General features: G+C 39.5%; 53 protein-coding genes and 2 pseudogenes (2 of these 55 cut by a window edge). 27 read left to right on the top strand and 28 right to left on the bottom strand.

Annotated features, from left to right (window positions below):
- From ACE1CA_RS08155 to bchD, 4 genes are all read right to left on the bottom strand, one after another.
- Positions 1–388: the 5' portion of a coiled-coil domain-containing protein gene (locus ACE1CA_RS08155; protein WP_413276786.1), read on the bottom strand. It extends 611 nt beyond the left edge of the window; only the first 388 of its 999 coding nucleotides appear in the window; it begins with the start codon at positions 386–388; its stop codon lies off the left edge, out of view.
- A 251-nt stretch (positions 389–639) separates the two neighbouring features.
- A complete protein-coding gene (locus ACE1CA_RS08150; protein ID WP_413276785.1) occupies positions 640–909 on the bottom strand; it encodes a DNA cytosine methyltransferase in 270 nt (89 codons plus the stop codon).
- The gene (locus tag ACE1CA_RS08145) at positions 896–1,375 is read right to left on the bottom strand and encodes a GNAT family N-acetyltransferase (RefSeq protein ID WP_413276784.1); all 480 of its coding nucleotides are present in this window, start codon (positions 1,373–1,375) and stop codon (positions 896–898) included. The genes ACE1CA_RS08150 and ACE1CA_RS08145 overlap by 14 nt, the downstream gene beginning before the upstream one ends.
- A gap of 66 nt (positions 1,376–1,441) precedes the next feature.
- Complete coding sequence (bchD, locus tag ACE1CA_RS08140; RefSeq protein WP_486517716.1) at positions 1,442–3,433, bottom strand: magnesium chelatase ATPase subunit D; 1,992 nt, start codon at positions 3,431–3,433, stop codon at positions 1,442–1,444.
- A gap of 178 nt (positions 3,434–3,611) precedes the next feature.
- Here bchD and ACE1CA_RS08135 point away from each other — a divergent pair, with 178 nt between their 5' ends.
- The 7 genes from ACE1CA_RS08135 to ACE1CA_RS08105 all read left to right on the top strand — a co-directional run bounded on the left by ACE1CA_RS08135 (position 3,612) and on the right by ACE1CA_RS08105 (position 11,671).
- On the top strand, positions 3,612–5,033 hold the full coding sequence (locus tag ACE1CA_RS08135) for a sensor histidine kinase (protein ID WP_413278885.1): 1,422 nt from the start codon (positions 3,612–3,614) through the stop codon (positions 5,031–5,033).
- A gap of 39 nt (positions 5,034–5,072) precedes the next feature.
- Positions 5,073–5,657, top strand: a complete 585-nt coding sequence (locus ACE1CA_RS08130) for a Uma2 family endonuclease (RefSeq protein WP_413278886.1) — start codon at positions 5,073–5,075, stop codon at positions 5,655–5,657.
- A 261-nt stretch (positions 5,658–5,918) separates the two neighbouring features.
- A complete protein-coding gene (locus ACE1CA_RS08125; RefSeq protein ID WP_413278887.1) occupies positions 5,919–6,116 on the top strand; it encodes a hypothetical protein in 198 nt (65 codons plus the stop codon).
- Between the two features lie 167 nt (positions 6,117–6,283).
- Positions 6,284–6,775 carry an NYN domain-containing protein gene (locus ACE1CA_RS08120; RefSeq protein WP_486517715.1) on the top strand — a complete coding sequence of 164 codons (492 nt, stop codon included), beginning with the start codon at positions 6,284–6,286 and terminating at the stop codon, positions 6,773–6,775.
- Positions 6,776–6,917: 142 nt separating this feature from the next.
- The gene (rnc, locus tag ACE1CA_RS08115; RefSeq protein ID WP_459563641.1) at positions 6,918–7,610 is read left to right on the top strand and encodes a ribonuclease III; all 693 of its coding nucleotides are present in this window, start codon (positions 6,918–6,920) and stop codon (positions 7,608–7,610) included.
- A gap of 20 nt (positions 7,611–7,630) precedes the next feature.
- Complete coding sequence (locus ACE1CA_RS08110; RefSeq protein WP_413278890.1) at positions 7,631–8,299, top strand: response regulator transcription factor; 669 nt, start codon at positions 7,631–7,633, stop codon at positions 8,297–8,299.
- A 648-nt stretch (positions 8,300–8,947) separates the two neighbouring features.
- On the top strand, positions 8,948–11,671 hold the full coding sequence (locus tag ACE1CA_RS08105) for an HAD-IC family P-type ATPase (RefSeq protein ID WP_413278891.1): 2,724 nt from the start codon (positions 8,948–8,950) through the stop codon (positions 11,669–11,671).
- A 58-nt stretch (positions 11,672–11,729) separates the two neighbouring features.
- Here ACE1CA_RS08105 and ACE1CA_RS08100 read toward each other — a convergent pair whose 3' ends face one another.
- Complete coding sequence (locus ACE1CA_RS08100) at positions 11,730–12,212, bottom strand: universal stress protein (protein ID WP_413278892.1); 483 nt, start codon at positions 12,210–12,212, stop codon at positions 11,730–11,732.
- Positions 12,213–12,498: 286 nt separating this feature from the next.
- On the opposite strand from ACE1CA_RS08100, the gene hemE reads away from it, so the two are divergent.
- The 3 genes from hemE to ACE1CA_RS08085 all read left to right on the top strand — a co-directional run bounded on the left by hemE (position 12,499) and on the right by ACE1CA_RS08085 (position 17,114).
- Positions 12,499–13,563: a uroporphyrinogen decarboxylase gene (gene hemE / locus ACE1CA_RS08095; RefSeq protein ID WP_413278893.1), complete on the top strand. Its 1,065-nt coding sequence runs from the start codon at positions 12,499–12,501 to the stop codon at positions 13,561–13,563.
- A gap of 57 nt (positions 13,564–13,620) precedes the next feature.
- Entirely contained in the window at positions 13,621–15,372 is a 1,752-nt protein-coding gene (locus tag ACE1CA_RS08090) for an NAD-dependent epimerase/dehydratase family protein (RefSeq protein WP_413278894.1), read from the top strand.
- A gap of 161 nt (positions 15,373–15,533) precedes the next feature.
- The gene (locus ACE1CA_RS08085; RefSeq protein ID WP_413278895.1) at positions 15,534–17,114 is read left to right on the top strand and encodes a B12-binding domain-containing radical SAM protein; all 1,581 of its coding nucleotides are present in this window, start codon (positions 15,534–15,536) and stop codon (positions 17,112–17,114) included.
- Positions 17,115–17,217: 103 nt separating this feature from the next.
- On the opposite strand, the gene petL is transcribed toward ACE1CA_RS08085, so the two are convergent.
- The gene (gene petL / locus ACE1CA_RS08080; RefSeq protein ID WP_413266017.1) at positions 17,218–17,310 is read right to left on the bottom strand and encodes a cytochrome b6-f complex subunit PetL; all 93 of its coding nucleotides are present in this window, start codon (positions 17,308–17,310) and stop codon (positions 17,218–17,220) included.
- A gap of 34 nt (positions 17,311–17,344) precedes the next feature.
- Here petL and aroB point away from each other — a divergent pair, with 34 nt between their 5' ends.
- Positions 17,345–18,454 (top strand): 3-dehydroquinate synthase, encoded by a 1,110-nt coding sequence (gene aroB / locus ACE1CA_RS08075; RefSeq protein WP_413278604.1) that lies wholly within the window; start codon positions 17,345–17,347, stop codon positions 18,452–18,454.
- Positions 18,455–18,704: 250 nt separating this feature from the next.
- Here the strand turns inward: aroB and dcd are convergent, their stop codons facing one another.
- From dcd to ACE1CA_RS08060, 3 genes are all read right to left on the bottom strand, one after another.
- Positions 18,705–19,286 (bottom strand): dCTP deaminase, encoded by a 582-nt coding sequence (gene dcd / locus ACE1CA_RS08070; RefSeq protein WP_413278603.1) that lies wholly within the window; start codon positions 19,284–19,286, stop codon positions 18,705–18,707.
- 35 nt (positions 19,287–19,321) lie between these two features.
- Positions 19,322–19,624 (bottom strand): hypothetical protein, encoded by a 303-nt coding sequence (locus tag ACE1CA_RS08065; protein WP_413278602.1) that lies wholly within the window; start codon positions 19,622–19,624, stop codon positions 19,322–19,324.
- A gap of 170 nt (positions 19,625–19,794) precedes the next feature.
- Positions 19,795–20,355: a P-loop NTPase family protein gene (locus ACE1CA_RS08060; protein WP_413278601.1), complete on the bottom strand. Its 561-nt coding sequence runs from the start codon at positions 20,353–20,355 to the stop codon at positions 19,795–19,797.
- Positions 20,356–20,620: 265 nt separating this feature from the next.
- Here ACE1CA_RS08060 and ACE1CA_RS08055 point away from each other — a divergent pair, with 265 nt between their 5' ends.
- Together ACE1CA_RS08055 and rph are read left to right on the top strand one after the other, a co-directional pair.
- Positions 20,621–21,184, top strand: a complete 564-nt coding sequence (locus ACE1CA_RS08055) for an adenylate kinase family protein (protein WP_413278600.1) — start codon at positions 20,621–20,623, stop codon at positions 21,182–21,184.
- A 22-nt stretch (positions 21,185–21,206) separates the two neighbouring features.
- Positions 21,207–21,935: a ribonuclease PH gene (gene rph / locus ACE1CA_RS08050; RefSeq protein ID WP_413278599.1), complete on the top strand. Its 729-nt coding sequence runs from the start codon at positions 21,207–21,209 to the stop codon at positions 21,933–21,935.
- A gap of 156 nt (positions 21,936–22,091) precedes the next feature.
- Here the strand turns inward: rph and ACE1CA_RS08045 are convergent, their stop codons facing one another.
- The 3 genes from ACE1CA_RS08045 to ACE1CA_RS08035 form a co-directional block, all read right to left on the bottom strand.
- On the bottom strand, positions 22,092–22,538 hold the full coding sequence (locus ACE1CA_RS08045) for a DUF29 domain-containing protein (protein WP_413278598.1): 447 nt from the start codon (positions 22,536–22,538) through the stop codon (positions 22,092–22,094).
- 63 nt (positions 22,539–22,601) lie between these two features.
- Positions 22,602–23,267: a metallophosphoesterase family protein gene (locus ACE1CA_RS08040; RefSeq protein ID WP_413278597.1), complete on the bottom strand. Its 666-nt coding sequence runs from the start codon at positions 23,265–23,267 to the stop codon at positions 22,602–22,604.
- 226 nt (positions 23,268–23,493) lie between these two features.
- Entirely contained in the window at positions 23,494–23,985 is a 492-nt protein-coding gene (locus tag ACE1CA_RS08035) for a hypothetical protein (protein WP_413278596.1), read from the bottom strand.
- A gap of 346 nt (positions 23,986–24,331) precedes the next feature.
- On the opposite strand from ACE1CA_RS08035, the gene bchB reads away from it, so the two are divergent.
- The 3 genes from bchB to ACE1CA_RS08020 all read left to right on the top strand — a co-directional run bounded on the left by bchB (position 24,332) and on the right by ACE1CA_RS08020 (position 26,789).
- Entirely contained in the window at positions 24,332–25,858 is a 1,527-nt protein-coding gene (gene bchB / locus ACE1CA_RS08030) for a ferredoxin:protochlorophyllide reductase (ATP-dependent) subunit B (protein ID WP_413278595.1), read from the top strand.
- 88 nt (positions 25,859–25,946) lie between these two features.
- Positions 25,947–26,213: a hypothetical protein gene (locus tag ACE1CA_RS08025; RefSeq protein WP_413278594.1), complete on the top strand. Its 267-nt coding sequence runs from the start codon at positions 25,947–25,949 to the stop codon at positions 26,211–26,213.
- A gap of 81 nt (positions 26,214–26,294) precedes the next feature.
- The gene (locus ACE1CA_RS08020; protein WP_413278593.1) at positions 26,295–26,789 is read left to right on the top strand and encodes a DUF29 domain-containing protein; all 495 of its coding nucleotides are present in this window, start codon (positions 26,295–26,297) and stop codon (positions 26,787–26,789) included.
- 87 nt (positions 26,790–26,876) lie between these two features.
- On the opposite strand, the gene ACE1CA_RS08015 is transcribed toward ACE1CA_RS08020, so the two are convergent.
- A complete protein-coding gene (locus ACE1CA_RS08015) occupies positions 26,877–28,835 on the bottom strand; it encodes a protein kinase domain-containing protein (RefSeq protein ID WP_413278592.1) in 1,959 nt (652 codons plus the stop codon).
- 216 nt (positions 28,836–29,051) lie between these two features.
- On the opposite strand from ACE1CA_RS08015, the gene ACE1CA_RS08010 reads away from it, so the two are divergent.
- The gene (locus ACE1CA_RS08010) at positions 29,052–29,282 is read left to right on the top strand and encodes a DUF4926 domain-containing protein (protein WP_413278591.1); all 231 of its coding nucleotides are present in this window, start codon (positions 29,052–29,054) and stop codon (positions 29,280–29,282) included.
- Positions 29,251–29,406: a type II toxin-antitoxin system TacA family antitoxin gene (locus tag ACE1CA_RS08005; protein ID WP_413278606.1), complete on the top strand. Its 156-nt coding sequence runs from the start codon at positions 29,251–29,253 to the stop codon at positions 29,404–29,406. The genes ACE1CA_RS08010 and ACE1CA_RS08005 overlap by 32 nt, the downstream gene beginning before the upstream one ends.
- Before the next feature lie 310 nt (positions 29,407–29,716).
- Here the strand turns inward: ACE1CA_RS08005 and ACE1CA_RS08000 are convergent, their stop codons facing one another.
- Positions 29,717–30,985 (bottom strand): pre-peptidase C-terminal domain-containing protein, encoded by a 1,269-nt coding sequence (locus ACE1CA_RS08000; RefSeq protein WP_413278590.1) that lies wholly within the window; start codon positions 30,983–30,985, stop codon positions 29,717–29,719.
- Positions 30,986–31,344: 359 nt separating this feature from the next.
- Positions 31,345–32,112: a TIGR00297 family protein gene (locus ACE1CA_RS07995; protein WP_413278589.1), complete on the bottom strand. Its 768-nt coding sequence runs from the start codon at positions 32,110–32,112 to the stop codon at positions 31,345–31,347.
- Positions 32,113–32,143: 31 nt separating this feature from the next.
- Between ACE1CA_RS07995 and ACE1CA_RS07990 the strand changes: the two genes are divergently transcribed.
- A complete protein-coding gene (locus tag ACE1CA_RS07990; RefSeq protein ID WP_413278588.1) occupies positions 32,144–32,575 on the top strand; it encodes a VOC family protein in 432 nt (143 codons plus the stop codon).
- Here ACE1CA_RS07990 and ACE1CA_RS07985 read toward each other — a convergent pair.
- On the bottom strand, positions 32,505–33,170 hold the full coding sequence (locus ACE1CA_RS07985) for an esterase/lipase family protein (protein WP_413278587.1): 666 nt from the start codon (positions 33,168–33,170) through the stop codon (positions 32,505–32,507). The genes ACE1CA_RS07990 and ACE1CA_RS07985 overlap by 71 nt on opposite strands.
- 214 nt (positions 33,171–33,384) lie before the next feature.
- The gene (locus tag ACE1CA_RS07980) at positions 33,385–34,767 is read right to left on the bottom strand and encodes a proton extrusion protein PcxA (RefSeq protein ID WP_413278586.1); all 1,383 of its coding nucleotides are present in this window, start codon (positions 34,765–34,767) and stop codon (positions 33,385–33,387) included.
- A 108-nt stretch (positions 34,768–34,875) separates the two neighbouring features.
- Here ACE1CA_RS07980 and ACE1CA_RS07975 point away from each other — a divergent pair, with 108 nt between their 5' ends.
- On the top strand, positions 34,876–37,074 hold the full coding sequence (locus ACE1CA_RS07975; protein ID WP_413278585.1) for a recombinase family protein: 2,199 nt from the start codon (positions 34,876–34,878) through the stop codon (positions 37,072–37,074).
- Positions 37,075–37,145: 71 nt separating this feature from the next.
- Here ACE1CA_RS07975 and ACE1CA_RS07970 read toward each other — a convergent pair whose 3' ends face one another.
- From ACE1CA_RS07970 to ACE1CA_RS07950, 5 genes and pseudogenes are all read right to left on the bottom strand, one after another.
- A complete protein-coding gene (locus tag ACE1CA_RS07970; RefSeq protein ID WP_413278584.1) occupies positions 37,146–38,288 on the bottom strand; it encodes a peptidoglycan DD-metalloendopeptidase family protein in 1,143 nt (380 codons plus the stop codon).
- Between the two features lie 864 nt (positions 38,289–39,152).
- On the bottom strand, positions 39,153–40,517 hold the full coding sequence (locus ACE1CA_RS07965; RefSeq protein WP_413278583.1) for a serine/threonine protein kinase: 1,365 nt from the start codon (positions 40,515–40,517) through the stop codon (positions 39,153–39,155).
- A 192-nt stretch (positions 40,518–40,709) separates the two neighbouring features.
- Positions 40,710–41,531 (bottom strand): annotated as a pseudogene (locus ACE1CA_RS07960) (serine/threonine protein kinase); the annotation flags it as partial.
- Between the two features lie 15 nt (positions 41,532–41,546).
- The gene (locus ACE1CA_RS07955) at positions 41,547–42,974 is read right to left on the bottom strand and encodes a serine/threonine protein kinase (RefSeq protein ID WP_413278581.1); all 1,428 of its coding nucleotides are present in this window, start codon (positions 42,972–42,974) and stop codon (positions 41,547–41,549) included.
- 158 nt (positions 42,975–43,132) lie between these two features.
- Entirely contained in the window at positions 43,133–45,019 is a 1,887-nt protein-coding gene (locus ACE1CA_RS07950) for a ShlB/FhaC/HecB family hemolysin secretion/activation protein (protein ID WP_486517714.1), read from the bottom strand.
- Between the two features lie 121 nt (positions 45,020–45,140).
- Between ACE1CA_RS07950 and ahcY the strand changes: the two genes are divergently transcribed.
- From ahcY to ACE1CA_RS07925, 5 genes are all read left to right on the top strand, one after another.
- Positions 45,141–46,412 carry an adenosylhomocysteinase gene (gene ahcY / locus ACE1CA_RS07945; RefSeq protein ID WP_413278579.1) on the top strand — a complete coding sequence of 424 codons (1,272 nt, stop codon included), beginning with the start codon at positions 45,141–45,143 and terminating at the stop codon, positions 46,410–46,412.
- Positions 46,413–46,500: 88 nt separating this feature from the next.
- A complete protein-coding gene (locus ACE1CA_RS07940; protein WP_413278578.1) occupies positions 46,501–47,115 on the top strand; it encodes a DedA family protein in 615 nt (204 codons plus the stop codon).
- Positions 47,116–47,139: 24 nt separating this feature from the next.
- A complete protein-coding gene (locus ACE1CA_RS07935; protein WP_413278577.1) occupies positions 47,140–47,760 on the top strand; it encodes an exopolysaccharide biosynthesis protein in 621 nt (206 codons plus the stop codon).
- Positions 47,761–47,895: 135 nt separating this feature from the next.
- Positions 47,896–50,619, top strand: a complete 2,724-nt coding sequence (locus ACE1CA_RS07930; RefSeq protein ID WP_413278576.1) for a pentapeptide repeat-containing protein — start codon at positions 47,896–47,898, stop codon at positions 50,617–50,619.
- A 27-nt stretch (positions 50,620–50,646) separates the two neighbouring features.
- Positions 50,647–51,783 carry a DNA cytosine methyltransferase gene (locus tag ACE1CA_RS07925; RefSeq protein WP_413278575.1) on the top strand — a complete coding sequence of 379 codons (1,137 nt, stop codon included), beginning with the start codon at positions 50,647–50,649 and terminating at the stop codon, positions 51,781–51,783.
- A 70-nt stretch (positions 51,784–51,853) separates the two neighbouring features.
- Here ACE1CA_RS07925 and ACE1CA_RS07920 read toward each other — a convergent pair whose 3' ends face one another.
- Both ACE1CA_RS07920 and ACE1CA_RS07915 read right to left on the bottom strand, forming a co-directional pair.
- Positions 51,854–52,750, bottom strand: a complete 897-nt coding sequence (locus ACE1CA_RS07920) for a Cfr10I/Bse634I family restriction endonuclease (RefSeq protein ID WP_413278574.1) — start codon at positions 52,748–52,750, stop codon at positions 51,854–51,856.
- Positions 52,737–52,973, bottom strand: a complete 237-nt coding sequence (locus ACE1CA_RS07915) for a helix-turn-helix domain-containing protein (protein WP_413278573.1) — start codon at positions 52,971–52,973, stop codon at positions 52,737–52,739. Before ACE1CA_RS07915 ends, ACE1CA_RS07920 begins: the two co-directional genes overlap by 14 nt.
- A 220-nt stretch (positions 52,974–53,193) precedes the next feature.
- Here ACE1CA_RS07915 and ACE1CA_RS07910 point away from each other — a divergent pair, with 220 nt between their 5' ends.
- Positions 53,194–53,532 (top strand): DUF433 domain-containing protein, encoded by a 339-nt coding sequence (locus tag ACE1CA_RS07910; RefSeq protein ID WP_459563631.1) that lies wholly within the window; start codon positions 53,194–53,196, stop codon positions 53,530–53,532.
- A pseudogene (locus ACE1CA_RS07905) lies at positions 53,529–53,893 on the top strand (DUF5615 family PIN-like protein). The gene ACE1CA_RS07910 and the pseudogene ACE1CA_RS07905 overlap by 4 nt, the downstream one beginning before the upstream one ends.
- A 132-nt stretch (positions 53,894–54,025) precedes the next feature.
- Here ACE1CA_RS07905 and ACE1CA_RS07900 read toward each other — a convergent pair.
- From ACE1CA_RS07900 to ACE1CA_RS07885, 4 genes are all read right to left on the bottom strand, one after another.
- A complete protein-coding gene (locus ACE1CA_RS07900) occupies positions 54,026–54,286 on the bottom strand; it encodes a ssr2422 family thylakoid membrane protein (protein ID WP_413278569.1) in 261 nt (86 codons plus the stop codon).
- A 64-nt stretch (positions 54,287–54,350) separates the two neighbouring features.
- Positions 54,351–55,085, bottom strand: coding sequence for a class I SAM-dependent methyltransferase (locus ACE1CA_RS07895; RefSeq protein WP_413278568.1), 735 nt, complete (start codon positions 55,083–55,085; stop codon positions 54,351–54,353).
- Between the two features lie 2 nt (positions 55,086–55,087).
- Positions 55,088–55,879 (bottom strand): exodeoxyribonuclease III, encoded by a 792-nt coding sequence (gene xth, locus ACE1CA_RS07890; protein WP_413278567.1) that lies wholly within the window; start codon positions 55,877–55,879, stop codon positions 55,088–55,090.
- A gap of 345 nt (positions 55,880–56,224) precedes the next feature.
- A protein-coding gene (locus ACE1CA_RS07885; protein WP_413278566.1) for an acetolactate synthase large subunit crosses the window boundary here: on the bottom strand, positions 56,225–57,671 show its 3' portion. The gene runs 191 nt beyond the window's last position; only the last 1,447 of its 1,638 coding nucleotides appear in the window; the start codon falls outside the window, past its right edge; its stop codon occupies positions 56,225–56,227.

The raw sequence follows: 57,671 nt of genomic DNA, 5'->3' as shown, positions 1-57,671 counted from the left end.
CTTCGATCGTTCTCAGTTTTTCTTGATGTTCTTGAGTTAAAATGTGCAGCGCATCAGCTACAACTCGCACTTGCTGAAGTTCTTGTAAATGCTGATTTTCAATTTCAATGGCTTTTTTAAGTTCGTCAAGTTTGGTAGTTTCGGCAGTTAATTTAGTGGAAAGTCCGGTAATAATGCTGCCAAATTCTAATTGTAAATCAGCTAAACCTTTGACAATACTATCAACTGTATAGGTGGAAGCGACTTCGAGAGTTCGTTTATTCTTTTCCTTCTCCGCTTCCTCTTCTTTGGTAGCGACTTTGGACTCAATTTGTTGCTTTTCTGCAAGGAGGCGTTGAAATGCTACTAAAATTTTGGTTTTGCTATCTTTTACGGCAACATTATTCATGCTGGTTGTCCTTTTTTTTAGTTAACAAGCTAAGACTAGGCATTGCTTTCAATCTAGAATGCCCATTTTTTTTTGGTTACGAACACAAATACTGAACAGGAAAAAAGTTATTTTGAGAGGATTTTTTTGCTTGATCGAACTTGACATCTATTATAGTACATTTGTTCTACTTTATCAGCAGTATGTAAACAAAATGTCACATACCGCACAGGTACGTTGTTGCGCTTCAGCGCTAAAGCGCGACAACGTACCTAAAAAATATATTGAGTAGGTTGAGAAATTTCTGGTAATAATTTTGCTGAACAGTGATGACATGGATTTTGTAAATTTAGCTGATAAGTTGCACAAGCATCTTCTATAATTTCGTACCCAACTGTTTGAAAACCTGCCGCTTCAAAACCTAGCGCCATTCCTCCACATCCAGCAAATAAGTCAATGACTAAAGGTTTATTTTGCTGATTTGGAGAAAGTCTAAGTTCTTGTTCAATAAAATCAAGGTAGGGGAGTTTATTTGTTGCCATCTGTCGGAGTTTCAAATCCACGATATTGCATAACTTTTAAAGATATAAGAGGAATTAGTTTCGTAGCAAACTGAGTAAACCGAAATTTCTCTTTCAGCGGTGATGGAACTTCTCGCCAAGAGATAGATACAAAACCAAACTGAGTATAAAATTGTTCTAACCAACTAGCACATTCTAAATATAGAGGTTGATTCGCTTGCTGAATTAAATGTTTTACTAAATAACTTCCTAAACCTTGTTTTCGCCAAGCAGGTAACACTACCAAACTACTTAATTCTTGCGCCCCAGAAAAAGAACGCAATTGCCCACAAGCGACAATTTTCTTATCACATTCAATCACCGAAAATTGTTGCCAGCGTAACTGAGTTGGATCTAACTTAGCACTAAAAACCAACTTCCGAATTTCCCAAATATCGCTATCAGAAGCAGGACGAAGAACGCATTCTGGTGGCAAAACAAAACTCATCTTTCTTCTCTTCCTTCGCGTCCTTTGCGTTCTTTGCGGTTCAAAAAATTACCAGTTTCTCGCAAGCTAACGAGATTTTAGATCTGCGATCGCACTTTTCGCCACCCCAGCAATTGCTTGATCCGTCGCCTTCGGTAAATGATAATACTTTCCACCAGCATTTTTAGCCAACTCCTTAGCAAAACCAGTAGAAATAAACTTATTTTCCGTATCAATTACTAACAGCTGAATTCCCAAACCGCGAATTCTTGCCGCAATTTCCAACAATTCCGCCTTAATATCCGGTTTTTCGCCTTCAGGAATGGGTTCTCCTAAAGAACGTGCCAAAGGGATATTGCCACGTCCGTCAGTTATCGCTACAATAACAACCTGACCAATATCTCCCGACATCTGGGCATTTATTCCCACTCTTACCGCTTGAGTTAAACCATGTGCTAAGGGTGAACCACCGCCACAAGGCAAAAGTTCCAAGCGCCGCTTTGCTAAAGCAATGGAACGAGTTGGCGGTAACAGCACATCGGCGTGTTCTCCTCTAAACGGAATTAACGCCACTTGGTCGCGGTTTTGGTAAGCTTCGGTCAGTAGTGACATTACCGCGCCCTTTGCTGATTGCATTCTATTTAATGCCATTGAACCAGAGGCATCTACTACAAAAACTACCAAAGATCCGGCTTTGCGTACCAAGCGTTTAGAACGGATATCTCCTTGTTCAACAATGACTTTTCTTCCTGGTTCTCTTTCGCGTCTTGCTTTTTGATAGGGTGCAGCTGCGCGTAAGGTGGCATCTACTGCTATGCGGCGCACGCGACCTTTGGGTAACATGGGTTTAACGTAACGACCTCTGTCATCAGAAAATATTTTGCTGCGAGTTCCTGACTTTCCGCGACGTTGCGCCATTTGTGCAAAGTAAAGCACAGAAGGATCGAGTATTGTCCCTTCAGGATCGAAAACGAATTCTTCAGGAACGTTCATTTCCTGTTCTTGAGGTTCTTGGGGTTCTTCTTTTTCCTCTTCGTCTTCTTCTTGTTCCTGTTCAGATTGATCTTCTGGGGGTGGTGGTGGAGGTGGTGGGGGTGGTTGTTGTTCTGGTGGAGTTTGAACGACTGTGGCGCGAGGAACGATAACTAATTCTACGGCGCGGCGTAAGTCTTCCGAGTTGACGGTGTTTCTTCCGTCGAATGCTGCTGCTGCTTTGGCGACTCTGACGGCGAAGAGTTCGGCGCGATGTCCTTGCACTTCGGCGCGAATTGCTTCTTCTACTAAATAGGCGATCTGCTCTTTGGTAATGGTAACTTCTTTAAGCCATTCTCGCGCTAGGATGATTTGGGTTTTTAGGTTGTCGATGTCTTCGGCGTATTGGGAGAGGAATTGTTGGGGGGAACGGGAAAATTGTAATGCTTGTTCGACTGCTTGTACACGATCGTCCAACCCTAAAACACCGTCTGCGGAAAGGGTGATGGCGATGCGATCGAGCAAATGTTCCCGCAATGGCCCTTCTTCTGGATTATAAGTGGCAACAAACAAAGGTTGGCAAGGATGCTCGAAACTAATTCCTTCCCGTTCGATGATGTTGCGTCCTTCCGATAACACTGTTAAAAGTTGATTGGCAATTTGGTCATCAAGGAGATTAATTTCATCGACGTAGAGAACTCCTCGATGTGCGGAAGCGAGTAACCCCGGTTGAAAGACAGTATCTCCCTTTTTTACAGATTGTTCCACATCTACGGAACCGAGCAATCTGTCTTCGGTAGTTCCCAAGGGAATTTGCACGAAAGGCGCAGGAATGATTTGAGTTTCCAGAAACCCGGTTTCTTCAAGAAACCGGGTTTCTGAGGGTGCTTCGTTACAGAAGGAACCTTTGACGACTTCAATTGGTGGTAAAAGTGAGTGCAGCGCACGCGCCATTACTGATTTGGCGGTTCCTCTGCGACCTGCGATCGCTACTCCTCCCAATGTCGGATCGATCGCTGCCAACAGCAATGCTAACTTGATTGCTTCTTGTCCGACAACAGCAGTTAAGGGAAAAGCGGTAGTTTGAGGGAGAATTAACGCAGGCATTTTTTCCGACTTGGCACATCCAGTCTTTTAGCATAACAGGAAATGAGGACTTATTCCCTTGAAATCGGCGGGGTTAGAGAGTTACTTTGGTGGCAACAACTAAATTTCAGTTGTTCGAGTCCTAATAACCAAGTTCCGACTTCAGACCAATCAATTTTAGATCTTGCTCGAAAATCCGATGACTAACACTCAACATTTTGGGGGATGGCGGCGAGTTTTCTACGGACTTCGTACCCGAATTATTATGTGGTACGTACTACTTATGACTTGTTCCACAACACTGACTATTTTTGCTGTGCGTCAAGTACTTTCTGTCAGGTTAGAAGAACGCAGCAAACAAATTTTGGTGCAAGAGATTACGGAGTTCCGGCAATTACTTGAAGGATATCGCGAATTTGGTTGTTGTGAAGTCGAAAGTTTATTTGATGATTTCCTCTCGCGGAATATTCCCGTTAATGGGGAATTTATGCTGAGTTACATTGATGGTAAATTTTACAAAGCTAGTCCCTCAGCTTTACCAGAAGTATTAGTGCGAGATCGGAAATTATTAAACCGCTGGTCGAGAGCGACTAAACTGGAAAAAGGAGAAAAAATTACTCCTGAAGATAATATTAGATATGTGGTTCAACCTGTTAATATTGATGGTCAAAAGCCGGGAGTTTTTGTTGTCATACACTCTACAGAAAGCGAGTTACGAAAGCTGAATGAAGTTACGGTTGTGATGGTATTAGTAACATTAATGGTCTTAATTGTTGCTGCTGTGGTAATTTGGGCGGTAGGGGGAAGGGTGTTAAGACCTTTGCGATTATTAACGGCAACAGCACAGTCAATTAGTGGTTCTAATGTAGGCAAAAGAATCGCGGTGCAAGGTTCAGATGATATTGCTGAATTAACCATTACTTTTAATGCAATGTTGGATAGATTGGAAGCAGCTTTTACTAGTCAACGCAATTTTATTAATGATGCGGGTCACGAATTAAGAACACCTATCACGATTATTCGCGGTCATTTAGAATTGTTAGGAGACGATCCTGAAGAACAAAAGGAAACTTTAGCTATTGTCACCGATGAATTAGATAGAATGAGTCGGTTAGTGAATGATTTGTTGTTATTGGCAAAAGCGGAAAGACCGGATTTTTTAAATTTAGAAATTGTTGATGTTGAGGTGTTTACGGATGAATTGTTAGCGAAGGCGAAGGCTTTAGGCGATCGCCATTGGTACATCGAATCTCACGCTTTTTGTCGCATTATAGCCGATCGCCAAAGATTAACTCAAGCTATGATGAATTTAGCCCAAAATGCAGTGCAACATACTAAGCGAGAAGATGCAATTTTTTTAGGGTCAGCTGCTAAAAATAACCAAGTTTTTTTCTGGGTACGCGATACTGGAGAAGGCATATCACCTAAAGAACAAAAGCGAATTTTTGAAAGGTTCGCACGAGTAACGAATAGTCGCAGACGATCGGAAGGTTACGGCTTAGGTTTAGCAATAGTTAAGGCAATTGTCGAAGCTCATGAAGGAAGAGTAGAATTACAAAGCGAATTAGGTAAAGGCTCAATTTTTGTATTGGTTTTGCCTTTGAAATTGCCAGGAATGTAAAATAAAAACATTAATAATTTCGCTGAAATGGTAACAGTTATGAAGATGACTCAAGCTAAACGTTTCACTTTAGAAGAATACCACAAACTCACAGAAATCGGCTTCTTCCACGAAGACGATCGTATTGAGTTAATCAGAGGAGAAATTATCGAAATGGCAGCAAAAGGTACGGCTCACGAAACTTGTATTTCTAAGTTGCTTCGAGAATTAGTTAGACTGTTAGGAGATGCGGCAACTCTTCGTTGTCAGTCTCCCATCTTATTACTAAACAACAGCGAACCTGAACCAGATTTTGCGATCGTAAAAAACAAGCCTGATGACTATTTATCTGCTCACCCTACACCAAATGATGTGTTATTGGTAATTGAGATTTCCGATTCTACTTTGAATTACGATCGAGAAGTTAAGTTATCTCTCTATGCTGAAGCCGGAATCTCTGACTATTGGATATTTAATTTATCCGATAATCAGTTAGAAGCTCACAGCGAACCTTTTCAAAATAGTCAAGGAAACTTTGGTTATCAGAATAGACGAATTGTTTTACCAAATCAAGCGATCGCGTTACCTTCTTTTCCAGATTTATTTTTGGATTTAAATAGGGTGTTTCCGCCAAAACAGAAGTAGGAAATACTGGAAAGAAATGCGATGTTTTGGAGAAATTAGGTTTCTGGAAGCACAGAGCGAAAAAATAAATTCGATTATACTCTTGACATTCAACATACAGTATGCAATGAATTAGTAAGGCAGCAAAAAGAGCCGTAAACACTATTCAGCTTGGTTGCGGTCTCAGCTGCAAGGGTTGAGGTATCCGATAAAGGATTGGCTTAACCCTCGGCATGAGGATTCATGTTTAGATGGGGAAAATTAATTGGGGAAGCTTGAAGAGTGATGATATTATTTGCGGCTGTATCTTATTATCAAGCATTTAACATGGCGCATAAGTCATTGGTGAAATTACCAGTGCCTTATGCGTTATGTTATTTGCTTGGTAATAGGGATGCGATCGCAGATAATATCATCACTCTCCAGGCTTTCCCAATTAATTTTCCCCATCTAAACATGAATCCTCATGCCGAGGGTTAAGCCAATCCTTTATCGGATACCTCAATCCTTGCATCTGAGACTTTGACCGACCGAAGATGTAGGTTGCCTGTTTTGTCACAGGTAAAAATTCTGTTTTATTTTATTTCCTGTGCAAAGCTTTGTTCTTGATGCTGTCCAAATCACAATTTAAAAATTTGGACAAAAAAATGCAAAAAATCTCTGCTCGCAAAGAGCTAGTTGCTATTTTAGTCGATATTCAGAACGTCCTTTCAATTCCAAAGTACGGTAAAGACTTGGAGAATTTTGCCACATTGGAAGGTCGTCTGAATTGCTTCCAGGCATACTATAATTCCTACCATCAAAACCAAGTTTCTGCCATAAACACCATGCAGAATATTGGGTGTAAAGGGATTGATGTTCTTGACCCTTCCAAGAACAGTGCAGATAAGCAATTGATATGTGATTGTATTCAATTGGTTGCCTCTAGACCGTCTCTTAAAAAAATTATTCTTGTCTTAGGAGACAGAGACTATGCAGGCTTAATTAGCGTTCTCCTCTCTTTGGGTAAAAGAGTGATAATTTTTGCTCAAAGAGGTAGTGCAAGTCCAAAGCTAGCAAAGCTTGTTGGTGATAAGAACTTCCACTTTATAGAGGAACTGCCTAAGTTAGTTGGGGAACAAATTCAACTTGTTCCTTAAGCTTGCTACAGCGATCAGAAACCCGGTTTCTCAGAGAAACCGGGTTTCTCCACGACATTAATTATAGGCTTTTTTCATGACTACCAAATTAACAGAATTCAAATCTAAGGACGATCGAACCCAAAAAAAAGGAGAGAGAGAAATGGAAATAAAAGTGCCAAATTTCAATAATGAAAAACTGCTGCGTCATGCACTGACACACCGTTCTTATGTGAACGATAACCCTGGAGAAGGGGAAGAGAATAACGAACGTTTAGAGTTTCTGGGTGATGCTTTGTTAACTTTTTTGAGTGGGGATTATCTCTATCGTCTTCACCCGGAAATGTCAGAAGATCAAATGACTCGTCGGCGTTCGGCGTTGGTGGATGAAAAGCAACTGGCGCGGTTTGCGATCGAACTAGGTTTAGACTTTAGGATGCGCCTTGGTAAAGGCACAATTAGAGAGGGAGGATTCACTAATCCCAATTTACTCAGTAGCACTTTTGAAGCTTTTATTGCTGCTTACTATCTGGATAATAATTCCAATATTGAGCCAGTTCGTGCCTTTGTGAAAAAACTGTTTGATTCGGTTCCAGAAAATATTGTAGTGTCTCGATCGAATGTAGATGCTAAAAATCAGTTTCAGCAATGGGTAATGGCTAATCTCGGCACAACTTTGCTACCCAAATATGTTACAGTTCAAGCAGGTGGGGAGTCTCATGCTCCAGAATTTCTTGCCAAAGTATATGTAGGTGAGGAAAAGTATGGAGAAGGCAAGGGACGCAGCAAAAAAGATGCCGAAAAGTCTGCTGCTGAAGATGCCTTAGCGAAGCTAAAAAAACGAGGGATGATCTAGAAATTGATTTTCTATTCTAAATGAACAGAATACTCATCGCTGAAGACGAACCGCGAATTGCATCTTTTTTGGAAAAAGGTTTAAAAGCTAATGGCTTTACTACTGTAATAGTAGATGATGGACAAGCCGCAGCTAGGATAGCTGATAGTAAAGATTTTGATTTGTTAATTCTGGACTTGGGTTTACCGGGGAAAGATGGTTTAGAAGTTTTGGAAGAGTTGCGGGGAAGGGGAGAAACGCTTCCGGTAATTATTCTGACGGCGCGTGATGATGTTGCTGATAAGGTAGCGGGGTTAGAAGGTGGTGCGGATGATTATGTGACTAAACCTTTCCGGTTTGAAGAGTTGTTGGCGAGAGTGCGCGTTAGATTGCGCGATCGCACCAGTTTTGCCAAAAAAGATGATTTAATATTACAAGTCGGCAATATTTTACTAGATTTGCGTTCCCGAAAGGTGGCTGTAGGCGATCGGAATGTCGAATTATCCGCCCGTGAATTTATCTTAGCAGAAACTTTTCTGCGCCATCCCGGACAAGTTTTAAGTCGAGAACAACTCTTAAGTAGCGTTTGGGGTTACGATTATGACCCAAATTCTAATATTGTCGATGTTTATGTCGGCTATCTTCGCAAAAAATTAGGCAGCGATAAAATTGAAACCGTTCGGGGAATGGGATATCGCTTCTCTACTTGAATTTTTAGCAGAATTTTCACTAATAGCACAATCTTAAGGTGCGTCAGAGCTATAATCTTTAAATTAAGAGAGATTTTGGCTCTTTTGACCCACTCTACAAAGTTATCTCTAGCAATAGTTTGTTTGGTTGATGATAAATTGTATGAGAACTTTCTCATGTACTTCTCATAAAGGTCTTAAAAACTAATAACACAATTAAAGATGATAGCCGAATCGGAGAGGGCTACTCTGATACGCAAAGCTATCAACTTTAGTAGAATATCAGCATTGCTGATGACGATTAAAGCAAGATCTTGAAGTGTAAAAGAAGACTTCAATTCTGCTTATGGAATATTGAATTTGACCATGAAAAAATGCAAGCGTACATGGACAAATCACTAGTTTAACTAGCACTCCACTAAAAACGTTTTCAGCCGTTGACAGGTAACAGGGTTAGAACCCTGTTTTTTTGTTGTTTATACCAATTCTGTGTAAAATTGCACTTAATGATTGCCCCTCCCTGTGGACGGGGAGGGGTTTGGGGTGAGGTTCCGTACAGCGCATCCTCATAGAGAATTAGTATTAGCATTTAAGAAGTTTCTCATTTCAGTTTCATTTAAGTTTTATTGCCAGATTTGAAGCTATTTATAAAGCTTTGAAGAGGGTAGTATGTTAGCGATCGATCAACAAGAATCACTTCAACAACAGTGGCACAGTTTACCAGAAGATAAAATATCCTATTTATTAAATACAGATTTAGAAAATGGTTTAAGTAACGAAGAAGCAGTTAGACGAAAATCTGAATATGGACTAAACCAGCTTACTGCTAAAAAAGGAAAACCTGCTTGGTTAAAATTTATTTTGCAGTTTAATCAACCCCTGTTAATTATTTTATTAAGTGCCGGGGCAATTAAAGCAATTATTGGTGAATGGCTAAATGCGGGAGTAATTTGGGGTGTTACAACTACTAACGCGATAATTAGCTTTGTGCAAGAGTCTAAAGCTGAGGGTGCGATCGCAGCATTAGCTTCTGCTGTAAAAACTGAAGCTACTGTAATTCGGGATGGGAAAAAACTTCGCATTTCCTCAGAAGAACTAGTTCCTGGCGATCTTGTTTTACTCACTTCTGGTGATAAAGTTCCCGCCGATTTGCGCCTAATTAAAATTAGGGATTTACAAATTGATGAATCAGCTTTAACCGGGGAATCCGTTGCTGTAGAAAAAGAGATTCACGAAATACTTTTACCACCAGAAACCCCTTTAGCCGAACGTGATAACATGGCTTATGCTGGCGGTTTTGTTACCTTTGGACAAGGAACTGGTGTAGTTATCGCTACTGGAAATAACACCGAAACTGGTAAGATTTCTCAATTATTAGATCAACGAGTTCATCTGACTACACCATTAACTCGTAAGTTCAATCAATTTAGCCAAAATTGGTTGTTTTTTGTGCTATTTATGGCAACTTTAACCTTTGCGATCGGGTTAGGGCAAAGAAGTTTTAATGATGCGGTAGAAGCTGCGGTTGCTTTAATTGTTGGCGCAATTCCTGAAGGTTTACCAGCAGTAATTACCGTAACTTTAGCGGTTGGCGTAAACCGAATGGCGAGTCGTAATGCCATTGTGAGAAAAATGCCAGCAGTGGAAACTTTGGGTGGCGCAACTGTAATTTGTTCGGATAAAACGGGAACTTTAACCGAAAATCAAATGACAGTGCAAGGAATTTTAGCTGGAGGTTTACCTTTCACTATTGCTGGCAGAGGTTACAATCCAGACGGGAAAATTATGCTTAATCAACAACCAGTTGATTTAAAGAAAAATCCCACTCTGGAAGAATGTTTGAAAGCTGGTTTGTTGTGTAATGATTCGCATTTAGAACAGAAAAATGGCAGTTGGGTAGTAGTTGGCGATCCAACGGAAGGGGCGTTAATTAGTGCAGCGGCGAAAGCAGGAATGATTCAACAAGCGATCGAAAAATTGTATCCGCGCTTAGATTCTATTCCGTTTGAATCGCAGTTTCAATATATGGCAACGCTGCATAAAAACCGCACCGGAAATGTAGTTTATATTAAAGGTTCAGCAGAGTCAATTTTGCAGCGTTGTACTTCGGCATTAGATGCAGAAGGAACAGAAACCTCTGTAAATCACGAACTTATTGAACAGCGAGTTAATGACTTGGCGAAAAATGGTTTGCGCGTTCTAGCTTTTGCTAAAAAATCCGTGCCAATAACTCAAGAAACGGTGGATCATCCAGATATTGAAACCGGGCTAATTTTTATTGGTTTGCAAGGGATGATCGATCCGCCACGCCCAGAAGCGATCGCAGCTGTTCACGCCTGTCAAGGTGCCGGAATTCAGGTAAAAATGATTACTGGCGATCACATCACTACCGCCCAAGCGATCGCCCGCAGAATGGGATTTCGCAAGAATAAAAAAGTGATTGCTTACACGGGTGTTCAACTTGCAGAAATGAGCAATTCTCAATTAGCAAATGCGGTAGAAGAAGGTAGTGTATTCGCCCGTGTTGCACCCGAACAAAAGCTGCGAATTGTTGAAGCTTTGCAATCAAAAGGTGAGATTGTCGCCATGACAGGAGATGGGGTAAATGATGCCCCCGCTTTGAAGCAAGCAGATATCGGGATTGCGATGGGAAGTGGTACGGAAGTAGCAAAAGAAGCATCAGATATGATATTAACTGATGATAATTTTGCCTCAATTGAATCAGCGGTGGAAGAAGGGCGATCGGTTTATAAAAACCTCCTGAAAGCAATTTGCTTTATTCTGCCTGTGAATGGTGGAGAATCAATGACAATTTTAATTAGTACTTTGTTAGGTAGAGAATTGCCCATTTTATCTCTACAAATTCTCTGGCTAAATATGCTCAACTCTATCACAATGACCGTGCCATTATCCTTTGAACCAAAGTCAGCAGGTGTGATGAAACGCCCACCACGTCCGGTGAATGAGCCTTTCTTGACAGTGAATCGAATTAAGCGAATTCTAGCAATTTCTCTCTACAACTGGACGCTGATTTTCGGAATGTTTGAATGGGTACGCCAAGCACCTTGGGGTAGTATAGAATTAGCCCGGACTATGGCAATTCAATCATTAGTTATGGGCAGAATTTTTTATCTCCTTAGTATCAGTCAATTAGTCCCTTCTTTGGTTGCCAAATTTAATGGCTCGAAGGAAAAGGTTAGTGGTGCGCCTGCTTTAGCTGCTGGAATTGTCGTTGCAGTAATTCTGCAAATTATCTTCGCCAATTCTGAGTTTATCAACAATGTATTTAAGACTGCACCAATGAATTTAGATCAATGGTTGATTTGTTTGGGCGTGAGTTTACCAATGATTGCGATCGCTACCTTTGTCAACCGCTTCGATCCGCCAAACTAAGGGCTATGTAGTTGCGCTTTAGCGTTCTTATTACTAGTAGCATAAGAACGCTAAATGTCTATTTCTCTTGGACAATGAGGACAGAACAGGGAGAATGATGAACTACATAATTGCTGATGCTGCCCATGATAAATTCGCTGAAGCCGGAAAGACCGCGCCGACCCATAATAATTAAATCGGCATCCCAACTTTTCGCAAAGTCGCAAATCGTCCGACCTGGGCCACCATAATTAAGAGTGTATTCGGTAGGAACTCCAGCATCAACAGCTTCTTTAGCCCAAGATTCTAATAAACTTAAGTATTTTTGGCGAAAAAGCTCTTTTTCTTTCAGATAAGCTTCCACTTGCTCTACCATTGCAGCGTGATATTCTAAAGCAGAAATGTGTTGTGTAGCAATTTCTGTCAGACCCATTTCTTCGTCTGTGAGGACGTGCAGCAGCATTAAGGTAGCGTTATTCTGTTTTCCTAAATCTACAGCTGCATCAAATACTTGTTGATTAATTTTTGAACTATCTATTGCTACCAAAATTTTTTTATACATTATAAATCCCCTTATGTTGTTGAAGGTAATTTTTTGATCCAAAACTCGCTGCCTTGATTTGCCAAGATTTAGCGGTTTTTATTTACTGAGATATCAACAGTGAAAAGCTTTCGCTGATTAGCGTCGAATGATTGGGCTGGAATTGGCCTTTACTTCTAATTTTAAAGGATGAGGTGTGGGTCAGGGCTTTGTAAATCTAGAAGAAACAAAAAGAAATGCGAATAAATGTGTTGATGAATGATAAGCTAACGAATGCACTTAAAAAACTAATATAGGACGAGTTTAGATGGCTGGGTCAACCCAGATTCCTTATCTGTTACGGGCGGCGCGTGGCGAAGTGTTGGAACGTCCTCCTGTGTGGATGATGCGACAAGCTGGACGCTATATGAAAGCTTATCGTGATTTACGAGATAAGTATCCCTCGTTTCGCGATCGCTCAGAAAATGTAGATTTAGCAGTGGAAATCTCCCTGCAACCTTTCCGCGCTTTCCAACCCGATGGAGTAATTTTATTTTCGGATATTTTAACTCCCTTGCCCGGAATTGGCATACCTTTCGATATCATAGAAAGCCGAGGGCCAGTAATCGAGCCGCCGATTCGCAGCCTGGAACAGGTGAAAAACCTGAAACCTTTGGAACCGGAAACTTGTTTGCCGTTTGTTAGGGAAACTTTACAAATTTTACGGCAAGAAGTGGGCGATCGGGCGACGGTTTTGGGTTTTGTGGGTGCGCCTTGGACTTTGGCGGCTTATGCTATTGAAGGCAAGTCTTCCAAGGATTACACAATAATCAAGAGTATGGCTTTTACAGAGCCAAGCTTGTTACATGAGTTCTTGGGTAAACTGGCAGATGCGATCGCCATTTATGTAAGATATCAGATTGACAGTGGTGCTCAAGTGGTGCAGATGTTTGATTCTTGGGCTGGGCAATTAAGTCCCCAAGATTATGCGACTTTGGCGCTGCCTTATCAACAGCGAGTGGTGAAACAAGTGAAAGCTACTCACCCAGATACGCCAATGATTCTTTATATTAATGGCAGTGCAGGAATTCTCGATCGCATGAGTGAATCTGGTGTGGATATCGTTAGTGTAGACTGGACGGTAGATATGGCAGAAGCAAGAAAGAGACTCGGTGAAAATATGGGGGTGCAGGGAAATATTGACCCTTGCGTTTTGTATGGTTCTCATGACTTTATCCGCGATCGGATTTTAGATACAATTCGCAAAGCTGGTAAAAAAGGTCATATCCTAAATTTAGGTCATGGCGTTTTACCAACTACTCCAGAGGAAAATGTCGCTTTCTTTTTTGAAACTGCCAAGCAAGCTGATAAATTGCTCACCATTCATGCTTGAAATTCTGCACTAAAATTGGGGCATTGCAATAAGAAGATAGAATTTCAGAGGTGATAGGTGATAGGTGATTCTCTAGCAGGAGAGGCAAATAACCCGGAAAAACAGGAAAGCCTAGAGGTGAATTCTCCTGAAGTTTCTGTATCGGAATCTGATGACTCGAAAGCACCTGAAACCATAACTTCAGAGGCTACTTTAAATAGTTTAGTTTCTGAGGAAATTCAGGATAAGGGAGAGTCAGGTTCTCCCGAAATTCTACTAACTCAGTCGGAGGCGATCGCAATTCAGGACGCACCAGATTTGACAGTGGCTGAGACTTCCGAAACCAGGGAAATTCAAGCAACTGGAGAGTCAAGTTCTCCTGATATTCCGCTGGCACAAACGGAGACGATCGTAATTCAGGACGCACCAGATTTGAGCTATTCCGAAAGTTCAGAAACACAAGAGTCAAGTTCTGCTGAAATTCCTGTGGCGGAAACGGAGGCGATCGTAATTCAGGACGCACCAGATTTGAGCTATTCTGAAAATGCAGAATTATCGGAAATTCAGGAAACCGAAGAATCAAGTTCTGTGGGGGAAGCGGAGGCGGTAGTAATTCAGGAAACCCCAGATTTAAGCGATTCTGAAAGTTCAGAAATACAGGAAATTCAAGAAAAACCGGAATTAAAAGTTTCTCAACCAGCTACGGTTTCTGAACCAATAAAAACTTCTGTTGAATCACCTTTACCTATCGCTTCTGAAACTGCGCTAAATCCAAATAAAGATTGCTTACGCATTTTACTTACTGGTGCTAGTGGCTGCATAGGTCACTATATTGCCGAAACCTTAATTAACGAAACAGAACATGAGTTATTTCTGTTAGTTAGAGACCCCAGAAAGTTAAGAATTGACTGTAATTCGCGTCCAGGAATCAATGTTGTCCAAGGGGATATGAAATATATTTCTCGCTTGGCAAAAATGCTGAAAACAATTGATTGTGCAATTTTAACAGCAGCAGCTTGGGGTGGTCAGCAAGAAGCTTTGGATGTTAATGTTTTTAAAACCATGCAGTTGTTGAATTACCTCGATCCAAAGGTGTGTCAACAGGTAATTTATTTTTCGACTGCAAGCATTTTAGATAGACATAATCATTTACTTAAAGAAGCAAGAGAATTAGGCACTGAATATATCCGTTCTAAATACGAAGGTTTGAGTAGAATATCAAAATTACCAATTGCCGATCGCCTTACTACCCTATTTCCTACCTTGGTGTTAGGAGGAGATGAAAAACATCCTTATTCGCATATTTCCTCTGGTTTACCAGGGTTAAAAAAATGGATTAATTACATCAGATTTTTCAAAACTGAAGGCAGTTTTCACTTCATCCATGCTAAAGATATTGCCCAAGTAGTTTATTACTTACTGAAAAATCCTCCTAGTCGAGACCAAAAAAATTGGTTAGTGTTAGGAAATCAACCGACAACTGTAAATCAAGCAGTAGAAGAAGCTTGTGAATATCTGCAAAAACCGATTATATTTCGGGTGAATTTATCTCCTTGGTTAGCCGATATTTTAATTTGGTTGTTCCGCATTCAAATGGCAGCTTGGGATAGATTTTGTCTGGAATATCGTCACTTTACCTATACAAATCCCATTAATCCAGCTACCTTTGGTTTACCAGTTTATTGTCCCACAATTAAGGATCTACTGAAAACTAGCGGCATTAGCGAACCCCCGCAAATCACACTGAACTCAGCGAATTATAACTCATCCAAAGCTGTTGAAAACAGAATTAAAGATTACAAACAAGCTTTTGACGATCGAGAAAAATGAAGCTATTTTGTAGTAACGATTAGTGCCAATAATCGTTTCTAATACACAAAATCAAATAATAAGCTAAAATCATCTAGAACACAAAGTTATAACACCTTAGATTTATCTCTAAGTTCAATCCAAAATTTAAAATTGAATGACCTGGAGTGAGGATGAGTATTATGAAAGTTCTGTTAGTTTATCCCCAGTTTCCCAAAACATTTTGGTCTTACGAGAAGATTTTAGAATTAGTCGATCGCAAAGTTCTATTACCACCTTTGGGATTAGTAACAGTAGCAGCTATTTTACCGCAAAATTGGGAATTTAAGTTAGTCGATCGGAATATTAGGACTGTCACCGAAGCCGAATGGGAATGGGCAGATTTAGTAATTATATCAGCAATGATCGTCCAAAAAGAAGACTTTATTGCTCAAATTAAAGCCGCAAAAAAACGAGGCAAAAAAGTAGCCGTTGGTGGCCCTTATCCTACAACTTTACCAGAAGAAGCACAAGCAGCAGAGGCCGATTACTTAATTTTAGATGAAGGGGAAATTACCCTACCAATGTTTGTGGAAGCAATTAAAAATGGCGCAGAAACCAGAATATTTCACGCCAATGGCGAAAAACCCGATGTCAGTAATACACCAATTCCCCGCTTTGAATTATTAGAATTTGATGCTTATGATTCCATGTCAATTCAATTCTCACGAGGTTGTCCTTTTCAGTGCGAATTTTGCGACATAATTGTTTTATACGGTCGCAAACCCAGAACCAAAACCCCACAACAACTTTTAGCTGAATTAGATTATCTTTACCAATTAGGTTGGCGTAGAGGAGTGTTTATGGTTGATGATAACTTCATCGGCAATAAACGCAACGTCAAACTGTTACTTAAAGAATTGAAAGTTTGGCAAGCCGAACATGGCTACCCTTTCCGATTTAATACCGAAGCTTCCGTAGATTTGGCGCAAGATCAAGAATTAATGGAATTAATGGTGCAATGTTATTTTGATGCTGTATTTTTGGGAATCGAAACACCAGATGAAGATAGCCTCAGTTTAACTAAAAAATTCCAAAATACGCGCAATTCCTTAATTGAATCAGTCCAAAAAATCATCCAGGCTGGACTGCGCCCGATGGCAGGATTTATTATTGGGTTTGATGGGGAGAAAAATGGAGCAGGTAAGCGAATAGTCCAATTTGCTGAACAAACAGGAATCCCCACAGTAATGTTTGGAATGCTGCAAGCTTTACCGAATACAGCCTTATGGCAAAGATTAGAAAAAGAGGGACGGTTACGCAACCAAAATTGCAATATTAATCAAACAACTTTAATGAATTTTATCCCAACTCGTCCTTTAGAAGACATTGCTAAGGAATATGTAGAAGCATTCTGGGATTTGTACGAAGCAGAACAGTTTTTAGATAGAAATTATCGCTGTTTCTTAATGCTAGGTGCGCCAAAAGTGAAAGCTAAATTTAAAATGCCCAGTTGGATAGATTTACGGGCATTATTAATTGTAGTTTGGCGACAGGGCATCAAACGGAAAACTCGCTGGAAATTCTGGCATCACCTATTTAGTATTATCAAACGTAATCCCGGAGTTTGGGAACATTACTTAACTGTTTGCGCCCACAACGAACACTTTTTAGAATATCGTCAAATTGTGCGTGACGAAATCGAAAGACAGCTAAATGAATTGCTGGCAGAAGAGGCAAAATTATCATCTGCAACCGCCAGAAAAACAGCGTTAGCCAGTTAACCCAAGTTGCTAAATATATTAAAATTAAGTACGTTGTTGCGCTTTAGCGCTCTTAACCGAGTAATAGAGCGCTAAAGCGCAACAACGTACCCATTTCTCAATTTTAGATTAGCTTGGTAGCTCTAAGAGCAAAAAACAAGCCAAGAGCTACTGCGTAAGCGCCAAGCAAAATCACCGCGTAAGATACTACAGCCATTTGTGTTCCTCGTATTTGGGTCAGGATTTAGATAATGCAATCTGTTATTGATGTTAATTTACCGCAGAATCGTTATGAAATAGCGATCGTACCCGGAAGTTTAGACAATTTGGGCACCTGGATGAACGGAAAAGAAAGCAAACCGTTGCATTTGGGCGAAAAAGTATTGTTAGTTTCCAATCCGGCAATTTTTAAACGTTATGGAGAGAGGGCAATTAAATCTCTCACGAATGCTGGATTTGAAGTATTTTCCGTCAACCTGTCTGCTGGCGAACAATACAAAACCCTGAATTCTATTGTCAAAATTTATAATACCGCCTTAGAAAACCGTCTAGAACGTACTTCAACAATTGTAGCTTTGGGCGGAGGCGTAATTGGCGATATGGCAGGCTTCGCAGCTGCTACCTGGCTCAGGGGAATCAACTTTGTCCAAGTGCCCACCAGTTTACTAGCAATGGTAGATGCAGCTATAGGCGGAAAAACCGGAGTAAATCATCCCAAAGGGAAAAACTTAATAGGGGCATTTCACCAACCTAAATTAGTATTAATCGACCCACAAGTTTTGAAAACCCTACCCCCTAGAGAATTTCGGGCTGGCATGGCGGAAGTAATTAAATATGGAGTAATTTGGGATGCCGATTTATTTGCCAAATTAGAAGAATGCGAAAAATTAGACCAACTGCGCTATTTGAGTGAAGAAATGTTGCAAACCATCCTCACCCATTCTTGCCAAGCAAAAGCAATTGTGGTCGGAAAAGATGAAAAAGAATCAGGTTTAAGAGCTTTGCTAAATTACGGTCATACTATTGGTCATGCTGTAGAGAGTTTGACTGGTTATAAAGTAGTAAATCACGGCGAAGCAGTAGCAATTGGTATGGTAGCAGCAGGTCAAATTGCTGTAGATTTGCGGATGTGGAGCAAGGAAGCAACAGAACGGCAAAATGAGTTAATTAAAAAAACTGGTTTACCTAGTAAATTGCCTGAAGGTTTAGATATTGGGGAAATAATTGACTCTTTGCAATCTGATAAAAAGGTGAAATCAGGTAAAGTGCGGTTTGTTTTACCAAGGCGAATAGGTGAAGCAACAGTAACAGACCAAGTTCCCCCAGATGTGCTAAGACAAGTGTTATTGCAAATGCAGTAAAAGCTGGTTAGGCAGAATAGGGCGAAATTTAGTTAAACCTAAATTTTGCCCAAACTAATAATTACAAAGAACTACTTTTGCTTGCAAAATTACACTCTAGCCAAGGTCACAACTTCTGCTTGGTCTTGATATTTACCTAATCAATTACCTTCTTCCTATCATTTTTGAAGTTAATGCAGATATACCAATTGACATACGCCTATTTGGTTTATTGAGTCATAATCTAATAATCAAAATTATGTTCTACAATTCAAATACGGGCAATAGTTACTGTGTCTGGTTGATCTTGATATTTTCCCTGACGATCTTTGTAACTAACAGCGCAGGGTTCGCCTTCTAAAAACATTAACTGTACTATCCCTTCGTTTGCGTAAATACGGCAATCAGCACTGGAAGCATTGGATAACTCAAGAGTCAAATAACCTCGCCAAGCTGCCTCAGCAGGAGTTACATTGGCAATTATACCACAGCGAGCATAAGTACTTTTACCGATGCAGATTACTGTAATATTGTCCGGTATTTCTAGCTTTTCCAAGGAAACTCCAAGGCCGTAGGAATGAGCAGGAAGTATAAAATAAGACCCATTGCCATCTTGGTGGAGTTTGGTCGTTACCAAGTTTTCGGGATTAAAGTTCTTCGGATCAACTACAGTACCAGGAATATGCCTAAAAATGCGGAAATCTGATGGGGACAGCCTAATATCATAACCAAAGCTACTCAAACCAAATGATATAAGAGGTAAGTCCCCAGCACGACGCATTTGCTGAGGCTCGAAGGGTGAGATCATACCCTTTTGTGCCATTTGAGTAATCCAAATATCGTTTTTAATCATAGCTTTACAAGTAATCACGAATCACATCAGAAGTACTAGGATACCGCATTTTCATTAAACGTTGGACGTTGAACAGCAACGAAAAGACTTAGCTGGTTGTGATAAACCTGTAGATTATCAGTAGCACCACACAACCGACAACGCTTATCGCGTTCAATAACTTTACAATCATGTTCTGAATTATAATTACAATAATGTAAAAAAAGTTTTTTAGGGTTTACAATAAAATCTTCAAATTTATCTAATTCAGCCTTATTAAGAGATAGAAAATCTTCAAGAACCTCTTCAGCAATTTCGTCAACTAATTTCCAATCATCAGCTGTTATTTCTTTTGTCATAACTAGCAAAACCAATTACTTTCAGATTTACAAAAAAGTAATATTGTCAGTGTTCGTCATCGTATTTGGATTAACAAACTTGGCGAACACTGAAACATCAAGATATATGCCTTGGCTTTGTGTTTAGTTTCGGTCGGGTACTTAGCAAGTAAAGTCAAGACTGGCTTCAATTAAGGACGATGACTGCGGCGAATTTCGGTAATTTGATCTGCCACATCCAAAATTGCGGCTGGCATTTCTGGCCCAGTCATAATAATATCGACTTGATGGGGTCGTTTAGCAATAAATTCTAATACTTCCTTTTCGGGAATTAAACCAAAATTTACCGCTAAACTTAACTCATCTAGTACTACCAAATCATACTTTCCTTCATCCACGACTTTTTGTGTGTACTTCCACAAATCCCGCAGAGAATTCATCTCTACTTCATCCAATTGTGGCGTATCAATGCAGCGTGGTAAGTCGCAACGCACCCAATCTAAATTTTGTCCTAAACGAACCGGATGTTGATATCCCTGATTAATTCCTCCTTTGAGGAATTGCACTACTAAAACAGGCGTTCCTTGTCCAGCAATTCTTAATGCTTGTGCCATGACACTGGTGAAGAAACTGCGATGGGAAGAGGTGAATACTTGTACCAGTCCTTCAATTTCCGGTAATAGGTCAGGTTGTGTATTGTCGGAACTTTCACGAACAGAATTAACAGTTGGGGTTTCTATCTGGGATACCATAAGTCAACAATTGATGGTTAGGAACCAGCTGACAGCTTTATTTGTTAGCGCTGCCATTTGGCTTATCTTCCAAAATATAGTGTATTTTTTGCTTTGTATCCATAATACAACACTATATATACAATTAAGTCAATACTAAATTGGTCGGGAATTTCTTAATCTTTAGTAATAACTAGGCATCTATCATTAGTAGGAAAATACTAAGGTGAATTAGATGTTAAGCTGATGTCGATTTTTCGTACCAATTTTGGGGAGAAGTTGTGTTGTGAGATTAATAATTTTAGGGGGCGCTGGTGCGGGGAAAAGAACTCAGGCGCAAAGGTTATCTTCTTGTCTGTCTATTCCTTGGATTTCTACTGGGGATATTTTACGGGATGCGATCGCCACTGTAACCCCATTAGGTAAGCAAGCGCAAACGTTTGTGGCAAAGGGCGAACTGGTACCTGATGAGATTATGATTGAGTTTATGCGTCAAAGGTTATTATTACCTGATGTTGCTAATGGATGGATACTTGATGGTTATCCGCGAACGGCTTTTCAAGCTGAAGAGTTAGATTTTTTGTTAGAAGATTTGGGACAACAGCTGAATTGGGCTATTTGGTTAGATGTACCCCAGTCTGTTTTAGAGGTTCGTTGTTTAAAGCGGGGACTGATTGACGATCGACTAGATATTATCCAGCGACGGATTCAATTATTCCAGGAACGAACGCTTCCAATTTTAGATTACTACGGTTATCGTCAAAGGCTTTTATCTATTGATGGCGAACAAACTCCCGATCGAGTGCAGCAAAATATATTAGAAAAAATTAGTCAAACTGCTGTATCCTAGTTTAAATTTCGAGGCAAGTGCGATGTCTTGGCAACGTCCTGATGGTAGAGAACCATATCAATTACGCCCGATTCGGTTTGAGCGCAATTTTACTCGTTTCGCTTCCGGTTCGGTGTTGACTCACTGCGGGGATACGCAAGTTCTTTGTACTGTGAGTTTGCAAGAAGGTGTACCTAAGTTTTTGGAAGGTAAGGGACAGGGTTGGTTAACTGCGGAATATCGAATGCTTCCGGGTGCGACTCCCCAACGTCAAGAACGGGAGTTTATGAAACTTTCGGGTAGAACTCAGGAGATTCAAAGGTTAATTGGTCGTTCTTTAAGGGCGGCTTTGGATTTGAATGTTTTGGGGGAACGAACTATTCTGGTTGATGCTGATGTTTTGCAAGCGGATGCTGGTACGCGAACGACTGCGATTACTGGGGGTTTTGTGGCTTTGGTGGATGCGATCGCAAAGTTACTAAATGAAGGTAAGTTGGAGCGATCGCCAATTGTTCACCAAGTCGCCGCTATCTCCGTCGGACTCTTAGAAGGCGAACCTTTCCTCGACCTCAACTATTCCGAAGATGTCGTCGCTGAGGTTGATTTTAACGTGGTAATGAATGAAAACCTCTCCATGATTGAACTTCAGGGAACCGCTGAACATGGTTTTTTCACTCGCACTCAACTGAATCAATTACTCGATTTCGCCGAAAAAGGCATTCGTGACCTCTTGGAAATGCAGCGGGAAACCTTGGGTCTTTCCCTTAGCTAAGTCTGAAATGCTTGTGTAGAGGGCTTTTCACTTTGAGAAGGGGGTTATATGAGCGCACCTTTTCCATTATGAGTCAAATAATACCAAAAAAATCAACTAATAGCAAGAGGCAAAAAGATTAATTTTTTTTAAGCAATTTTGCAGCGAACAAATGACTCAATTTGGTTTAAAAAATCTGTAATCTTCCTCAAACACCTCTTCCCATGAAAGAGAAGTTAACTCACAGCTTTTACCCATTTCGTCTTCGGCATCTTTTAGCGCTCTTTTGAAACATTTTTGCCAAATAGACTCTATATAATTACGATTCAAACTCGGAACTTCCTCTTGAATATCGGCGATTTCTAGACGAGCAGAACGAATGGTAATACTCCAACTAGAACTACGCATCTCTGGTTGACATTTCCATTTAATGATATGAGCCATCAATCTAGTTAACTGACTGATCGTTGCCAACTTTTTCGATTTACCCATTGATTCGATTAAAGTGTAGAGTCCCTGATTTGCTTCCATCAACTTTCCCTCTTCCAAAAGTTGCTGAACTAAGACAGCAGTTTGATATTCCGAACTCGCCGCTAACCATTCCCAATCTTGTAAAGTTGGCATATTTTCCTTCTTCGCGTCCTTTGCGTCCTTTGCGGTAAAAAAATAGCTGTACTTCTGAATTCTTTATCTTATCGTTGTTAAACTGACTCTTTCTGCATCCTCAATCATAAAGCCTGCAAAAAATTTGTAGAATTGTACAAACTGCTGGACAAAATCAATCAATAAAAAACCAGGTTCATGCCCGTGCTTTAACGTCCCAGCATTTATAATAGTCAACTTGCTAAAGTTTCGTACCATTTTGTAATGCGTATGACCATTGATAACATATTTATATTTTTGCTCTCTAATCAAGTTTTGCAAATCTGTATTGACATCAATAGCGTACCCATAATCATCAGGAGTTAGTCGGACCATATCATTTTTTCCCAGACCGTGACACAAAAGTGCTAAACCATGAGGCGTAGAGAAGTCAAGAGTTGAAGGAAGAGAGAATAGAAACGACTGGGAAAACTCCGAAAGCGAATCTAACTGTGTAGCCTCTTTTAGAGAGCGCATCTCATTTTTCAATAACCATCGAGCGTGATTTCCTGAAACGACCAAAATTTCTTCACGCATTAGAGTATTACAGCATTCATTAACGTCCCCTAAGCCATCAACAATATCTCCGACGCAAACAATTTTTTCAACATTTTTTGATTTCAAAAAATGCACGGCTTTGTCTAGAAATTTATCCTCTGCATGGACATCACCGATTACACCGATAATATTCAGTTCTTTGTTTAGGCTCATAGCTTCTTCGTAGGGCTAGATCTAGCGAATTTCTGAGTCAATATGGAAAGAGGAGAAATTTGCTGTAATTCTCTCCTCTGCTTCCTTGCTGCCTCAATAATTATAGGACTTACGCATTGACACTATTATATATAGTGGAATGGTGCGTTACACGCTTAGTTAACGCACCCTACGAATAAAGGCTAGCTAGATCCCCGACTTCTTGAAGAAGTCGGGGATCTGAAGTTTACTGAGGTTGTTGTTGAGGACGATTTTGACGATTTTGGCGCATTTGTTGCATTTGTTGTTGTTGCTCAGGAGTTAAAACAGCTTGCATTTTTTGGCGAGACTCCTGACGAATGCGTTGAATTTGTGCTTGTTGTTCCGAGGTGAGATTTAGTGTAGACCAAAGTTGACCGCGTTGACCGCGACGTTGACCACTTTGTTGAGCTTGTTGTTGTCCTCTTTCTTGTCTTCTTTGTTCTCTGGCTGCACGCAATTTGTCTTTCTGTTCTTGGGTGAGAACGTTTTCAATTTGTTGGCGAGTTGCTTCCCGAATTTGCCGCATTTGGGTTTTTTGCTCGTCAGTTAAATTGAGTCGATTTCTTTTTCCTTGAGCTAAAATTAGCTGTTGATCGGAAGTGGTCGATGCGGGTTGTGCTTCAGCTACATTTACCCAAGCTGTAGACATAAATAATGTGGCGGTTGTTCCCAAAAGTGCAATTAATTTTGTGTTCATAGTTACCCAAATACAAAAACTGCACTTTTAGACGTGACTACTTTCCAAAAGGTTCAGGTTTTTGGGTAATTACGAATGGCTAAATTTGGTTGACTTTTCTGGTAATTTATGCAAGAGAAAGCTTGGCAAAATTTTACTGAAACATGAAGATTTATTTCTCTAAAACAACAATTTAGTTGTTTTAATTTGTTGCTAAATTCCAGTCAGGAAAGGCATTTGAGCGATCGCAAACCCAACAAAACCCGCAATATTACCTACTCCATAAAACCCTGTATGTCTGAGAGAATCAGAAACGATTTGATAATCAAGCAATTATCTTTGGGTTGTCAGGATAAGGGAGAACACTATGAAATTAGCTTACTGGATGTATGCAGGTCCGGCGCATATTGGCACGCTACGGATTGCCAGTTCGTTCAAAAATGTTCATGCGATTATGCACGCGCCTTTGGGGGATGATTATTTTAACGTGATGCGATCGATGTTAGAACGGGAAAGAGATTTTACACCTGTGACTGCTAGTATTGTCGATCGTCACGTTTTAGCTAGAGGTTCCCAAGAAAGGGTTGTTGATAATATTACCCGCAAAGATCAGGAAGAACGCCCAGATTTGATCGTGTTAACTCCGACTTGCACATCTAGTATTTTACAGGAAGATTTGCAGAATTTTGTCGATCGCGCCCAGCTAGAAGCGAAAGGCGATGTGATGTTAGCTGATGTGAATCATTATCGGGTGAATGAACTGCAAGCAGCCGATCGAACTTTACATCAAATCGTCCAATATTATATAGAGAAAGCGCGGAAACAAGGCAATCTTCCCGAAGGTAAAACCGAAAAACCATCGGTAAATATTATCGGCGTAACAACTCTAGGTTTCCACAATCAACATGATTGCATGGAACTGAAAAAATTAATGGCTGATTTGGGAATTGAAGTTAACCAAATTATTCCCGAAGGTGCTTCCGTTCAAAACTTAAAGAATTTGCCGAAAGCGTGGTTTAACTTAGTTCCTTATCGGGAAATTGGGTTAATGGCAGCTAAATATTTAGAACAAGAATTCGGCACACCTTATGTAGATATCACCCCAATGGGAGTGGTAGAAACTGCACGTTGTATCCGCAAAATTCAACAAGTAATTAATGCTCAAGGTGGGGAAGTTGACTACGAAGAATTCATCAACGAACAAACCTTGTATGTTTCCCAAGCTGCTTGGTTTTCTCGTTCCATTGACTGTCAGAATTTAACCGGGAAAAAAGCCGTTGTATTTGGAGATAATACCCACGCTGCTGCGATTACCAAAATTCTCGCTCGTGAAATGGGAATTCATGTAGTTTGGGCGGGAACTTATTGTAAATATGATGCTGATTGGTTCCGGGAACAGGTTAGCGAATATTGCGACGAAGTGATTATTAGTGATGACAATGGTGCGATCGGAGATGCGATCGCCAGAGTCGAACCCTCCGCCATTTTCGGCACCCAAATGGAACGCCACGTCGGTAAACGTTTAGATATTCCCTGCGGCGTAATTGCATCACCAATTCACATTCAAAACTTCCCCATTGGTTACAAACCTTTCGTCGGATACGAAGGCACAAATCAAATAGTTGATTTAATCTACAATTCCTTCACCTTGGGAATGGAAGATCACCTATTAGAAATCTTTGGCGGACATGATACCAAAGAAGTAATTACTAAAGGAATTTCTGCTGATTCTGACTTAGGTTGGACGAAAGAAGCACAGGGAGAATTGAATAAAGTTCCTGGTTTTGTCCGGGGGAAAGTGAAGCGAAATACCGAAAAGTTTGCCCGTGAAAGGAACATTTCGCAGATTACTGTTGAAGTGATGTATGCAGCGAAAGAAGCAGTTGGCGCTTAGTTAGCTGTTAGTAGTATAGTAGTAGGGTGGGCAATGTTCACCCTACTAACACTTTTACCTATTGAAATTAATCAAAAATGGCGTAATTATGAGCAGTAATTTACCATCTGGCAGTTCTAATCAAGACCGACTGTATAAAGACGTAATTACTACTATAGAAGCAACTCAATACCTGGTTAATTTTATTATAATTAGCTTTGCTTTCGGTCTAAGCATTTCAAACCGAGAATTCTCCATTTATTTGTTGATAACGATTGCTACAACTAGCGTGACAATTGTTAGTACAGTTTCACAAGTATTCAAAGCAATTATCGACCTACTAAGTCGGATAGAACGAAATACGAGGTCTGAATAATGTATTGAGGATGTGCGATCGCGCTATCCTAGTATAGGTATATTAAAAAAACAGTTCGTTAGATTAAGGTGGAAAAGCTCAATGTATGCACCGGAAACTAACTCAGAAATATTAATGCCCTCACCAAATCTTTACGAAACAGATTTCTACTCATGGACGCAGGAACAAGCGTCTTTACTCCGCAATCAACAATGGAGTCAGCTTGACTTAGAAAATTTAATTGAGGAAATAGAATCTTTGGGTAAACAGCAACGTCAAGAATTGCGAAATCGTTTAAGTTTGCTAATTGGACATTTACTAAAATGGGAATATCAATCAGATCGCAGAAGTCGGAGTTGGTTAGCAACAATTCGCATTCAACGTTTGGATGTTTCTGAGTTACTAGAAGTTAATCCCAGTTTAAAACCTTACTTGGAAGAAGCACTAGAGAAAGCTTATATTAAAGGTGTGGAATTAGCTGTTAAGGAAACTGAATTATCTCGTCGAACTTTTCCGGTAGAATGCCCCTACAGTTTATCTGAGATTTTAGAAGATTCTTTCTATCCAGGGGAAGCGAGTGAGTGGGAAAATGAATAGGGTTGATGGTGCGATCGCCTAAAGGTAAAATAATTAGAATGCGATCGCCATTCAACAAAGTAAGAACAAAGTACTATGCACCCAATTTTACCACCAAGATTTAGGACTCATCAAAGGTGGAAGATCGGGAGAATAGACAGTATGAATTTTTATTGTTTTATCACTGCTACCAGTTATAATAGTCTGTCCATCCGGTGCAATTATTATAGAATTGATAGAACCGGAATGTACAGTAAAAGTGCGATCTTCTTTAGTTTTTAGGAACCAAACTTTCATTATTTGATCGCTACTGCCACTGACGAGAATTTCTCCATTGCGACTAATTGCCAAAGTATTAACTGAGGCTGTATGTCCTGTAAAAGTGTAAATCTCCTTACCTGTACTCAGTTTCCATAATTTAATTGTCTTGTCTTCACTGCCACTGATAAGAATTTTCCCATTAGAACTGAAAATAATAGATTTGACAGATGCTAAATGCCCTGTTAAATTTAGAATTTCCTCACCAGTACGCACCCGCCACAGTTTAACAGTTTTGTCATCACCAGCACTCGCCAAAAACTCCCCATCAGGACTGAAAGCAACAGACTTAACTCCGGCAAACCAATCTGAACTTCCTGTAAGTGTGGAGATTTCTTTACCAGTATTTAACTGCCAAATTTTAACGTTTTTATCATCACTACCACTAGCTAAAAGCTGACCATCAGGACTAATACTAACAGATCTAATTGCTCCTGAATGTCCTGTAAAAGTATGAATTTCCTTGCCAGTATTTAACTGCCAAATCTTGATAGTTTTGTCTTCACTACCACTAACTAATACCTGTCCATTAGGACTAATAGCAATAGACTTAATTCCTGCAAACCAATTAGAAGAACTTTGACCCAAGGTGGTAATTTCAGTACCCGTTTCCCTATTCCATAACTTAATAGTTGTGTCGTCACTACCACTAGCTATAATTTTTCCATCGCGGCTGAGTACCACTGCATTAATACTGCCGGAATGCCCTTCAAGAGTTAATAAACATTGCCAAGACTTAAACTCAAATTCATTCTCAGATTTAGGATTAGTTGCGCTAGGTGTTTGTTGTTTTTTTGCTTCTGGTGCAGCTTGCGGAAAACTAGGTTGAGTAGATTGAGGCTGTGGTTGTAAATTTGAAGATAATTTAGATGACGCTTGATTCAAAGCTCTAAGAACTTCTGATACTGTTTGATAGCGTCTATTAGTAGCAGTTTCACTCAGTTTATCCAAAATGAAACTCAGTTCATCACTAACTGGATTATTAACTAAATAATGCCGCCATACCCAAATATTTTCAGCCGTATCAAATAGTTCAAAAGGCGAAATTTGAGTCATCAAATGGATACAAGTTACCCCTAAACTATATAAATCACTGGCAAAAAGTGCTTTACCCCTAGCTTGTTCGGGCGCGACATATTCCGGGCTACCAATACTAGTCCCTGTCTTGAGTAAAGCAGTTCCCGTGGCATATTTAGCCGCCCCAAAATCAACTAAAACTAGATTCCCATCACTGCGAAGAATGATATTTGCTGGCTTGATATCTCTGTGAATAACATTGTGGGAATGAATAAACTCAAGTACTGGCAATAAGCTGTTAAGTAAGTCTCGAATCTGACTTTCACTGAAAGTGCCTTCTGCCTCCAGTACCAAATCTAAATTTTGTCCATCAATAAACTCTTGCACCAAGTACTGGCGGTTATCCTGGGTAAAATGCGCCAAGAGTTCAGGAATCTGAGGATGTTTACCTAATTCATCTAGTCGAACAGCTTCTTGTTCAAATAACTCGGCTGCTTTCTGAGTATTACTAGTACCTTGTGCTTGGGGAAAAAATTGCTTGATGACACAACGAGGTTTAGAGGGTTTATCTTCATCAACTGATAGAAAAGTTCTGCCAAAACCACCCTGACCTATAAGTTTAATAGCTCGGTAGCGTTCTTTAAGCAACAACTTTGATCCACAAGTTTGACAAAACTTTGTCCTATCAGCGTTTTGAGGCTTTTGGCAGTCGGGATTTAAACAGTAACTCATACTGGCAACTAATCTCTAATTTGACTCTACTGTAAGTTTTCCCTAAAATGCGGCTGGATTAACAAAAAACCTAAATTGCTCCTAAATATCAAAAAATGTAACTGATAAAAGCAAGTGGCACTAAAATATCTTGGATGAGAATGTCGATCGCGCCTATCAAACTCAAATCTTACACCAAGAACCAGAATTAGTTGTTCAGAAACTTGAACTAAAATAATGATAACAACAGCAACATTATTTCAGTGGGTAGAACTCAAACAAGATGTTCCTAATAGTTCTGTTAAAAAAGGTGATAAAGGAGTTGTACTATCTCATTTACAACCAACAAAACATCAACCAGAAGCAGGATATACTGTGGAAGTATTTCAAAAAGGGGAAACTTTAGATGTGATTTCTGTACCAATTTCTTGGGTGAATCCTCTACCAGAAATATGGGGAAAGGGATAAAGCGATCGCACTTTCCGAAAAAGACTGGAAAATTGTTACTTCAGCAATTGAAAATCCCCCAGAACTTAACCCTAAACTCAAAGCAGCTATCAAACGTTACAAAGAAGAATACAATCAGAAATAAGCAATACAATAAAAAAACTCCCCATCTCTTTGGACAAGGAGTTAAATTTATGGAACTGTGGATAAAGCTTAAAGGAAACTTTCAGGGAATAGATTGCTAATCAGAGGTACTTAAACTACAATTATTATTCCACTCCTGATACATTTCTCTTTAATAAGCTGTTCCGCATTTAAATTGGATTGTTTGGAAACAGAAGAAAATTGGTCTAATTCTCTCCCCTGCCCCTCTGCCCCTCTGCCCCCCTGCTCCCCTGCAATCTTAATAAGTGATTTAAATGCGTGACAGCTTACTGCTACAGCCGATCGCTCAATTACACAGTTAAACTCATGTTATAGCTGGTATTAGCTGTATTCGTATTAGTAAATACTTGGACAAAGTAATTACCCGCAGTTAAATCTTGCGTCAAAGTACCCAAGCTATTGTTAGCAGAATTCACCAGACCTAAAGTTTCTGTACTATCAAACTGACCGTTGTTATTGGTATCGCGGTAGAGGATTGCAAAAGCTGGATCGGTTGTGCCGTTAAGTGAAAGATTGAGAGTTCTGTTGCCATTCAAGACAAAGCTGTAAAAGTCAACCCGATCGGTACTCCCCACAAAATCAGTTACCGTGCGACTACCGCTGAGAGTACCCAGACTGAAAGCATTACCTTGACTATTTCCGGGATCTGTGGTGTTGGTGGACTGAATTACAGAAGGTGACATTGCCAAATTGTACAAGGTGCTCGTAGTAGTGTTTTGGGTTGTCACATCAATGTGATAATAACCAGCACCCAAGGTTTTGTTAATCACTGCGGGAGTGGAAACATTACCAGTAACACTAGCTATTTCTTCACCGGAATCAGCTACACCGTTTTCATTAGTATCGGCAAAGAGTTTCAAAGTAGCACTACCACTCAGTCCTGAAAGATTCAAGTTCAGATTTATCGGATCGACTACGCGGAAGCCGTAATAGTCATCGCGATCGGTAGTTCCGACAAAATCACTAAAAGTCGCTTTCGCAACTAAAGTTCCTAAATCGTAAGCAGTACTTGAAACGTTACTCGGATCGGTGTAAGGAGAAACGGTTGGAGAAGCTACCCGTCCTTCCCGAATTCCGTTATTCAGGAAGTGTAGTAGTGCAGCTTGATAATTATTGCCAAAAGCTGCTCTCAAATCGCTATTATTTGCTAAATAGAAAGGTGCGTTGAAAAATTCTGAAGAAACTCTTCCTTCACTCAATCCAATTTCCGTAAAGTGTTTATACAACTGCTCGTTATTGAAACCAACCGCTGCTAAGTCAGTATTAACCGATTTATAAAAATTAGGGCTAAAGGTAACGGAAGAACGCCTTCCTTCATTAGCACCAAAGTTTTCCAAATGGCTCAATAACTGCGTGTTAGTGGTTAATCCTGCCCGTCCTAAGTCAGGATTGGATCTACCATAATATCTGAGGTCAACGAAAGGTGAGGCTAATCTTCCTTCGTTAATCCCAGTGGTGCGGTAGTGGTTTTCGAGTTGTTGCGGGCTAGTTATACCAGCTACTGCTAAATCAGGATTCAGGGAAGCGTAACTTCTAGCATCAAAAAGATTGACAGCCATGATTTGTTCCTCTTAAAATGAAAAGTAAGCACTATATTTGTGAGAAAAAACACAAAACACTTGGCACTAGCTATGTAATAGGAGCGTGCCAATTTTTGTTTTTTGGTAATAATTGGAAGATGCGATGGCTAAGACTATGCTTTGTAGACTAAGTATCCTTACTTAACTATAGATCGTTTAAAAGTCTTTGGAGATTTAGTTATAAGGAATACAGAATTTTTTAACAAAGTTAGTCTTTCATTGTTTCTCCACAATTACACTTAAGAGATCTGTGAGTTTGCTTTCGCTTTAGCACACCTATCTCTACGAACACTGGCAGTACTATTCCAGAAACTTACCGAAAAATTCTCGAAGATGTGTTAGCGCGTTAGGGTTAAAGCTAACAGGATGGCGACGATCGCACCCACCAAAGTATTGATCGCGTTAACTACTTCGTTGGTTAGCCAGCTAACTTTGGTTTGCAGAGTTGCGCCGATGACGCTTTCTAGGTTGGTGGCGACAAAAGCGGCGATGACGCATAAACCGACACCTAGCAAGTTGATTAACCCGATGCCCCAAGCTAGGAGGGCGATCGCCACTGAAGCGATAACTCCTGCCAAAGTTCCCTCTAAACTAACCGCACCTTCAGTTCCCCTAGCTACGGGTTGTAAAGTAGTAATCAAAAAAGTGCGTTTACCGTAAGCTTTGCCCACTTCACTAGCGCAAGTATCGGAAAGTTTAGTGCTAAAACTAGCAACATAACCGAGTAAAAGTAAAGGTTGAAGGCTAGTGGGAAGAAGACTAGCGCTAATGGCAGCTACTCCTAAAGCACAAAGGGCAGCGGTAGCCGCAGAACCCCAAACATTTTCCGGCCCTCTAGCACCGGAACGCTTTTCGGCTATGCCTTCGGCTTCTTTTTGCGCCATACCGATGCGAGTGACAGCCGAGCCGACAAAGAAATAAAACAAGACTACTACGTAACCTTGCCAGCCAAGGGTTCCCCAAATCAGAACACCTAGTATCCAAGCGTGAAATAAACCAGCTGGGGTAAGTAGTTTTTTGGGGATTAGCCAAGCGATCGATAATAAAACTGTGTTTAATCCCACCGCAATTAACCAGGGATTTAGCGAATAAATAGAATTAAACATTGAACACCAGCCTTGTAGGTAACACTAAATTATGAGCCAAGTATTATTTCATCTTGCCTTTCCTGTGGCTAACATCGCCCAAACTAAAGAATTTTATGTCGATGGTTTAGGGTGCGAAGTTGGTCGAGAAGCAGCAAATTCTTTAATTTTGAATCTTTACGGGCATCAGATAGTTGCTCATGTTAGCAAAGAATTGCTTGCGCCGCAAAAAGGAATTTATCCCCGACATTTTGGTTTAATTTTCACTGAGGAAGCAGATTGGGAAAATTTGTTAGCCAGAGCACAACAAAAGCAACTGCCTTTTTACCAACAACCAAAACGGAGATTTGTCGGTTTGCCTACGGAACATCGGACTTTCTTTTTAGAAGATCCGTTTTACAACTTTTTAGAGTTTAAATATTACTGTCAATTTTCGGCAATTTTTGGGGAGGCGGAGTTTGCCCAAGTGGGTGATGCTGTCTGAGTGGTTCGGCAAGGGCTTCTGCTACTGCGGCAATTCCTTTAGGGTCGCTAATCATCCAGGCATGAAAGGGAATGGGAACTTGGACATCTTTACCTACTGGCATCCGCGAACTAGTGGGAGGAACGATCATTAAATCAAAAGGTGTCCAAATTGAGGTAAAGTTTATCTGCTCTAACATGGCTAGGTCGCGATTTAGGTCAGCCAAAAATGGGCTATCTGGTCGCATTTGAATGCTGCCGGGGCGATCGATCAAATATGCTAAAACGGTGCCATGATGGGGTGAAGAAACGGTAATAAATCGCTGGACGCGATCGATTCCACCTAATCTTTGAATATAGTAACGGCTGACAATTCCTCCCATACTAAACCCTACAATATCGATCGGTTGTTCGGGAGGAAAAGTTTTTTCTACATATCTAACAATTTGTTTAGCTAAGTAGTCCAGAGGTCGATCGCAATTATTGGGAGTTAAATCTATATCATGGACTGTCCAACCTTTTTTTGCTAATTCGGGAGCCATTTTATAGAAAACAGCGGCAGTATCATTCATGCCGTGAACTAAGAGGACAGGATTTGATTTAGTAGTACTGTTCATAATTTTAGGGATTGGGGATTAGGAACTGGGGATTGGGGATTGGGAGAGTTTTGAGTTAGGGAAAAATTTGACCGGGATCTACAGATTTACCATATTTTCTAACTTATTTAGCTCTAGAATGTAAATCGATAAATACCGCTCCAAGTTTTAAGTTATTTAATTTCCCCTTGTCCCCAATCCCCAGTCCCCAGTCCCCAATCCCCAATCCCCAAAATTATTCATTCATATTTCTGTAAGTTGCTACAGCAGAAGGAGATATCCGGTTTAAGTATCTGAATATCCAATACTTAAATACCGTATCCAAAATTACAGGGAAAGTAGCAATAAACAAGAAGATAAAATCACGACTTTCTGGTAATCCTAAATGACGAGCGACATTTTCTAAAAGTACTTCCCAACCATGTGGCGAGTGATAGCCAACGAAGATGTCGGTTAATAGAATAATAATAAAAGCTTTAGCACTATCGCTGAGTCCATACACGATTTCATCCATAAAAGATTTCAAAATTACAATTTCCCGCCGACTATAAATAATTACTACAGCAAACATTCCTAATGCTGCTAAGTCAGAAAAGACATTTTTCACTGCATTAGCACTAGCACGTCGAGATTCTTCGGCTATTTCATTTGCTCTTTCTTGTAGCTTTTCGTCAATTTGTTCTGGCTTAAGTTTTGGCGTTCCTGAAATTAAATAATCAAATCGTAGGCGCTCCTCAAACTTTCTTAACTCTTCTAGGGCTTCTCTTTCCAGGTCTTTATTGATGAATATACTAATTTTATTTCTCTCTATTAAACTGTCAACGATCGGCCCCGCAACCGCTAACTTAAACAGTTGAAAACTTAACAAAGGTACAACAATCAAAGTTAAAATAAATCGCAGGGAAATTGCTGTTTTAGCTTTTGAAGTCCGATATTTTTTAAGAACTTCTTGTTCGGATTCTGGGTCTAATTCTCTTTGAATCTTATTTAAAGTTGAAAAAATTGACCGGGGTAATACTCCAGTTTTATCAACAACGGTTTCAAATTTATTAGGCTCATCTTCTGATACACCAAACAGCTGCTTTTCATTGTTTAATCCCTGACTAGCAATAGCTTCAGTACGTTCCAGTTTATTATTGTTTTGGGGAACGACTATTAAAGAAGTAGAGGTGTTTGGAGTATTAATGCGGCTTTTTGGTCTGTACTTGGCTATTACTTGGTCAATAAATTTCAGTTTTTCTAATGTTATTGTAACCTGCTCGGAGTTGGCTATTCTTTGGTAATTGCCATTATTATCAGCCGAATTTTTGGGAGATTTGACGATTTGTTGGCTAGTAATTAAATTGAGGAAAGAGCTACTAGCTTTAAATTCTCGCAGGCGATTACTAGCAATAGTTAAATTTTGTCTTAATTCTGACTGAAAATATGCTTTAACGCTGTCGCCATAATCAGTTTGATTGACAGAAATTTTCTTGCCTTCAAAATATTCATCTTCAATGGCTTTAATTTGTAAAGCAGCATTGTATGCTTGTTCTAAGGCTCTTTCTGGGGTGTCAAAGTACCAATCTCTAATCGATCGGACTAACCCTTGAATTGAGGTAATAAGACTGTAAATCATAACAGAGAGGGTTGTAAATTTTGTGTTTTAGTTGTAAGTGGGATGTTTTTCTAGATTAAATTTTTTCAATGTATGTGGTATGATAACAGACTGGACGGAGGAGAAACGGTGTTTTCTGAATCTCTTTGGATTTCTGGCCCTAGTCGTAGTGGAAAAACTGCACGTTTGATAGAGCAGTTTTGCCATTGGTCGGATTTAGGCTTTGATTTAACAAATGTAGATGCAAGAGATACTTTGGCAGGTGAAAGAGTTTCTTTGAGGAAACGTCGTTTAATTGCCAAGCAAGGTGTCCCAGCAGTTTTAGTATTCGCTGCTAATGGAGATAATCGCATTGAATTGACCGATCGCATCGCTGCCATTAAACCTAATTTAGCAGTTCAAACCACCACACCTTTAGCTTTTTTTGAAAATGAAATAATTCTATTTTGGCCGATCATAATTCAAAAGTTGAATTTACCTGCACAATTTCCCCTGCGTTTACGTCCAGAGGCGGAACAAGAATTTGCAACTGGATTATGGCGATCGGAATTAGACCAAGGAATTGCGGTAAAAATGGGGGTAAATGAATATCGTTTAGTGCGGCGTGCTTTAGACTTATTGCTATTAGCAGGGTTAAGCAAAACACCAATAGAAAATCTACCGCAAATTTTAGAGAAAGGTTTTCCCAACGAGCTAGAAAATGATGATTCTCCAGTAAATAATCCTGTGACAATTCCTTTGGAAATGTTGCTGCGTTGGCGAGATTGGTGTTGGCAAAAAGGTTTATTAACTTACGGGATTATTGCCGAATTATATTGGCGATATTTATTACCTAATCAAACTTATCAGCAACATTTGAAGCGACGCTATCGGTTTGTTTTTGGGGATGATGTAGATGATTATCCAGCGATCGCAGGTGATGTTTTTGAGTTTTTGTTAACTAATGGTGCAGTTGGCGCTTTTACTTTTAATCCTGAAGGAAGAGTTAGATTAGGTTTAGGTGCTGACCCCGATCGGATAGCAAAATTAGCTTCACTTTGTCGAGTGGAAAAGTTAACTAATCGACCTGTAGAATGTTTAGCGGATACTTGGGGAACGACTTTAGTAGAAGCTGTTAGCGATCCGATGTTAATGCTTAATTTGCCGTCAGAAATCAAGTCGATTCAAACAACTTCCCGATCGCAATTGTTACGCCAAACAGCAGAAGTAATTATTGATGCAGTTAATCGGGGAAAAGTTAAACCCCAAGAAATAGCGGTAATTGCACCTGGATTGGATGCGATCGCACGTTACACTTTAATCGAAATTCTGTCTAATAAAGGCGTAGAAGTTGAGTCTTTAAACGATCAACGTGCTTTAGCTAGTTCGCCAATTATTCGTGCTTTACTAACTTTATTAGCTTTAGTTTATCCGGGTTTAGGCAGGTTGGTGGATAAAGATGCGATCGCAGAAATGCTAATCATTTTAAGTGCCAGACAAGTATATAAGGGAGAACCTAATTCTCCATCTAAAATTGAATATTGGATCGATCCAGTGCGTGCGGGTTTATTAGCAGATTATTGTTATAAACCAGACTTGGAATTACCTGAATTATTACCTGTAAAAACCTTTGCGCGTTGGGATAGATTGGGTTATCGTGCGACTCAAGCTTATGAGGAAATTGTGCAGTGGTTGTTAGAACAGCGATCGCAACAAGAACAACGGTTGATTCCTAATCCAGTTTACATTTTAGACAGAGCAATTCAACGCTTTCTTTGGCATGGTAGCTATCTTCCTTACGACCAATTATCAGCTTTACGGGAATTAATTGAAACTGCTCAACAATATTGGGAAGTTGATGCCAGAATGCGAAAAATTGACAGTAGTAATACTTCGCCTAATACTACCATCGGTCGCTTTATTCAATTGCTCAGAAGTGGGACAATTACTGCTAATCCTTACCCAGTAAGATTATTTGGAATTACCAAACAAGCGGTCACTTTAGCTAATATTTTCCAATACCGTTCTAGTCGAAGATTTCATAAGTGGCAATTTTGGTTAGATGCAGGTTCGCCACTGTGGTTAAGTGGAGGTGCAGCAAATTTATTTGGCGCACAATTATTCTTGCAAAATCGCTTTGCTCAACCTTGGACGACGGAGGATGAAAATCGAGAAGGTGAGGAAAGATTGCAACGAATTTTAAAAGATTTGCTCAGTCGTACAGGTGAAAGACTTTATTTGTGTCATAGCGATTTAGCTGTCAATGGACAAGAACAAAATGGCCCTTTGGTAACATTAATAAATGCTGCGGTTCCTGTGTTTACCGTACAAACAAATGAATTTAGGTAAGAATGCGATCGCTATAAAAAGAGCGATCGCATTTTGGGAGAGTAAGCTTTTAATTACTAAAACTGAAAGGTTTATGTGGTTATGAAATCTCTTGTTGAGAGTTGAATACTGCCATTAGATGTCGAAACACCCAAAGCCACAGCCACAACTTCACTAGTATTACTACTCAAAACAATAGCTGTATCGTTACTGGAATAGCCATACAGACTACCAGATCTTAACTGATATTGACTGAGACTTCCTTGAACTTTGATCTTATCACCCTGCGATTTGGAAAAGTCTTGAATGACAGCCCAACTATTACCTAAGTAGCCTTTTCCGTAATAATCACCAATGACGAAAGTATCTGCACCAGCGTCACCGCGTAAATAATCAACTTCCCCATTTCCACTCAAGCCACTATAGTAAAAACCATCTAAAACATCGTTACCAGCGCCGCCAATCACAGTATCATTTCCAGTCCCACCATATAATAAATCATTACCGTCATTGCCATAAACAATGTCATTGCCACTGTCGCCTCTTAGGGTGTCACTTCCGCCTGCTCCACTTATCGTGTCATTTCCACCTAAAGCGTTAATATTGTCGTTACCCGCACCTCCTGTAATGTTGTCATTGCCCGGTGTCGGACTTCCAGGAGCAGTAGCACCTCCACGAGCCTGCCAGAAGGCTTGCAAGGGACTCACTGTAGCATTCAAGATAAAGTTTCGGTCTGAACTTGCACCTTGAGTTCCTCCATAAGCAAGGCCAGTTTGAACTTCAAGGTGTAAGTGTGATCCACCTGATGGAGTGCCAACTAAACCAATAGCATTTCCAGCATTTATCCTCATTCCATTCGTCAAATTACCTCTGCTTTGCAAATGACCATAGACCCACTGTCTACCATCATCACTGTTAATACCAACGAATACCTCGCCATCTGATGTCCCGCTTAGCCATGCGACTGTTCCACCTACTGCGGCTTTGACTGAAGTTCCTCGTCCTGCACCGATATCAATGCCAGCGTGCCATCTTCTCCCTTGACCATTGTAGTAGCTCTGATCGTAGGCATAACCAGCTGTCATCTGAAATGGTCGCCCTAGAATTGCTGTAGACAGATTGGTAAAGACTTGCTTGACTTCGGCGGGACTTTCCCCATTGGAGGTGTTTCCATCAAATAAAATATCATCGCCACTAGCTTGATCCCATTGGGAATCAGTTGTTGGTAAAGACATAAAAGTAATTCTCCTTGTATAGTTCGGTTTTGGTTTTGTCTTTAAATGCGGAAATAAAATGCAAAGTTATGCGCTTCACACAAACCCATTTTTCACTTACTTAGTGTGGATTTCATAGTGAACGAAACTTGAGATTAAACTGTATGAGATTAATCAAATCCTGGTAAGCGCGATCGCGTTATTGTCTAATTTATCTAAACAGTAGTAATGCGTTCACACCTAGTTTTAGACGTTCATCAAATTCTCAAATCTCCTAGTTGATGAAGAAATTAGCTTTACTAACACAATTTAATATAACTAATAAAAAAAACTTATCAATCGTGGCTTACACTGAAATTTCCCTATATTTTGTCGAGACAAAAACCTCATAAACCACTTTGGTTTTGTGAAGTTGTCTTAAAATTTCCTGCTGAAAGCTTTACAAATAATAACTTGCAAGAAATATGAGTAATTTTACGCAGGTAGTTTAAACCCTAACTTTCTTCTCTTACACCTTAGTGATGGAATGGTAACAGAAAAGAAAAGATTGCTCAGAAAAAAGCCTTAAGAGAAGCGAGTTTAGTTTATTTGTTGAAAAAGTCATTTAAATCCTAAATCATACCAAATCCGGGTCAATAGGGGCGAAGCATTCGGACATAAAATCTAGGGTTTTGAGTCATAAATTGTCGCCCGAATGCTTCGCCCCTACTCTTAACCGAGCAGTATTGAAATCCGGGTAGATTACCCGCTTTTTTTTGAACCGCGATCTTCGCAGCGATTCGCGATAGCGAATTAGACGGGAAGAAGGGGAAGAAAAGACCAAGAAAATACACCTACGGGTAGCTAACGCGGATTTGGTATCAATCCTTAATTCAGTTCGTCTATCTACCGGGAATTTAGCCAGTCTTTAATTTCTTGTGCTAACCAAAGACATTCGATCGCACTCAACCCCAAACCAAAAGAATACCTTTTATCGATCGTTTGAATAGTCACCATTTCTTCTTCTTTGCCATTGGCTTGAAAAGAAGCGTTATGACTGATTTGTACGCTTTGGAAAACATCTTGAATGTCGGAAATATTACCTTTTTTATAGCGATCGCAATGATTAAATAACCAGGTTTCTATTAGGAAGTTTCCTGCTTTAAAACTAATTGTTTGATAACTAAATTTACTAAGTAATAAGCGATAACCTAATAAAAACCAAAGAGCCAATAACAGGCTGTTTAAAGAGAAAGAAAAAATGGAAAAAGTAAGTATTCCTTGGAGAATGAGTATTGCAGTACCAAAACTAAATTGAGCCAAGAATAATGTGATGATTACAGTTCCTATTCCTTCTCCTAAACCTAGTTTACGGCTAGGTAGTTTAATAAATAAACTATGTCGAGAGCGATTAATTTTAATTCTATTTTCTTGAGGCTGAGTAACTTTTTTAACTGGGAGACTATAAGCGCGATCGTTTTTTAATGCTTTCAAAGCTTCTTCAGCTTTACTAAAACGTTTTTCTAGCGACGGTTCGGTGAGTTTTTCGATCCATTGGATAAATTTGGCGTTAGCATTAGTGCGATCGCTAAAATGAATGCGTAAATCTCTTTGGGGTAAATCTGCGGGAGAAATTCCGGTTAATAAATGAATTAAAGTTGCTCCCATTGCATATAAATCTGAAGCGGGAACTGTTCTTCCGCCAAATTGTTCTAACGGCGCATAACCATAAGTTCCTACAACCGTAAAAGTTGCGCCTTCAGCAGCAGCTTTATCTTGAACTGCACCGAAATCTACTAAATATATGTGTTTATTTTCCCCTAAAATTATGTTGCTAGGTTTAATATCTCGGTGAAAAACGGGGGGATTTAATTCATGTAAATAGCTTAAAATGTTTAATAATGATTCGGCGATTTGACGCACTTCTTTTTCAGTAAACTTTTTTCCTGTTAGCAGCAATTCTTTCAAAGATGCGCCAGGAATGTATTCTTGCACTAAACCAAACCACAATACGCGATCGTCAACTGAAAAATAATCTCGATATTGGGGAATTCTGGGATGTTTTAAATGTTTAAGAATTTGCGCTTCTCGTTCAAACAACTTTAAGTCATCCCATTGAATATCGCCACCAAAAGCCAACAGTTTCACAATTACTTTTTCTGAAGGTTTGGTGTTTAAATCTTCTGCTAACCAAGTTTGTCTTCCCGCATTTTGACCTAACTTTTCTTTTAGCTGGTAACGTCCTTGCAGAACTTGTTCTACTTGCAGCATATTTCCCATTCCCTTTACCAATTACTCAATTCTATCTTGTGGTTGTCCTGACGTATCTATACTATTGACAAAAGTATAAACAATGCCAAAAACCACGAAAAAGCTTAGAGCAAAGCCACTCAAAGACAAGAATACTAAACGACCATAATTGACTGGGTTATTAATATTAATATATTTATTTTTGGAAAAGTTACTCTTGACTAAAACAGGTTCTTGTAAAGCTTTTAATGCTTCTCTTGCAGAATAGAAGCGCTTTTCTATTGCTGAGGCTGTGAGTTTTTCTAACCAACTATTAAAGCCGGGACTTAATTGGATTTTATCAGCAAAATTAATTCGCGTTTGTTCGGTTAAATCGATCGGAGGAATCCCCGTTAATAAATGAATTAAAGTTGCTCCCAGTGCATACAAATCTGAGGCGGGAACTGCTTTTCCCCACAACTGTTCGGGGGGAACGTAACCGTTAGTACCTACTACAGTAAAGGTGACTCCTTCGGCTTTGGCTTTGTCTTGTACTGCACCAAAATCAACTAAGTAAATTTGACGGTCTTTGCCTAAAATTAAGTTGCTAGGTTTAATATCTCGATGCAATACTGGCGGACTTAATTCATGCAAATAAATTAAAATTTCTAATATTTTAATAGCAAAAGAACGTACTTCTGGTGGGTAAAGTTTTCTTCTTTGATTGAGTAATTCTTGTAATGAAATACCAGGGATATAATTCTGCACTAATCCAAACCAAACTAACCCGGAACTTGTTTGTTCGTCTAGGGAAAAGTAGTCAAGATATTGGGGAATTTTTGGATGATTTAGATTTTCTAAGACTTGAGCTTCTCTTTCAAAAAGCTTGATTTCTTGCCAGTTTGTTTGAGGACTAACTGCTAATAATTTAACGATGACTAATTTTTTTGATTCTGCTAAAATGTCTTCGGCTAACCAAGTTTGTCGTCCGGCATTTTTGCCTAATTGCTGTTTTAACAGATAGCGATCGCTTAACATTTCTTGAGTATCTAGCATTAGCTTTTCCTCTATCTATATTTGCTCGATCCAGTCTTGCATTTGTTGACTCAACCACTGACGTTCGGGTTCATTTAAATCTTGACCAAAACAGTATTTCAAAAAGTCAGTTTCCAAAATTATTTCTTGATATTTTATGAGTTTGAATTGTTTAATTTGATTTGTTCCTAAGTGATGTCGCCAATAAGTCCAACCCCATAACTTCTGTTCTAATACAAAATTTTTGCGATCGCCAGAAATACAGTAATCTGCTACTCTTACTTTACGGAAATGAAAGTGAGTTAATAATTTAAATAATTCCTTGCTTAAAGCTGAACTAAATTTTTCCATAACCATAAATGTAAAAACTAACATAATTACTAGTACAAATGCCAAGGAGAAGTTTAAAAAATTGACAAAAATAGCACTTAAAATTACTGCTAACGAGCTACCTAATAACAGAAATACAGCAAAAAGACTTAAGAAAGATGAACCTGCTAAACCTAATTTTAAAAACAAAACGATCGCATCAAAAAATATTAAAATTCCTCTTCCTTGAATTTCTACCTTTAACTGAGTTGGAGATTGCCAAAGTTGAACTTCACTATCAGGAAAGAGGGAAATTTTCTGTAGCGGTGCGTTCAGATAACGTTCAGCTTTTAAATCATTTAAAGCTGCTTGTGCAGTTGGATAACGTTGACTTAAATCTGGTGCTGTGAGTGCTTCAATCCAGTAAACAAAGTTAGGATTAATACTAATTCGATCGCGAAATTGAATTTTTAAATTCTTTTGCGGTAAATCAGCTGGCGTAACTCCTGTTAAAATATGAATTAAAGTAGCACCCAAAGAGTAAAGATCGGAAGCAGGAACCGCACGTCCCCAAAATTGTTCTAAAGGCGCATAACCCGCCGTACCCACAACAGTAAAAGTCACGCCTTCGATCGCACCTTGTTCTTGAACTGCACCGAAATCTACTAAATAAACTTTGCGATCGTCCCCTAAAATTAAATTGCTGGGTTTAATATCACGATGCAATACAGGCGGGGAAAACTCGTGTAAATAACAGAGAATTCTTAATAATTGAACTGCTAGCGATCGCACTTCCTTTTCGGTAAAATGTCTCCCAGAATCTAACAAATTTTGTAGCGACTTTCCCGGAATATAATCTTGCACTAAAGCAAACCAGTATAAACCAGAACCAGCCTGCTTATCTAGAGAAAAATAATCTCGGTATTTAGGAATGCGGGGATGAGAAAGATTTTTTAAGACTTGTGCTTCCCGTTCAAAAAGTTTAAAATCCTCCCATTGCATTTCCGGGCTAAAAGCCAAAAATTTAACAATTACTTTCTCCTCTGGCGACACGCTTTCATCTACAGCAATCCAAGTTTGTCTTCCTGCATTCTGCGCCAAACATTCTTGCAGTTGGTATCTTCCTTGTAACAACTCCCCTGTTTGTAGCATCATCACTCCTGACAGACCTATTCTTTACTAATTTACCTGCAAATCAGAAAATTTGGTCTGTTGTGGGTACTTTAGCACTCTGCTTTTTGAAGACAAGGACTAAAGTCCTTACAACGAACAAAGACTGAAGTCCTGACAACTAACTTACTATTAAAAAATTCCTAGTCTCTAGCGAAGGGATTATACTGGAACGAGAAATAAAAACCTTGTTCTTGCAAAGTTCTTTCTCGCAAATTGGCATTAACTAAAGGTAAACCGTAATCAAAACGGAAGCGTAATCTTTCGCCCATTTGCCATTGTAAACCCACACCGATCGAAGCTAAAATACCAGGGTCAGGGTCTTCTCGATCGCCATTATTCCAAACTTTTCCCACATCGACAAAAGGAATTACTTGGAACACGCCTGGACGATCGCGCAACCGATAGACTGGTATTCTAACTTCCACAGAGCCTAAAATGCCATTATCCGTAAGAAATAAATCTTGACGATAACCCCGCACGCTATCCGCACCACCGATAGCAAACTGTTCTAGGGGTACCAGAGGGCGATCGGCTAACTGCATATCTGCTCTAATTAAAAGGATAGGAGAACCAGAAGGATCGGTAACATTTCTTCCTAAAAGACGTAACCATTGTGCTTGTCCTCGCCAAGAAAAGAATCGACCATCAGGAGCACTTTCTCGAATGGAAGCATCAAAAGCCCCAATACCTAAGCTAAACTGAGAACGAGCCGCAAACACCGATTGACTGTCACGTTTCGTCCATTCTTGGAAAAACCTAATTATAGAAAGGCGAGTTTGTCCTTCCTCATTTGCACCCGGAGAAAGTGGAAAAGGTTCACCTAAAAGAGTAGTATTACTTTCGCGACGATTCAGAGTTAAACCAAGGGCTAATTCTTTATTTGGTGTGAGGATTACGGGTTGACGAAATGACAATTCATAATCGTAAGATACAGCCCCAATATCAACTTGATCGAAAGGTTCTTCAATAATGCTACTTTTAATCCAATCAAAACCCAAACGAATCGTACCATTGCGAGCATTCACAGGCAAAATGTAATTAGTTTCGATTTGGTTACTACCATTAGTATTCGAGTAACTTACCGTAAAACTATCGCCATTTCCGGTTAAATTTGCTTGATTAATATTAAGTTGGCGGCGAAATACACCCACACTCGGAGGACTATTATTATCTAAACTAATGGAAGCGCTAAAAGTTCTTTCCGGTCTAACAGTTACTTCCAAAATACTTAAACCCGGACGAGTTCCCGCTGAAAGTTCCGCCGAGATATTTCTAATTAACGGATTCAATTGGAGTAATTGCAAAGATTCGAGCAACCGATTAACATTTAACGGGGTTTTTGCACCTAAACGGAGACGCGATCGTACATAATTAGGATTTAGCCTCCCAGTACCAGTAACCCGAATCTCTTCAATTGAACCTTCCACCACCTGAATTTTCACTATCCCACCCGTGAGAGTTTGCGGAGGAATAAAGGCACCAGAAGTGATATAACCTTTGCTAACATAAAGTTGAGTTACAGCCGATCGCGCCTGTAACAACTGAGCAAAAGAAATATTCCCCACAAACGGTTTTAACACCGCATCAAACTCTTCCTTGCTAAAAACCGTACTCCCCTCAACTTGGTATCCATCCACCTTAATTTCCCCAGGAATATCAGGCAAAGGTTCAGGAATATTTGGCGCAGGTGCAGAACCGGGCGGCGTAAGCAACTCAGACGGAGGCGGTAAAGGTGTCGGCGGAGGTAAAGGAGGCGGTAGTGGTGTTGTTGGCGGTTGAGGAAGAGTCGGAACAGGAATCTGTTGAGCAAATAATGGACTAGTGCATAGCAGAACTAATTGAGCAGTTGAAAACAGGTAAAAAGCTGAATACAAAAGCCTTCTTCCCTTCTGCCTGAAACATATCAAATTCACCATAGCAGTAGAAATTGGAATAGCGACTAACTTAGGCAACGTCATAAAATTGAGGGATAAGTAACGTACAGAACTATCCATTGCAAAAGTAATTTCGTCCATTGAGTTTAGCATCTGCTACGAGGTTTTCAGTATTTCGTTATAAATCTTACTCGTATCGTTCCCTAATACTACTGAGTTAGCGACAAGGGAAAAATACTATGCTAGAAAGTTCTAGGTAAGAAAAATCAAATTTATGGTTGCAACTCAAATCAAGCACGAAGTCAAAGACCTTTCCCTCGCGCCCCTTGGCAAACAACGCATTGAATGGGCGGGGCGGGAAATGCCAGTATTAAAGCAAATCAGAGAAAGATTTGGCAAAGAAACACCATTAGCTGGGATTCGCTTAGTCGCCTGCTGCCACGTTACCACCGAGACTGCAAATCTCGCCATTGCACTCAAAGCCGCTGGCGCAGACTCTTTGCTAATTGCCAGTAACCCCCTTTCCACCCAAGATGACGTAGCAGCTTGTTTAGTTGCAGAATACGACATCCCCGTGTTTGCCATTAAAGGCGAAGATGCAGAAACTTATAATCGCCACGTCCAAATTGCTTTAGACCACCGTCCGAATATTATCATCGATGACGGTTGCGACGTAGTAGCCACCTTAGTTAAAGAACGGCAACATCAACTTGCGGAAATCATCGGTACTACCGAAGAAACTACCACAGGAATTGTCCGGCTGCGTGCGATGTTCCGCGATGGTGTGTTAACTTTCCCCGCTATTAACGTCAATGACGCAGACACCAAACACTTTTTTGATAATCGCTACGGTACCGGACAATCTACCTTGGATGGCATCATTCGCGCCACCAATATTTTATTAGCTGGGAAAACCTTAGTTATTGCCGGATATGGTTGGTGTGGCAAAGGTAGTGCGCTTCGTGCTAGAGGCATGGGTGCTAATGTCATTGTGACAGAAATCGATCCGACAAAAGCGATCGAAGCAGTAATGGATGGTTTCCGCGTCATGCCAATGGCGGAAGCTGCACCTTTAGGCGACATTTTCATCACCGTAACTGGCAACAAGCACGTCATTCGTAGCGAACATTTTGATGTCATGAAAGACGGTGCAATTGTTTGTAATTCCGGTCACTTTGACATTGAAATTGACCTCAAAGCATTAGCAGCAAAATCTTCTGAAGTTCGCGTCGTGCGAAACTTTACTGAAGAATACCGCTTAAACAATGGTAAGTCAGTCATAGTAATTGGGGAAGGTCGTTTAGTCAATTTAGCTGCTGCTGAAGGACACCCAAGCGCCGTAATGGACATGAGTTTTGCCAATCAAGCTTTAGCTTGCGAATACTTGGCGAAAAACAAAGGTAAATTAGAAGCTGGAATCCATTCCGTTCCTGTAGAATTAGACAAGGAAATTGCCCGTCTAAAATTACAAGCAATGGGAATTAGCATTGATAGCTTAACACCAGACCAAATCGAATACATAAATTCCTGGACTTCAGGAACATAATATGTACGTTGTTGCGCTTCAGCGCTAAATTAGCGCTAAAGCGCAACAACGTACTAGAATAAACACCAACTACCCAACACCAAAAGCTATGAAAGAGTGGATACTGCAAATCATGACTTCCCTCAATTATGTGGGAATTGGCTTATTGATGTTTTTAGAAAATCTATTTCCGCCCATCCCTTCGGAATTAATTATGCCTTTGGCAGGGTTCACAATTTCCCAAAAACAGATGGAATTTTTCCCCGCCATTTTCGCCGGAGTCTTGGGAACAATGTTGGGTGCTTTGCCTTGGTATTATGTAGGTAAACTCGTTGGAGAAGAGAACATCAAACGATTAGCTGATAAATACGGTAAATGGATTTCAATTAGTAGAAAAGATATTGAAAAAGTAGACCAATGGTTTCACAAACACGGCGAAAAGGCCGTTTTTTTTGGTCGCTTAGTACCCGGAATTCGCACTTTGATATCTTTGCCAGCAGGTATCAGCAATATGAATTTGGTGCCATTTTTAATTTATTCGACTATTGGCACAACTATTTGGGTAAGCTTACTCACTTTTGCTGGTTATAAATTAGGGGAAAACTACGAATTAGTAGATGAATATCTAGCACCTGTTTCTAAGATTGTGTTTGTGGTTCTAGTTATTGCCTTTGTTTTTTGGTTATGGCAAAAAAGAAGGCAACAGCGTCAAAGAAAGGTATAGTAAAAAAAATGCTCCTAATCAAATATGGCTAAATTATCAACTGAGTTGCACCGTTTCTTTTTTGAAGAAGAAAGACCCGCACAAGTAACATTGTCCGATATTCTGAGCATAGCAGGCGAGAGAATTTTCGGTTTTCTGTTAGTAATTCTCTCTTTACCTTCGGCTTTACCAGTACCCGCACCTGGTTATTCTACACCCTTTGGTGTGCTGCTATTTCTGTTAGCAATCCAGTTAGTTGTTGGTAGGAAACGTCCTTGGTTGCCGAATAAAATGCTAAACTATCCGATAAAATTGGAAACTGTACAAGGCTTTTTAAAAGCTGGTCTTCCTTGGTTAAAACGGATTGAAGCGATTACACGCCCCCGCTTAACCTATATATGTACTACTTTACCAGGAAGAGTGTTTATTGGTTGCGCGATCGCACTAATGGCAACATCGATGATGATACCAATTCCCGGAACCAACACTCTCCCAGCAATGGGAATTTTTGTCACTGGTTTTGGTTTAATTGAAGACGATGGTGCAATTAGTTTAGGTGGTTTAGTCCTCTGTTTAATGGGGTTAATTCTCACCAGTTCTATTTTATTTGCTCTCTGGTTCGGTGGCACAAGTTTGCTAGATATAATTAAAGGTTGGTTACGCTAGTAAAAAGGCAGAAGGGAGAAGGCTTAACATTTACCCAATTTGAGTTAAATAGCCTTTTTACCTTCTATTTAGTTCAAGAAAATAGAACAAAAAAAGATGATAAAGCTTAAAGGAATTAACCACTAATTTAACAAAATGGGAGGTAAGCTTCTAAATAATAACCATAAATTTATCGCCACAGAACCACTAGGAAAAAGTGGTCAAAAGGGTGAACGCAAAGTTTGGGAAGCTGTCAAAAGCGTATTTTTTGAAAGGGAATGTATAGCTTATTGGCGCTACCCCATCTTTTGTGAGGTGAGGAAAGTTCGTAAAGAACCGGATATTTTAATTGCCGATCTCGAACTTGGTCTAATTGTGATTGAGGTAAAATCAATTACAATTGACCAAATAGTTGCTATTAATGGTCATCGTTGGGAGTTACGCAACTTTTATACTAGTAGCAGCAACCCTTACGAACAAGCGGAAAATCAACTGTTTGGGTTGTTGGGATATTGCGATCGCGAACCCAACCTCCGCAGCCAAGTCAGTGGTAGAGTTATAGTAGCCTTACCCTTCATTTCCCAGCAACAATGGCAAAACAAAGGTTTCGCTAAACTCCCCAGTTCGCCGCCTATCCTCTTCCAAGAAAATCTGTTTTTAGAAACCGAAAACCCCACATTTTTAGATAAGATTCGCCAAACTTCCCCCATAATTAAAGGGAGAAAACTGAACCATGAACAGTGGAAATTACTGTTATCAGTATTAGGAGGAAACCCAGTTTTCCGCCGGAATAACCTCACCCCCTCAGTCCCCCTCTCCGTGCACGGAGAGGGGGAAGATAGAGGAGTATTTCCTCGCCTTTCTCTGAACAAACGAAGGGAAGTTATGGATGTATTTCCCCCCCTCTCTGTAGACGGAGAGGGGGAAGGGGGGAGAGGTTTCCGCGCCAGCATTTTAGAACAAGTCAGACAAAACTTATCAGAATTCGACTTACAACAAGAAAATATTGGTAAACAAATTCCCCCCGGAATGCAAAGAATACGGGGAATAGCAGGTTCAGGAAAAACCGTTTTATTATGTCAAAAAGCAGCGAATATGCACTTAAAATATCCCGAATGGGATATTGCTTTAGTGTTTTTTACTCGCAGTTTATACGAACAAATCATTACCCAAATAGATAAATGGATACGTCGCTTTAGTCATAACGAAGTTCAGTATAATCCCAATAATGAAAAGTTGCGCGTACTCCATGCTTGGGGTGCAAAAAATCAACCCGGACTTTACAGCATCATTTGTGAAGCAGCAAACGCCCCGAAATTAAGTGTTTTTGATACCGAAAATAAACAACCAAATGAATCTTTAGCAGAAGTTTGTCGTTTCCTGTTAGAAAAAAGCCAAATCCCCCAAATATTTGATGCTATTTTAATCGATGAAGGTCAAGATTTGATGGTTGATGATGAGTTCAAATTTCAAGATAAACAACCTTTTTATTGGATGGCGTACCAAGCATTACGACCTTTTGATGAACATCATTCCGAACAACGCCGCTTAATTTGGGCCTATGACGAAGCGCAAAGTTTAGATTGTTTAAATATTCCCACAGCAGGAGAATTGTTTGGTGATGAGTTGGCGCATTTAGTAACAGGTCAATATGCCGATGGTATCAAAAAAACCGAGATTATTCACCGCTGTTATCGTACTCCTGACCCTATTGTAACTGCTGCTCATGCGATGAGTATGGGTTTGCTACGTCCTGGGGGAATGGTATCAGGAATTACGCGAACGGAAGATTGGCAAGCGTTAGGTTATGAAGTGCAAGGTCGGTTTACTCGCGGTCAACAAGTTACTCTCAAAAGATTGAGTGAAGATTCTCCTAATATTATCACAAAAGTTTGGGAAAAGCCAGTTTTAAAGTTTGAAACTTATAATTCTCGACAGGCAGAGTTAAGGGCTTTAGCTGATAGTATTATAGAGGTGGTGTTGGGCGATCGCCTCCAACCAAGCAAAGAGATTTTGGTCATAGTTTTAGGTTCGTTTTTCGAGGCGATGCGATTAGAAAATCATGTTGCTGAGTTCTTAATGTCTGAAGGTATCGATATATTTATTCCGGGTACAACTGATTGTAACATTTTAAAGGGAGAGGTGGAGAATTGCGATCGAAACAAATTCTGGTGTGAAGGCGGCGTTACCGTCTCCCGAATTCATCGCGCCAAAGGTAACGAAGCAGACATGGTTTATGTAGTTGGTTTAGACAATATAGCCAAAGATGAAAGTAATATTAGACTAAGAAATCAACTATTTATTGCCTTAACCAGAACTCGCGCCTGGGTAAAATTAAGCGGTGTTGGTAACTATCAAATGTATGAAGAAATGCGCCGAGTAATTGCCAGTGGCGACACCTTTACCTTCACCTTCAATCATCGCCCAAAACGAGAAATCAGCGTCACCGATGCCGGAGAATTGTTAAAAAGATACGCCGCCGGAGGGAGAAACTTTCAAAATGCAGATTTGCGGGGAATTCAGTTAGCTGGTGCTAATTTACGAGGTGCAAATTTAATTAGTGCGAAGTTGAACAATGCTAATTTAAGTAATGCCAAATTGGATAGCGCCAAATTGGTAATTGCCGATTTGAGTAATGCTGATTTAAGTAACGCTAGTTTGCGAAAAGCTAAATTAATGGGCGCAATTTTAAGGGATGCAAATTTAAGCGGCGCAGATTTAAGTCGTTCCGATTTAAGTGATGCAGATTTGCGAAATGCCAAGTTAGTTGGCGCGAATTTATTGGGCGCAAATTTGAACGCTGCTGATTTGACTAACGCAGATTTAACAGGGGCAAATATTGCCGGAATTGACTTAGGAGATAGTAAAGTATATTTATAGATAATATTTGAAATTTCAGATAAATCAATGAGCAGTAAACCAAAGATTTTTTCTTTTTTTGCAGGTTCAGGGTTTCTCGATTTAGGTTTTGAATTAAACGGATTTGACATTGTATATGTCAACGAAATTTATTCCCCATTTATGCAAGCATATAGTTATTCTAGAGAACATCTTAAAATAACTGCACCCAAATATGGCTATCATGAAAAAGATGTAGCTAACTTAATTGAAGGAGAAGCAGCATTAAATCTTTCTTACCTAATACAAGATGCTCGTAAAGATGCAAGTATTATTGGTTTTATAGGTGGGCCTCCCTGTCCTGATTTTTCAATTGGGGGAAAAAACCGAGGTAAGGAAGGAGATAATGGTAAGCTTTCAGCCTGTTATATTGAATTAATTTGCCAACAGAAGCCGGATTTTTTCTTGTTTGAAAATGTCAAGGGATTGTGGAAAACTAAAAAACACCGAACTTTTTTTGAAGAACTGAAAACTAAGATAATTCAATCAGGTTATGTGTTGGTAGAACGTCTGATTAATGCTATAGAGTACGGTGTTCCTCAAGACAGAGAACGAATTATTTTGATTGGTTTTAGAACTAGCTTACTTAAGGACTTAGGAATTAAAATTAATAGCAATATCGGAATATTACCAGAATCATATTTTCATTGGGATAAATATATAATAAATCCGATCGATAAAGTTTTTTCTTTACCTTGGCCTACTACCAACTTATTTCAAGAAAATTCTCTCTTGCCTTATCCTGATAGCATACCACTACCTTTAACAGTAGAGTATTGGTTTAGAGAAAATGATGTGCTTAATCATCCAAATGCTGAAGACCATTTTCAACCCAAAGCGGGAATTAGTAAATTTGCTTCGGTTGATGAAGGAGATGTTTCCAAAAAATCATTTAAGCGGCTTCATAGATGGCGATATTCTCCAACAGCTTGCTACGGAAATAATGAAGTACACTTACATCCTTACAAAATTCGTAGGCTGTCAGTTGCCGAAGCACTGGCTATCCAATCTTTACCTAAAAACTTTATTCTTCCAGCTAATATGTCATTAACTAATATGTTTAAGACTGTTGGTAATGGTGTTCCTTACTTAGCTGCAAAAGCTATTGCTAAAACTACTCTTTATTTTTTAGAAACAAGAGAATGAAATTATGAACAACCTGTAAATCAGCAATTGGAATTACCACTAATATTGAGATAATATTTACCTGCTTATACTATCGTCTCAAAGCAGCGTCAACTAAGGGCATTAAATCTTGCTTTCTATTATATAGATATGTACCATCTACAAGTTGTAAATTTTGTTCCAACACGATACCATGAGGGGCAACTGCTGTACTAAATATAGTTCTATCAGCAGAAGTTAACTCACTAGCAACCATGTAATATCGCCAACTTTGGGTTAATATATATCCCATTGCTTTGATCATTGCTGCTTCAAACAATGGTTGATATCTACGATCGGGACGATTGGAGGTTTTTAAAGAAACTGCTGCTTTTACTTCTGTTGCTTGTAATGTACCCTTAAAACGGTTGTAAAGTGCTAGATTATCTGGATTTTTTGCCTGTTCTTTTAGAAGTGTTTGAATAGATGAAAAAGTATTTCTATTACTCATTTCAACAATAATGTAATCTGGACTAGGCAGAAAGATTTTATCTTTAAAAGGTGCAATTTTAGCTAAGTCATTTCCGTCAATGAATTGCTCATTATTGAATAAGCTAAGGAATTTGGAAGAAACTTCATCTGTTCCCTCTCTTTGTAATTGAGAGTTTGGCAGTGAAAATATAGCAGTACAGCTATTATTTCGCTGATTCATATCGAAAAATATTTCTGATAATAAACTAGTTGCAATAAATTCATTCCATCTTCCAGCAGCATTATTAAGAGCGCCAACTTCAGGATTTTTGCCGTAAGTAGATCTAAAAGCTGCTATTGTTCTATCTTTAAGCCAGTTGATTATTTCATTAACAGATTGATTATTATCAAGTTTTTCAACTAATTCAGTTGACAGATTTCTATAAATTATTATGCTATTTATTTGAACTTTACCGTTTGACTTCTGCGTAAACCATTCGTTATCGCTAACCATTTTATTTGTTTCACTCAATTCCATAGTTGGCAAACAGAGTAGAAATAGAAATTTCCAGTGCCTTTGCCAGCTTTTCAATGTTTTCTAAGGAAGGATTGCGGGTACCTCTCTCAATATCAGAAATGTAAGTACGGTGGAGTCCAGATTTAAAAGCAAGCTCTTCCTGGGAAATACCTAGCTCACCTCGACGTTGCTTGATAGCAAGTCCAAAGCGCTGTTTAATACTTAGTTCGCCCTTTTTTGTCACAGTCTAATGTTGAGTGAATAGTAGTTTATAAGTCTACAGACTATAAGTGACACTAAAGCTGGAAATTGCAAGATCAAGGAAAAAAGCGATCGCACGCCCAACCCCCACCCCACCCCAAAAAAGAAAAAGCGATCGCCCTCTCTCCCTGCTAAAAACAGAGTGCGATCGCACCAACCAATTTAGTACACTTGTCGTAAATCTTAAATCAGAGGATTATTTTATGCAGCTTAAAGATTACTTCAATTTTCTCGCTCCTGATGATATCCGGCTTCAAGGAACTAGGATTGGCATTGAAAGTATTCTCTACGAGTACATATATCACTGTAAGACTCCTGAAGAAATTGCCGCACAATTTCACACTGTTACTTTAGAGCAAGTTTATGCGACTATTTTGTACTATTTACACAACAAATCTGAGGTGAACGCTTACCTTGCTAGTTGGTTAGAATTTTCTCGCAAAATGCGTGCAGAACAAGAAGAAAATCCTTCACCAGCTAGGCTGAAATTCCGTCAACTCAAAGCAAAAACGGCAAACTTCCAATCTGAAGAGAGAGTATGACCATTAAGTATTTACTAGATGAACATATCTCTCCTATTTATCGCACTCAATTAGTGCGGAGGAACCCAGAATTAATTGTTAGGATTATTGGCGATCCAGATGCTCCTAGTAAAGGCACATTAGATCCAGAGATTTTAATTTGGTGTGAAAAAAACAGTTTATTCTGGTGACTAACAATCGTAAATCAATGCCAAGACATCTCGCCGATCATTTATCGCAAGGCAATCATTTTCCAGGTATTTTAGTCATTGATTTTGAACAAAGTATGGGTCAGATTATTGAGGAATTAATCACGATCGCTGGCGCATCTTTTGATGAGGAGTATCAAGATCGCATTGAATATTTACCCTTGACTAGCTAATTACAGCATCTCTTGAATAATGCGAAAGACAAAATCAGTAGCCCGAAAAGTGAGAGCGATCGCACTCACTAATTTAGTACTATTGTCGTCAATATTAAGTAGATGTATTTAGAACTACGGTTAATTTTTAGATTATCTGCGGAGAACTGAAGTGATAATAACTGTAATAGTTGCACTGGCTATTAAAGTAAAAGAAAGTTGTACCACCCACTGAGTTGCTTGTTGGTAATTAGAAAAGCGATCGTTAAACTTCTCTGAATCCCTCGATAGTTTGTCAAATTCAGCTGCCAGCTTATCAACATGAGTCGATAGCTTGTCAACATCAGTTGCCAGTTTGTCTAACTTCTCAATGACATCTGTCAACGTTGGTTCTTGGTTGCTTGCACTTGTCATTCCTGTATTATAACTCGATTATTCTATTTTAGAATATTGCCGTTAAGCCCGCAATAATTTGTTACTAAATATTTGCTTTCATTCCCCCAAACAAAGCTATTTCTAAAATTTTAAAGTAGCAATCAACATTGATAAACCCTACTTCTTTCAACCATTCACACTGAACTTCTAAAGGTGCTAATATATTCGCTACTTTATCAGGTCTGTGGTAAAATTCTTGGGCAATTTCTTCTCTACTTTTCCCTGACTCATTGCGTTTATGGAATTCATACAATGAGTCAATAAAAACTTCAGAAAAAGCGGTTTCTAACCATTGACTAGGCGATTTTATATGTTCTAAATTCAAGAATAAACCGTTTGGTTTTAGCGAACTATAAATTTCCTGATAAATTTCTTTTTTTCGATCGTCAGGTTGGTGATGAATTGCAAAACCGGAAACGATCAAATCAAATTGTACTTGGCTTTTTACAGCATTTACCCAATCTTTAACTCCAAAATCTTGAGAGATAAACTTGGCATTTTGATTATTTCCTAGTTTATTTTTTGCTGCTGCTAACATTGTTTCGGAAAAGTCTAAAAATATCCCTTTAGCATTTGGGTATTTAGCCAAAATTGCTCTACCTAAAACGCCATCACCGCAACCTAAATCTAAAAAAGTTTCGACTTTTGGCAGGGCTAAGTTTATAATTTTTAACATCAAGTTTATTTGCTCTGCTGCGAGGGGAATACCCCCGCGCACTCCTTCGAGAAAAGTTTGGGCTAATTCGGCATTTTGCCAAGCTGTATCTGTTCTAGTCATAGTTATTCCAGGGTAACAATTACGGGTGTATGATCGCTGGGTTGGGTTAATTTTCTTGGTTCAATGTCAATTGTACAATTGATGGCTCGATCGCACAAACTAAGAGTAAGATAAATATGGTCAATTCGCCAACCCCAATTCCGCTTAAAACCACCCGTTCGATAATCCCACCAACTATAATGTCCGCCTTCGGAGGTGAATTTCCGAAACACATCTACTAATCCTAATTCTAATACAGTTTTTAAGGATTGGCGTTCTAAATCTGTCGCCATTATCTTAGTTTCTCTACCTTTAGGATTATGAATATCTATATCTTCCAAAGCAACATTAAAATCCCCACATATACAAAGATTATTAGGTGTTTTTTCTAACAAATTTTGTAAGTATTCTCGCAATACAATCAGCCAGTTTAGCTTATATTCGTACTTCTCGCTACCCACTGCGGAACCATTGGGAACATACAGATTAACAACGCGAATATCACCAATTACACCAGTAATTACTCGCTTTTGTTCGTCAAAATTTCCCGCAAGATTTTCGCCTAAAATTGGTGTAAAACCTTTGCTAATTTCCTGTAAAGGTTGACGACTAATTAATGCTACACCATTGTAAGATTTTTGCCCAAAAATATAAGCTTGATAACCTATATTTTCAAAAGCTGCGATCGGGAATAAATCATCTATAACTTTGGTTTCTTGCAAACATAAAACATCTACTGGATTTTCTTGTAACCAATTGGTTACTTGTTCTAAGCGAGTACGAATTGAGTTAACATTCCAAGTAGCAATTTTCATTATTAATCATTCGTTATTGGTCATTTGTAAATTATAAATTACTAATGACTTGTGAAAAGGACATTTTTGAACCACGAAGACACGAAGGACACGAAGGAAGAAGTGAAAGAAGATAAAGTAAAAATCAACTTGTAGGATGCGTCAGATTTTCGTTATAGTTATAAATTGACTATTAAAAATTTAGTCTTCTGAGTCACCCTACCATAACCTTTTCTTCTTCCTCTTCTCTTCGTGTCCTTCGTGTCTTCGTGGTTCAAAAAAAATCTTAGCCCTAGCAAATCATTAGTTTTTTAGATACGTGACTAATAAGACTTTTAATCTTAGTCACTCACCCTACATTGCTAATTAAATCAAGCAACTCAAAGCACCTGCTTTTTGGGTAAAGCGAAGATTTTCTCGGTAGTCAACTGGACAATCAATTACTACTGGGACATCCTGTTCTAAGGCAGTTTTGAGAGTTGGAATAAAATCAGCTGTTGATTCAATTCTGTACCCTTTTAATCCCATGCTTTCAGCGAATTTAACGAAATCAGGATTGCCGAATTTAATGAATGACGATCGCCCTAATTGATTTTGTTGTTTCCACTCAATTAAACCGTAACCACCATCATTAAAAATGATAGTTACAAAGGCAGTACCGACGCGCAAAGCAGTTTCTAATTCTTGACAATTCATCATGAAACCGCCATCGCCTGTAACAGCAACAATTTTCTTGTCGGGATGTACTAATTTTGCCGCGATCGCACCCGGAATCGCAATCCCCATTGCCGCAAAACCATTAGAAATGATACAAGTATTTGGGCGATCGCAATGATAATGTCTTGCCATCCACATTTTATGTGCGCCGACATCAGAAATAACAATATCTTCTTCACCCATTACTTGCCGCAAATCATATATTAGTTTTTGTGGCTTAATTGGGAAACCATCATCATTGGCATAACGTTCGTAATCTGCACGAATGTCATCTCTTAATTGCAAAGCATAAGTATCCGGTTTACCAGTGCGATCGGCCCGTTGTAAAATTTCATCCAAGGAATCAGAAATATCTCCAACTACTTCCACTTTGGGAATATAGCTGCTATCAATTTCCGCATGGGTAGCATTAATATGGATGATGGGAATTGTGCCATTAGGATTCCACTTTTTCGGGGAATATTCAATTAGATCGTAACCAATGGCAATCACTAAATCAGCATGATCGAAACCACAACTAATGTAATCTCGCTGTTGCAAACCAACCGCCCATAATGCTAAAGGATGAGTGTAAGGAATTACACCTTTACCCATAAAAGTGTTAGCAACTGGGATATTTAATCGGGTGGCAAACTCAGTTACAGCAGCACTAGCCCGATCGCGAATTGCCCCATTTCCCACTAAAATCAAAGGATTTTGCGCCTGAGAAATTACTTCTGCGGCGTGTTTAATACTGCGGAAAGAAGCAAAGGTTTTTTCCACATCACCTTTACTTAAAGGTTCTCCTGTAACCTCCATTGCGGCAATATTTTCTGGAACATCAATATGCACTGCACCAGGTTTTTCTGATTGCGCTACTTTAAAAGCTTTCCGTACAACTTCCGGGGCAATGCTAGGACGAACAATTTGGGCATTCCATTTAGTTACGGGCGAAAACATCGCCACCAAATCTAAATATTGGTGCGATTCTTTGTGCATTCGATCGGTCCCCACTTGTCCGGTAATTGCTACTAGCGGGGCACGATCTAAATTAGCATCAGCCACACCTGTCATTAAATTAGTTGCACCAGGGCCTAAAGTTGAAAGACAAACTCCA

The organism is Floridaenema evergladense BLCC-F167 (genome assembly GCF_041929205.2).
Classification (GTDB): domain Bacteria; phylum Cyanobacteriota; class Cyanobacteriia; order Cyanobacteriales; family Aerosakkonemataceae; genus Floridanema; species Floridanema evergladense.
This window is presented reverse-complemented; position numbering and strand designations above follow the sequence as displayed.

What these genes read in the sequence shown, in the direction of transcription:
- ACE1CA_RS08150 (WP_413276785.1), bottom strand. Translation starts at nt 909, where the DNA reads ATGGCAACAAATAAACTCCCCTACCTTGATTTTATTGAACAAGAACTT.
- ACE1CA_RS07955 (WP_413278581.1), bottom strand. Translation starts at nt 42,974, where the DNA reads ATGATGCTACAAACAGGGGAGTTGTTACAAGGAAGATACCAACTGCAA.
- ACE1CA_RS07980 (WP_413278586.1), bottom strand. Translation starts at nt 34,767, where the DNA reads ATGATTTACAGTCTTATTACCTCAATTCAAGGGTTAGTCCGATCGATT.
- ACE1CA_RS08010 (WP_413278591.1), top strand. Translation starts at nt 29,052, where the DNA reads ATGATAACAACAGCAACATTATTTCAGTGGGTAGAACTCAAACAAGAT.
- ACE1CA_RS08020 (WP_413278593.1), top strand. Translation starts at nt 26,295, where the DNA reads ATGTATGCACCGGAAACTAACTCAGAAATATTAATGCCCTCACCAAAT.
- ACE1CA_RS08130 (WP_413278886.1), top strand. Translation starts at nt 5,073, where the DNA reads ATGAAGATGACTCAAGCTAAACGTTTCACTTTAGAAGAATACCACAAA.
- ACE1CA_RS07940 (WP_413278578.1), top strand. Translation starts at nt 46,501, where the DNA reads ATGAAAGAGTGGATACTGCAAATCATGACTTCCCTCAATTATGTGGGA.
- ACE1CA_RS07995 (WP_413278589.1), bottom strand. Translation starts at nt 32,112, where the DNA reads ATGTTTAATTCTATTTATTCGCTAAATCCCTGGTTAATTGCGGTGGGA.
- ACE1CA_RS08060 (WP_413278601.1), bottom strand. Translation starts at nt 20,355, where the DNA reads ATGGTATCCCAGATAGAAACCCCAACTGTTAATTCTGTTCGTGAAAGT.
- ACE1CA_RS07950 (WP_486517714.1), bottom strand. Translation starts at nt 45,019, where the DNA reads ATGCTAAACTCAATGGACGAAATTACTTTTGCAATGGATAGTTCTGTA.
- ACE1CA_RS07985 (WP_413278587.1), bottom strand. Translation starts at nt 33,170, where the DNA reads ATGAACAGTACTACTAAATCAAATCCTGTCCTCTTAGTTCACGGCATG.
- ACE1CA_RS07990 (WP_413278588.1), top strand. Translation starts at nt 32,144, where the DNA reads ATGAGCCAAGTATTATTTCATCTTGCCTTTCCTGTGGCTAACATCGCC.
- ACE1CA_RS08015 (WP_413278592.1), bottom strand. Translation starts at nt 28,835, where the DNA reads ATGAGTTACTGTTTAAATCCCGACTGCCAAAAGCCTCAAAACGCTGAT.
- ACE1CA_RS07965 (WP_413278583.1), bottom strand. Translation starts at nt 40,517, where the DNA reads ATGCTGCAAGTAGAACAAGTTCTGCAAGGACGTTACCAGCTAAAAGAA.
- ACE1CA_RS07920 (WP_413278574.1), bottom strand. Translation starts at nt 52,750, where the DNA reads ATGGAATTGAGTGAAACAAATAAAATGGTTAGCGATAACGAATGGTTT.
- aroB (WP_413278604.1), top strand. Translation starts at nt 17,345, where the DNA reads ATGCAATCTGTTATTGATGTTAATTTACCGCAGAATCGTTATGAAATA.
- ACE1CA_RS07910 (WP_459563631.1), top strand. Translation starts at nt 53,194, where the DNA reads ATGCAGCTTAAAGATTACTTCAATTTTCTCGCTCCTGATGATATCCGG.
- ACE1CA_RS07925 (WP_413278575.1), top strand. Translation starts at nt 50,647, where the DNA reads ATGAGCAGTAAACCAAAGATTTTTTCTTTTTTTGCAGGTTCAGGGTTT.
- ACE1CA_RS08100 (WP_413278892.1), bottom strand. Translation starts at nt 12,212, where the DNA reads ATGTATAAAAAAATTTTGGTAGCAATAGATAGTTCAAAAATTAATCAA.
- ACE1CA_RS07900 (WP_413278569.1), bottom strand. Translation starts at nt 54,286, where the DNA reads ATGACAAGTGCAAGCAACCAAGAACCAACGTTGACAGATGTCATTGAG.
- ACE1CA_RS08135 (WP_413278885.1), top strand. Translation starts at nt 3,612, where the DNA reads ATGACTAACACTCAACATTTTGGGGGATGGCGGCGAGTTTTCTACGGA.
- bchD (WP_486517716.1), bottom strand. Translation starts at nt 3,433, where the DNA reads ATGCCTGCGTTAATTCTCCCTCAAACTACCGCTTTTCCCTTAACTGCT.
- ACE1CA_RS08145 (WP_413276784.1), bottom strand. Translation starts at nt 1,375, where the DNA reads ATGAGTTTTGTTTTGCCACCAGAATGCGTTCTTCGTCCTGCTTCTGAT.
- ACE1CA_RS07935 (WP_413278577.1), top strand. Translation starts at nt 47,140, where the DNA reads ATGGCTAAATTATCAACTGAGTTGCACCGTTTCTTTTTTGAAGAAGAA.
- ACE1CA_RS08035 (WP_413278596.1), bottom strand. Translation starts at nt 23,985, where the DNA reads ATGAACACAAAATTAATTGCACTTTTGGGAACAACCGCCACATTATTT.
- ACE1CA_RS08065 (WP_413278602.1), bottom strand. Translation starts at nt 19,624, where the DNA reads ATGACAAAAGAAATAACAGCTGATGATTGGAAATTAGTTGACGAAATT.
- ACE1CA_RS08045 (WP_413278598.1), bottom strand. Translation starts at nt 22,538, where the DNA reads ATGCCAACTTTACAAGATTGGGAATGGTTAGCGGCGAGTTCGGAATAT.
- ACE1CA_RS08000 (WP_413278590.1), bottom strand. Translation starts at nt 30,985, where the DNA reads ATGGCTGTCAATCTTTTTGATGCTAGAAGTTACGCTTCCCTGAATCCT.
- ACE1CA_RS08085 (WP_413278895.1), top strand. Translation starts at nt 15,534, where the DNA reads ATGAAAGTTCTGTTAGTTTATCCCCAGTTTCCCAAAACATTTTGGTCT.
- dcd (WP_413278603.1), bottom strand. Translation starts at nt 19,286, where the DNA reads ATGATTAAAAACGATATTTGGATTACTCAAATGGCACAAAAGGGTATG.
- ACE1CA_RS08040 (WP_413278597.1), bottom strand. Translation starts at nt 23,267, where the DNA reads ATGAGCCTAAACAAAGAACTGAATATTATCGGTGTAATCGGTGATGTC.
- ACE1CA_RS08120 (WP_486517715.1), top strand. Translation starts at nt 6,284, where the DNA reads ATGCAAAAAATCTCTGCTCGCAAAGAGCTAGTTGCTATTTTAGTCGAT.
- ACE1CA_RS07930 (WP_413278576.1), top strand. Translation starts at nt 47,896, where the DNA reads ATGGGAGGTAAGCTTCTAAATAATAACCATAAATTTATCGCCACAGAA.
- ACE1CA_RS08110 (WP_413278890.1), top strand. Translation starts at nt 7,631, where the DNA reads ATGAACAGAATACTCATCGCTGAAGACGAACCGCGAATTGCATCTTTT.
- bchB (WP_413278595.1), top strand. Translation starts at nt 24,332, where the DNA reads ATGAAATTAGCTTACTGGATGTATGCAGGTCCGGCGCATATTGGCACG.
- hemE (WP_413278893.1), top strand. Translation starts at nt 12,499, where the DNA reads ATGGCTGGGTCAACCCAGATTCCTTATCTGTTACGGGCGGCGCGTGGC.
- ACE1CA_RS08105 (WP_413278891.1), top strand. Translation starts at nt 8,948, where the DNA reads ATGTTAGCGATCGATCAACAAGAATCACTTCAACAACAGTGGCACAGT.
- ACE1CA_RS07895 (WP_413278568.1), bottom strand. Translation starts at nt 55,085, where the DNA reads ATGACTAGAACAGATACAGCTTGGCAAAATGCCGAATTAGCCCAAACT.
- ACE1CA_RS08025 (WP_413278594.1), top strand. Translation starts at nt 25,947, where the DNA reads ATGAGCAGTAATTTACCATCTGGCAGTTCTAATCAAGACCGACTGTAT.
- rph (WP_413278599.1), top strand. Translation starts at nt 21,207, where the DNA reads ATGTCTTGGCAACGTCCTGATGGTAGAGAACCATATCAATTACGCCCG.
- ACE1CA_RS07970 (WP_413278584.1), bottom strand. Translation starts at nt 38,288, where the DNA reads ATGTCTTTACCAACAACTGATTCCCAATGGGATCAAGCTAGTGGCGAT.
- rnc (WP_459563641.1), top strand. Translation starts at nt 6,918, where the DNA reads ATGGAAATAAAAGTGCCAAATTTCAATAATGAAAAACTGCTGCGTCAT.
- xth (WP_413278567.1), bottom strand. Translation starts at nt 55,879, where the DNA reads ATGAAAATTGCTACTTGGAATGTTAACTCAATTCGTACTCGCTTAGAA.
- petL (WP_413266017.1), bottom strand. Translation starts at nt 17,310, where the DNA reads ATGGCTGTAGTATCTTACGCGGTGATTTTGCTTGGCGCTTACGCAGTA.
- ahcY (WP_413278579.1), top strand. Translation starts at nt 45,141, where the DNA reads ATGGTTGCAACTCAAATCAAGCACGAAGTCAAAGACCTTTCCCTCGCG.